At 62.8% G+C, this 54453-nt stretch carries 61 protein-coding genes (1 of these 61 only partly in view); 31 read left to right on the top strand and 30 right to left on the bottom strand.

What is annotated here, in order from left to right; all coding sequences use genetic code 11:
* Positions 1–112: the end of an excinuclease ABC subunit UvrC gene (gene uvrC / locus TR61_RS07420; RefSeq protein WP_050929288.1), read on the top strand. 1778 nt of this gene lie to the left of the window's left edge; the window shows 112 of its 1890 coding nt (coding positions 1779–1890); the start codon falls outside the window, past its left edge; the stop codon is at positions 110–112.
* 22 nt (positions 113–134) lie between these two features.
* On the opposite strand, the gene TR61_RS07415 is transcribed toward uvrC, so the two are convergent.
* Complete coding sequence (locus tag TR61_RS07415; protein ID WP_050929316.1) at positions 135–632, bottom strand: P-loop nucleotide/nucleoside kinase family protein; 498 nt, start codon at positions 630–632, stop codon at positions 135–137.
* A 123-nt stretch (positions 633–755) separates the two neighbouring features.
* Between TR61_RS07415 and TR61_RS07410 the strand changes: the two genes are divergently transcribed.
* The 4 genes from TR61_RS07410 to TR61_RS07395 are packed head-to-tail and all read left to right on the top strand — an operon-like array spanning position 756 to position 3324.
* Positions 756–1919: a serine hydrolase domain-containing protein gene (locus TR61_RS07410; RefSeq protein WP_050929287.1), complete on the top strand. Its 1164-nt coding sequence runs from the start codon at positions 756–758 to the stop codon at positions 1917–1919.
* A 41-nt stretch (positions 1920–1960) separates the two neighbouring features.
* Complete coding sequence (gene pgsA, locus TR61_RS07405; RefSeq protein WP_050929286.1) at positions 1961–2632, top strand: CDP-diacylglycerol--glycerol-3-phosphate 3-phosphatidyltransferase; 672 nt, start codon at positions 1961–1963, stop codon at positions 2630–2632.
* Entirely contained in the window at positions 2632–2877 is a 246-nt protein-coding gene (gene moaD, locus TR61_RS07400) for a molybdopterin converting factor subunit 1 (RefSeq protein ID WP_050929285.1), read from the top strand. Before pgsA ends, moaD begins: the two co-directional genes overlap by 1 nt.
* 3 nt (positions 2878–2880) lie before the next feature.
* Positions 2881–3324 carry a molybdenum cofactor biosynthesis protein MoaE gene (locus tag TR61_RS07395; RefSeq protein ID WP_050929284.1) on the top strand — a complete coding sequence of 148 codons (444 nt, stop codon included), beginning with the start codon at positions 2881–2883 and terminating at the stop codon, positions 3322–3324.
* A 58-nt stretch (positions 3325–3382) separates the two neighbouring features.
* On the opposite strand, the gene TR61_RS19870 is transcribed toward TR61_RS07395, so the two are convergent.
* From TR61_RS19870 to ubiA, 4 genes are all read right to left on the bottom strand, one after another.
* A complete protein-coding gene (locus TR61_RS19870) occupies positions 3383–4333 on the bottom strand; it encodes a hypothetical protein (protein WP_050929283.1) in 951 nt (316 codons plus the stop codon).
* Between the two features lie 276 nt (positions 4334–4609).
* Positions 4610–4936 carry a hypothetical protein gene (locus TR61_RS07385; RefSeq protein ID WP_050929282.1) on the bottom strand — a complete coding sequence of 109 codons (327 nt, stop codon included), beginning with the start codon at positions 4934–4936 and terminating at the stop codon, positions 4610–4612.
* Positions 4923–6821 (bottom strand): OmpA family protein, encoded by a 1899-nt coding sequence (locus TR61_RS07380; protein ID WP_050929281.1) that lies wholly within the window; start codon positions 6819–6821, stop codon positions 4923–4925. Before TR61_RS07380 ends, TR61_RS07385 begins: the two co-directional genes overlap by 14 nt.
* An 88-nt stretch (positions 6822–6909) precedes the next feature.
* Positions 6910–7872, bottom strand: a complete 963-nt coding sequence (gene ubiA, locus TR61_RS07375; RefSeq protein ID WP_050929280.1) for a 4-hydroxybenzoate octaprenyltransferase — start codon at positions 7870–7872, stop codon at positions 6910–6912.
* 12 nt (positions 7873–7884) lie between these two features.
* Here ubiA and TR61_RS07370 point away from each other — a divergent pair, with 12 nt between their 5' ends.
* The 3 genes from TR61_RS07370 (at position 7885) to TR61_RS07360 (ending at position 10562) form a co-directional block, all read left to right on the top strand.
* Positions 7885–8607, top strand: coding sequence for a 16S rRNA (uracil(1498)-N(3))-methyltransferase (locus tag TR61_RS07370; protein ID WP_050929279.1), 723 nt, complete (start codon positions 7885–7887; stop codon positions 8605–8607).
* Complete coding sequence (locus TR61_RS07365) at positions 8604–9128, top strand: hypothetical protein (RefSeq protein ID WP_050929278.1); 525 nt, start codon at positions 8604–8606, stop codon at positions 9126–9128. Before TR61_RS07370 ends, TR61_RS07365 begins: the two co-directional genes overlap by 4 nt.
* Before the next feature lie 63 nt (positions 9129–9191).
* Positions 9192–10562, top strand: a complete 1371-nt coding sequence (locus tag TR61_RS07360; RefSeq protein ID WP_050929277.1) for a glutamate--cysteine ligase — start codon at positions 9192–9194, stop codon at positions 10560–10562.
* Positions 10563–10659: 97 nt separating this feature from the next.
* Here TR61_RS07360 and plsY read toward each other — a convergent pair whose 3' ends face one another.
* From plsY to TR61_RS07335, 5 genes are all read right to left on the bottom strand, one after another.
* Positions 10660–11268 carry a glycerol-3-phosphate 1-O-acyltransferase PlsY gene (gene plsY, locus TR61_RS07355; RefSeq protein WP_050929276.1) on the bottom strand — a complete coding sequence of 203 codons (609 nt, stop codon included), beginning with the start codon at positions 11266–11268 and terminating at the stop codon, positions 10660–10662.
* Entirely contained in the window at positions 11261–12553 is a 1293-nt protein-coding gene (pyrC, locus tag TR61_RS07350; RefSeq protein ID WP_050929275.1) for a dihydroorotase, read from the bottom strand. Before pyrC ends, plsY begins: the two co-directional genes overlap by 8 nt.
* 190 nt (positions 12554–12743) lie before the next feature.
* Positions 12744–13127: a hypothetical protein gene (locus tag TR61_RS07345; RefSeq protein ID WP_050929274.1), complete on the bottom strand. Its 384-nt coding sequence runs from the start codon at positions 13125–13127 to the stop codon at positions 12744–12746.
* The gene (locus TR61_RS07340; protein WP_050929273.1) at positions 13124–13684 is read right to left on the bottom strand and encodes a hypothetical protein; all 561 of its coding nucleotides are present in this window, start codon (positions 13682–13684) and stop codon (positions 13124–13126) included. Before TR61_RS07340 ends, TR61_RS07345 begins: the two co-directional genes overlap by 4 nt.
* Entirely contained in the window at positions 13684–14634 is a 951-nt protein-coding gene (locus TR61_RS07335; RefSeq protein ID WP_050929315.1) for an aspartate carbamoyltransferase catalytic subunit, read from the bottom strand. The genes TR61_RS07340 and TR61_RS07335 overlap by 1 nt, the downstream gene beginning before the upstream one ends.
* Positions 14635–14734: 100 nt before the next feature.
* Here TR61_RS07335 and TR61_RS07330 point away from each other — a divergent pair, with 100 nt between their 5' ends.
* From TR61_RS07330 to TR61_RS07310, 5 genes are all read left to right on the top strand, one after another.
* Entirely contained in the window at positions 14735–15499 is a 765-nt protein-coding gene (locus TR61_RS07330; RefSeq protein ID WP_050929272.1) for a uracil-DNA glycosylase, read from the top strand.
* Positions 15496–16116 (top strand): LysE family translocator, encoded by a 621-nt coding sequence (locus tag TR61_RS07325; RefSeq protein ID WP_050929271.1) that lies wholly within the window; start codon positions 15496–15498, stop codon positions 16114–16116. Before TR61_RS07330 ends, TR61_RS07325 begins: the two co-directional genes overlap by 4 nt.
* Complete coding sequence (moaB, locus tag TR61_RS07320) at positions 16116–16658, top strand: molybdenum cofactor biosynthesis protein B (protein ID WP_050929270.1); 543 nt, start codon at positions 16116–16118, stop codon at positions 16656–16658. Before TR61_RS07325 ends, moaB begins: the two co-directional genes overlap by 1 nt.
* Positions 16659–16766: 108 nt before the next feature.
* On the top strand, positions 16767–18221 hold the full coding sequence (locus tag TR61_RS07315; protein ID WP_050929269.1) for an efflux RND transporter periplasmic adaptor subunit: 1455 nt from the start codon (positions 16767–16769) through the stop codon (positions 18219–18221).
* A gap of 4 nt (positions 18222–18225) precedes the next feature.
* Positions 18226–21630: an efflux RND transporter permease subunit gene (locus TR61_RS07310; RefSeq protein ID WP_050929268.1), complete on the top strand. Its 3405-nt coding sequence runs from the start codon at positions 18226–18228 to the stop codon at positions 21628–21630.
* A 112-nt stretch (positions 21631–21742) separates the two neighbouring features.
* Here the strand turns inward: TR61_RS07310 and TR61_RS07305 are convergent, their stop codons facing one another.
* Positions 21743–22549 (bottom strand): protein-disulfide reductase DsbD domain-containing protein, encoded by an 807-nt coding sequence (locus TR61_RS07305; protein ID WP_050929267.1) that lies wholly within the window; start codon positions 22547–22549, stop codon positions 21743–21745.
* A gap of 188 nt (positions 22550–22737) precedes the next feature.
* Here TR61_RS07305 and TR61_RS07300 point away from each other — a divergent pair, with 188 nt between their 5' ends.
* Positions 22738–23295 (top strand): YqgE/AlgH family protein, encoded by a 558-nt coding sequence (locus TR61_RS07300; RefSeq protein ID WP_172676948.1) that lies wholly within the window; start codon positions 22738–22740, stop codon positions 23293–23295.
* A 37-nt stretch (positions 23296–23332) separates the two neighbouring features.
* Here TR61_RS07300 and TR61_RS07295 read toward each other — a convergent pair whose 3' ends face one another.
* The gene (locus tag TR61_RS07295; RefSeq protein WP_050929313.1) at positions 23333–24286 is read right to left on the bottom strand and encodes an L-threonylcarbamoyladenylate synthase; all 954 of its coding nucleotides are present in this window, start codon (positions 24284–24286) and stop codon (positions 23333–23335) included.
* 152 nt (positions 24287–24438) lie between these two features.
* Here TR61_RS07295 and TR61_RS07290 point away from each other — a divergent pair, with 152 nt between their 5' ends.
* From TR61_RS07290 to TR61_RS07270, 5 genes are all read left to right on the top strand, one after another.
* On the top strand, positions 24439–26154 hold the full coding sequence (locus TR61_RS07290) for an acyl-CoA dehydrogenase (protein ID WP_050929266.1): 1716 nt from the start codon (positions 24439–24441) through the stop codon (positions 26152–26154).
* A gap of 59 nt (positions 26155–26213) precedes the next feature.
* Positions 26214–27254: an MBL fold metallo-hydrolase gene (locus TR61_RS07285; protein WP_245626836.1), complete on the top strand. Its 1041-nt coding sequence runs from the start codon at positions 26214–26216 to the stop codon at positions 27252–27254.
* Positions 27239–27703 carry a DUF6173 family protein gene (locus TR61_RS07280; RefSeq protein ID WP_172676947.1) on the top strand — a complete coding sequence of 155 codons (465 nt, stop codon included), beginning with the start codon at positions 27239–27241 and terminating at the stop codon, positions 27701–27703. The genes TR61_RS07285 and TR61_RS07280 overlap by 16 nt, the downstream gene beginning before the upstream one ends.
* Before the next feature lie 105 nt (positions 27704–27808).
* Positions 27809–27943, top strand: a complete 135-nt coding sequence (locus tag TR61_RS07275; RefSeq protein ID WP_050929263.1) for an aa3-type cytochrome c oxidase subunit IV — start codon at positions 27809–27811, stop codon at positions 27941–27943.
* 37 nt (positions 27944–27980) lie between these two features.
* A complete protein-coding gene (locus TR61_RS07270) occupies positions 27981–28574 on the top strand; it encodes a hypothetical protein (protein ID WP_050929262.1) in 594 nt (197 codons plus the stop codon).
* A 3-nt stretch (positions 28575–28577) separates the two neighbouring features.
* Here the strand turns inward: TR61_RS07270 and TR61_RS07265 are convergent, their stop codons facing one another.
* Together TR61_RS07265 and TR61_RS07260 are read right to left on the bottom strand one after the other, a co-directional pair.
* Entirely contained in the window at positions 28578–28913 is a 336-nt protein-coding gene (locus TR61_RS07265) for an AzlD domain-containing protein (RefSeq protein WP_425394202.1), read from the bottom strand.
* Positions 28910–29626, bottom strand: coding sequence for an AzlC family ABC transporter permease (locus tag TR61_RS07260; RefSeq protein ID WP_050929260.1), 717 nt, complete (start codon positions 29624–29626; stop codon positions 28910–28912). The genes TR61_RS07265 and TR61_RS07260 overlap by 4 nt, the downstream gene beginning before the upstream one ends.
* A gap of 47 nt (positions 29627–29673) precedes the next feature.
* On the opposite strand from TR61_RS07260, the gene TR61_RS07255 reads away from it, so the two are divergent.
* From TR61_RS07255 to TR61_RS07240, 4 genes are read left to right on the top strand one after another with little or no spacing between them, the layout of a single operon-like run.
* Entirely contained in the window at positions 29674–30564 is an 891-nt protein-coding gene (locus tag TR61_RS07255) for a formate dehydrogenase accessory sulfurtransferase FdhD (protein WP_172676946.1), read from the top strand.
* On the top strand, positions 30561–31169 hold the full coding sequence (gene mobA, locus TR61_RS07250; protein WP_050929259.1) for a molybdenum cofactor guanylyltransferase MobA: 609 nt from the start codon (positions 30561–30563) through the stop codon (positions 31167–31169). Before TR61_RS07255 ends, mobA begins: the two co-directional genes overlap by 4 nt.
* Complete coding sequence (mobB, locus tag TR61_RS07245) at positions 31166–31663, top strand: molybdopterin-guanine dinucleotide biosynthesis protein B (RefSeq protein ID WP_050929258.1); 498 nt, start codon at positions 31166–31168, stop codon at positions 31661–31663. Before mobA ends, mobB begins: the two co-directional genes overlap by 4 nt.
* Positions 31660–33774 carry a molybdenum cofactor synthesis domain-containing protein gene (locus tag TR61_RS07240; RefSeq protein WP_050929257.1) on the top strand — a complete coding sequence of 705 codons (2115 nt, stop codon included), beginning with the start codon at positions 31660–31662 and terminating at the stop codon, positions 33772–33774. Before mobB ends, TR61_RS07240 begins: the two co-directional genes overlap by 4 nt.
* Positions 33775–33872: 98 nt before the next feature.
* Here TR61_RS07240 and TR61_RS07235 read toward each other — a convergent pair whose 3' ends face one another.
* From TR61_RS07235 to TR61_RS07175, 14 genes are all read right to left on the bottom strand, one after another.
* On the bottom strand, positions 33873–35609 hold the full coding sequence (locus tag TR61_RS07235) for a sugar phosphorylase (protein ID WP_050929256.1): 1737 nt from the start codon (positions 35607–35609) through the stop codon (positions 33873–33875).
* Positions 35610–35615: 6 nt separating this feature from the next.
* Positions 35616–36254, bottom strand: a complete 639-nt coding sequence (gene ureG, locus TR61_RS07230; protein WP_050929255.1) for an urease accessory protein UreG — start codon at positions 36252–36254, stop codon at positions 35616–35618.
* Between the two features lies 1 nt (position 36255).
* On the bottom strand, positions 36256–36666 hold the full coding sequence (locus TR61_RS07225) for a DUF3995 domain-containing protein (RefSeq protein ID WP_050929254.1): 411 nt from the start codon (positions 36664–36666) through the stop codon (positions 36256–36258).
* Entirely contained in the window at positions 36663–37328 is a 666-nt protein-coding gene (locus TR61_RS07220) for an urease accessory protein UreF (protein ID WP_245626835.1), read from the bottom strand. The genes TR61_RS07225 and TR61_RS07220 overlap by 4 nt, the downstream gene beginning before the upstream one ends.
* Positions 37300–37752: an urease accessory protein UreE gene (locus TR61_RS07215; protein ID WP_050929252.1), complete on the bottom strand. Its 453-nt coding sequence runs from the start codon at positions 37750–37752 to the stop codon at positions 37300–37302. Before TR61_RS07215 ends, TR61_RS07220 begins: the two co-directional genes overlap by 29 nt.
* Before the next feature lie 19 nt (positions 37753–37771).
* Complete coding sequence (locus tag TR61_RS07210; protein ID WP_050929251.1) at positions 37772–37993, bottom strand: leucyl-tRNA synthetase; 222 nt, start codon at positions 37991–37993, stop codon at positions 37772–37774.
* A 102-nt stretch (positions 37994–38095) separates the two neighbouring features.
* Complete coding sequence (locus TR61_RS07205; RefSeq protein ID WP_050929250.1) at positions 38096–38317, bottom strand: hypothetical protein; 222 nt, start codon at positions 38315–38317, stop codon at positions 38096–38098.
* 148 nt (positions 38318–38465) lie between these two features.
* The gene (gene ureC, locus TR61_RS07200; RefSeq protein WP_050929249.1) at positions 38466–40226 is read right to left on the bottom strand and encodes an urease subunit alpha; all 1761 of its coding nucleotides are present in this window, start codon (positions 40224–40226) and stop codon (positions 38466–38468) included.
* A gap of 45 nt (positions 40227–40271) precedes the next feature.
* Entirely contained in the window at positions 40272–40667 is a 396-nt protein-coding gene (locus tag TR61_RS07195) for a carboxymuconolactone decarboxylase family protein (protein WP_050929248.1), read from the bottom strand.
* On the bottom strand, positions 40667–41488 hold the full coding sequence (locus TR61_RS07190) for a cyclase family protein (RefSeq protein WP_050929247.1): 822 nt from the start codon (positions 41486–41488) through the stop codon (positions 40667–40669). The genes TR61_RS07195 and TR61_RS07190 overlap by 1 nt, the downstream gene beginning before the upstream one ends.
* Positions 41489–41518: 30 nt before the next feature.
* A complete protein-coding gene (locus TR61_RS07185) occupies positions 41519–41824 on the bottom strand; it encodes an urease subunit beta (protein ID WP_050929246.1) in 306 nt (101 codons plus the stop codon).
* Positions 41821–41997: a hypothetical protein gene (locus TR61_RS19865; protein WP_157440845.1), complete on the bottom strand. Its 177-nt coding sequence runs from the start codon at positions 41995–41997 to the stop codon at positions 41821–41823. The genes TR61_RS07185 and TR61_RS19865 overlap by 4 nt, the downstream gene beginning before the upstream one ends.
* Positions 41998–42035: 38 nt before the next feature.
* Entirely contained in the window at positions 42036–42338 is a 303-nt protein-coding gene (locus TR61_RS07180) for an urease subunit gamma (RefSeq protein ID WP_050929245.1), read from the bottom strand.
* Position 42339: 1 nt separating this feature from the next.
* On the bottom strand, positions 42340–43098 hold the full coding sequence (locus TR61_RS07175) for an urease accessory protein UreD (RefSeq protein WP_157440844.1): 759 nt from the start codon (positions 43096–43098) through the stop codon (positions 42340–42342).
* Between the two features lie 268 nt (positions 43099–43366).
* On the opposite strand from TR61_RS07175, the gene TR61_RS07170 reads away from it, so the two are divergent.
* Positions 43367–44017: a GntR family transcriptional regulator gene (locus tag TR61_RS07170; protein ID WP_050929244.1), complete on the top strand. Its 651-nt coding sequence runs from the start codon at positions 43367–43369 to the stop codon at positions 44015–44017.
* A 139-nt stretch (positions 44018–44156) separates the two neighbouring features.
* Here TR61_RS07170 and TR61_RS07165 read toward each other — a convergent pair whose 3' ends face one another.
* Positions 44157–44873, bottom strand: coding sequence for a type 1 glutamine amidotransferase (locus tag TR61_RS07165; RefSeq protein WP_050929243.1), 717 nt, complete (start codon positions 44871–44873; stop codon positions 44157–44159).
* An 83-nt stretch (positions 44874–44956) separates the two neighbouring features.
* Here TR61_RS07165 and TR61_RS07160 point away from each other — a divergent pair, with 83 nt between their 5' ends.
* The 7 genes from TR61_RS07160 (at position 44957) to TR61_RS20555 (ending at position 53678) form a co-directional block, all read left to right on the top strand.
* Positions 44957–46216 carry a cytochrome P450 gene (locus TR61_RS07160; RefSeq protein ID WP_050929242.1) on the top strand — a complete coding sequence of 420 codons (1260 nt, stop codon included), beginning with the start codon at positions 44957–44959 and terminating at the stop codon, positions 46214–46216.
* A gap of 11 nt (positions 46217–46227) precedes the next feature.
* Positions 46228–47517, top strand: coding sequence for a type I glutamate--ammonia ligase (locus TR61_RS07155; protein ID WP_050929241.1), 1290 nt, complete (start codon positions 46228–46230; stop codon positions 47515–47517).
* Positions 47518–47699: 182 nt separating this feature from the next.
* Positions 47700–49085, top strand: coding sequence for a cytochrome ubiquinol oxidase subunit I (locus TR61_RS07150; protein ID WP_050929240.1), 1386 nt, complete (start codon positions 47700–47702; stop codon positions 49083–49085).
* A 5-nt stretch (positions 49086–49090) separates the two neighbouring features.
* Positions 49091–50101, top strand: a complete 1011-nt coding sequence (locus tag TR61_RS07145; protein ID WP_050929239.1) for a cytochrome d ubiquinol oxidase subunit II — start codon at positions 49091–49093, stop codon at positions 50099–50101.
* Between the two features lie 96 nt (positions 50102–50197).
* On the top strand, positions 50198–52039 hold the full coding sequence (gene mutL / locus TR61_RS07140) for a DNA mismatch repair endonuclease MutL (RefSeq protein WP_050929238.1): 1842 nt from the start codon (positions 50198–50200) through the stop codon (positions 52037–52039).
* Complete coding sequence (locus tag TR61_RS07135; RefSeq protein ID WP_050929237.1) at positions 52036–53271, top strand: DNA recombination protein RmuC; 1236 nt, start codon at positions 52036–52038, stop codon at positions 53269–53271. Before mutL ends, TR61_RS07135 begins: the two co-directional genes overlap by 4 nt.
* 107 nt (positions 53272–53378) lie before the next feature.
* A complete protein-coding gene (locus TR61_RS20555) occupies positions 53379–53678 on the top strand; it encodes a DUF6525 family protein (RefSeq protein ID WP_425394201.1) in 300 nt (99 codons plus the stop codon).
* A gap of 79 nt (positions 53679–53757) precedes the next feature.
* Here the strand turns inward: TR61_RS20555 and TR61_RS07125 are convergent.
* Positions 53758–54453, bottom strand: a 696-nt coding sequence (locus tag TR61_RS07125; protein WP_157440843.1) for an aminotransferase class III-fold pyridoxal phosphate-dependent enzyme, incomplete at its 5' end; no start/stop codon positions are given.

Genomic DNA, 54453 nt, shown 5'->3' with positions numbered 1-54453 from the left:
CGGGTCGGCCAAGGCGGTCAGCCGCGCGAATCTGGCCGATCTCAAGGCCGTGGATGGCGTGTCAGAGGCTTTGGCCGAAAAGATCTACGACTTCTTCCACGACCGGGGATAGGCGGCACGCGGATCCAACCGCACTATGCCTCGTGGCGGTGCACAATCACGGTAAAGCCTTCTGCCTCGGTCGGCGGTGCAAAATTTCGCGCGAAACGGTGAAACATATCTTCAGATGGGGCAAAGGGGTGATCGCCGCGTGCGTTCCTCTCTCGCAGGCGGGCAAGGCAGATCTCATCCGGCACGTCCAGCACATGCATCTGGTGGTCCGCCCCTGTTGCCTCCAGCAGATCGCGCATCCATTCACGTTGCTCCACCGTATTGGCAGGAAAATCCAGAACCACAGACAGGCCTTCGCGCAGAAGCGCCTGAATATGCGGGGTCATCGCGTCGCGCAGTTTCGCAGCGAAGTGTACGTAGTCCGCGCCCGTGCGCATCTGATCGCCGAAAAGCGGGGCAAGCCAATCATCCTCGCTGAGGCGCACGGTACCCTCGGCCTTGGCCAAGCGGGCACAAAGCGTGGATTTTCCGGCGCCGATCTTTCCACAGACCATATGCAACATCGGGTTGGGCGAGGGCATGGCGGTCATTCCTTTCTGCATAGCTGCCGCAGGGCCTACGCGCTGAACCGGCCGATGAAAAGCCTCCCTTGCCCTTGGCGTCAAACCGCGCTTGTCTGACCGCGCAGGACAAAGGGCTCAGACATGGACATTCAACAAGGCTTCCCGCCACCCGAAGGCAAACGCGCCACGCTGGCAAACTGGCGCACCTCGCCCTTCAATCACTGGGCCTTCCACCATGTGCGCGAAATCGTGCCCTCGGCCCGTGTGGCGAATGACGCGGCCAACATCTGGCACCTGCCGGAAGGTGAGGTGGATCTGGGCGCGGCGGATCTGGGTCAGGCCATCTCGGGTGTGTCCACCGACGCGCTGGTGATCCTGCACAAGGGCAGGATCGTGCATGAGACCTATCGCAACGGCATGACGGCCTGCGATCCGCATATCCTCATGTCGGTGTCCAAATCCATGCTGGGTCTGGTCGCAGGCAGCCTGGTGGATCGGGGCGAGGTCGATGTGAACGCCCCTGTCACCGAATACCTGCCCGAATTGACCGGCACGGCATATGACGGGGCCACGGTCCGGCAGGCGCTGGATATGCAGGTAGGGGTACTTTTTGACGAGGATTACACCGCCACCACCGGACCAATCATCGAATACCGCAAGGCCGCGAACTGGAATCCTTTGGAACCCGGTGAAAGCGCCATGGATCTGCGCAGCTTCCAATCCCTTCTAACCGAACGCGATGGCGATCATGGGGATCGGTTCCACTATGTCTCTCCGGTCACCGACATGCTTGCGTGGCTGTTCGAACGTGCAAGCGGTGTGCGCTTTGCCGACCTGCTGTCCGAACGCCTGCTGAAACCGCTGGGCGCGGAACAGCCCGGTGACCTGACGGTGGACCGCATCGGCGGCGCCCGCGCGGCAGGGGGCTTTTGCATCACCGCCCGCGATCTGGCGCGCGTCGGGCAGATGCTGTTGCAGGATGGCGCGCGCGACGGGCGTCAGGTTCTGCCCGAAGCCTGGGTGCGCGACATCTGGGCCGGGGGCGACCCCGCCGCCTGGGCCAAGGGCGATTTCGCCGACCGTTTCCCGGAACCGGGCCGGTCCTACCGCGCCAAGTGGTATCACGTGCCGGGCGAGGGCGGGCCGATGATCCATGGTATGGGCATCCACGGACAGTACCTCTTTGCCTGTGCGGAAACGCAAACCGTGGTCGCGTGGTTTTCCTCGAACAACGACCCCACCAGCGACGCGGTCGGCGCGCATGTCTTTGCCGCCGTGGCCCGCATCCGCGACTGTCTGCGCTGATCCCTCTTCCGATGCCCGCGCGAAGCGGGTATTGGAGCGGTATGAAGTGGACCGTCCCAAATATCCTGACGCTTCTGCGTCTGCTCGCCGCCCCTGGCGTCGCGGTGATGTTCCTGTATTTCCACCGGCCTTACGCCGACTGGTTCGCTCTGATCCTGTTTCTGACCGCCGCCATCACCGATTGGTTCGACGGCTATCTCGCCCGCGCGTGGAAGCAGGAAACCAAGCTGGGCGCGATGCTGGACCCGATTGCCGACAAGGCGATGGTGGTGATCGCGCTTATGGTGATCGTGGGATATTCCAACCAGAACTGGACGCCGTGGTTCGTGCTGCCCGCAACCTTCATCCTGTTCCGCGAAGTCTTTGTATCGGGCCTGCGCGAATACCTGGGCGACACCGCAGGCACGCTGAAGGTCACGCCGCTGGCGAAATGGAAGACCACCGTTCAGATGTTCGCCATCGCCGTGCTGTTCGCCCAGGGTGTGTTCGAACATTACCTCGGCATGTCCGCCATGGGCATGGATCAGGCGCTGGTCGATCAGATCATGGCCGGTGAAGTCGAAGACCTGATGGGCCTGCGCTGGAAATTCGAAGGAATGCTCTGGTCGGGCTGGATCGGCCTCACGCTTCTGTGGATCGCCGCGGGGCTGACATTGCTCACCGGCTATGATTACCTGCGCAAAGCCATGCCCTACCTGAAAGAGACCCGCTGATGAATGTACTTTATTTCGCCTGGGTGCGCGAACGGATTGGCGTGCCACGGGAACAGGTCGACAGCCAGGCCAAGACCGTCACCGATCTGGTGGAAGAGCTGAAAGCGCGCGAGCCGCGATACGAGGCTGCCTTTGCCGATCTCAGCGCCCTGCGTGTGGCGGTGGACCAGCAGCTGACCGATTTCGATGCGCCGCTGGATGGCGCGCGCGAGGTGGCGTTTTTTCCGCCGATGACCGGGGGCTGACCCATGCGCATCGTCGTGCAGGAACAGCCATTCGATCTGGGTGCCGAAGCGTCTGCCTTTGCCTCGGGCCGCAGCGATATGGGCGCTGTGGTGACCTTCACCGGCATCGTGCGGGATCTGGCGCAGGGCGATCTGGATGTGATGGAGATCGAACATTACCCCGGCATGACCGAAGCCGCCCTGACCGACATCGCCAACCAGGCGCAGGGCCGCTGGGATCTGGGCGATGTGCTGATCATCCACCGCTATGGCCGGATGGCGCCGGGCGATCTGATCATGATGGTCGCCACGGCCTCCCCCCACCGCAAGGACGCGTTCGAGGCGGCGGAATTCCTGATGGACTACCTCAAATCCCGCGCGCCGTTCTGGAAGAAGGAACATACCCGGGGCGGGGCCTCATGGGTTGCGGCCAAGGACGAGGATGAAGAGGCGCTGGATCGCTGGTAACGAAAACGCCCGGCCGCTGCAGGCAGGGCCGGGCGTGTTGCAAAAAAAGCGGGGCGGCTTAGCGTGACGGGAAGCTGCTGGACGCCTGCGTGACATCCGGAATGGCCGAAGTATCCAGCCCCAGCATTCCGTTCAGCGCCTCCAGCGATTCCTGGTCCAGTTCCGCCACGTTGTTGGGCGCATAGGCGCGGGTCAGCGCGGCCAGCTGATCATCGCGCTGGTCATCCAGATCGTTTTCGACCTGCGCGATCTGCGCGGCAATGGCTTCCTGCTCGTTCTGGGCGGTCACGGTGGCGTCGATGCTGTCGGCCAGATCGGCCAGAGCCTGCGCATTGTTGGGGTCGGTGGGATCCAGCCCTGTCAGATCCGCCGCGATGGCCGCCAGATCATCGCTATAGCTGGATGAGTTGGGGTCCAGCGCGTCAATCGCATTGGCGATGTCATCGGCGGAAACCGTGGCGTTCTGGCTGATATTGTCGTCCACGAATTGCTCGGTCGTAGGCACGTTCTCATCCACCTGGCTCAGCAGGTCGTTCAACTCGTTCGTCAAGTCGATGACGCCCTGGGTCATCTGGGCATAGGTCTCGACCCGGCCCACGCGGCTGTTGGGCGCTGCATTGGCGCGGGCGGTTGCGCTGGCATGGGCGGCGTTCAGACCCTTGAGGCTGGATGCGATAGCCCCCCGCGCGGATTGTCCGTTGCCATTGGCATTGGCGCTGTTGCCATTCCCGTTCGACGCACTGGCCGAGGCCGCGCCACCATTGCCGTTGCCATTTCCATTGCCGCCATTCCCGCCGTTCCCGTTTCCGTTCCCGCCGTTGCCATTGCCCCCGTTTCCATTGCCGCCGTTGCCGCCATTGCCATTCCCGCCATTGCCATTTCCGTTTCCGTTATTGGCAGAGGCTTCCTTGGCCGACAGCGTCAGCGCAGTGACAGCCAGCGTATAGGGGGCGGAAAATACAGCGGCCGCCAGAACGGCCGACACAAGAGGACGAGACAGATTGCGCATGACAAAACGACCTTTCGGTTGTGTGATATGAATGTGATAACCCGAACCATGGTCCGGGACACGCAAGGGCACTTGCCCGTCCGATCCCGGTAAAAAAAACACTGACCTTTGGTGATCCCGCTGGCCATACAAGCCGCAAGGGTCGCGGCGTCGCGTGGCACTATCGCGTTGCTTTTAAGAAATCGCAAATCAGAGTCGGCAAAAATCGGCCTGCATCCTGAGATGCGCCCGTTTCACCCTGTCGGATAATGAAAAATCGCCCGCGTTTCGCAGCGATCACGCCTGCCGGGCGCGCTCCAATTCACTGCGCAGCTCTTCGGCCTCGAACCGGGCGTCGCGCAGGCCTTCCATTGCAGCGCTCAGTTCCGCTTCGGTCTGGCTTAACTGATTGGTCAGCTCTGCCTCGCGCTGCTGCAGATAGGTGATGGCCTGATCGCGGGTTTCCTCGGCCTCGTGCAGCTCCTGGCTCATCCGATCCAGTTCCCCGATATCGGCGGACGAGACGCGCGAAAAGCGATGCACCAGCCAATTGGCGAACCAGCCCAGGGCGAAGGCCACGAACAGAATGATGGCTGTTGTCAGGATAAACTCAGTTCTGTTCATCGCTCGTTCCCTCGGCAGAGACGTCCGGGTCCTCTGCAATCTCGTCCAGTGTTTTTTGTGCTTCGGGAACCGACGGCTCGGGCCGGATCAGACGGAATTCGATCCGGCGGTTCGCCTCGCGCCCCTCTTCGGTGTCATTATCGGCAATGGGCCGGGTTTCACCATAGCCTTTTGCCGTGAAATTCGTGGTCAGGATGCGCCGCGCGCGCAATTCGTTCAGAACCGACTGGGCGCGTGCCTGGCTCAGCTGTTCGTTCATCACCTCGCGGCCCTGGCTGTCTGTGTGGCCCTGAATCTCGATCCGGATGTCGCCGCACTGGTCCAGAAGATCCGCAATCGCGTTCATCGTATCCAGAGAGCTTGCGGTGATCGTGGCCGATCCCGGCTCGAAGGTGATGCGGCCTTCGGTCATGATATCGGCAAGACCGGCTTCGCATTCCTCGGGCGTGGGCGGGATATCGGTGGGCGGGGGCGGCTCGCGGAAGATCACGTCGATCTCGAACCGCTCGGCGCCGCCCAGCTTGTCCGACAACAGCCCCGCGATGGCGGCATTGGCCCCTTCGTCATGGGTCATCCCCTGAACCGACACATTGTCAGGCGTCACGCGCAGCACGCCGTTTTCCAGTTTCGACAACGCCTCAAGACCCGACAGAACGCGCACCGGCCAGTCGGCAGGGAGCCCCTCGACCACCCGCGCGGCGGTATAGACGCTGGCCGATCCGAACCGCGCCTTGGCATAGCTGTCGGCCAGTTCGCGCAGGGCCGGATCGCTGAGCCGCCCGCGCAGCTGCACCAAGCCTTCGGGGCTGAGTGTTGCAGTGAATTCCGGCGGCCCTTCCACAGTTGCGTCCTGAGGCGGCGGCAGCGTGGCAAACAGGGCAAAGACATCCGGCAGGGCGTTCTCCAGCTCCCCCACGACGCGGTCGAACTGGGCTTGCGATGTGCCCTGCACGGCGGCCAGTGTGATGTCGGCATCCGAAAACGTGACCGATCCCGCGCCCAGCTCGGCCAGCGCGGCCAAAGCCAGCTCGGCCGCCTCGGCCCAGCGGGGGGTTGGCACGCCCATGCCCACGGTGCAGCGCGCTTCGCCCGTCAGCCCGGCCTGGACCGCGGCTTCCAGAATGCGCGCCTGCGCTTCTTCGTCCTGGGCGGAACAGGCGTCGAACCGCCCGCCCGTTTCATCCAGCACGAACCGCAGGGTGAAGGGTGTGATCACCGGACGCGGCGCCGCGATATCCATGGCCATGCGCAGAGCCGGGGGCACGCGGGCCTCCAGCAGCTTTTCCATTTCGGCCTTTTCCTCGGCGCTGTCGGCAATCGCGGTGATGTCGATCTGCCCCGCATCGACCGAAATCTTGGACCGCGGCAGCGCTGACAAAGCCGTCAGCGCGAAACCCAGCGCATCTTCCCAACCCGTCGGCGGCACGTAATCGGCGGTTTCCAGCAGGTCAGTAACCGGCTGGTCATCCACCAGCGCCTCCATCCGTGACAGGATCGCGGCCCGGTCGGTCGAGGCGGGGATCAACCCGATGATCGAAATCCCGCTGTCATTGCGCAGGATTTCGACCGAAAAGCGCGGGGCCACGATGCTGTCGGTGGCAGTCACGCCCATACTGTCGATGATACGCGCCGCACCCACCACGGTGCCGGTTGTGCTGATCGCCCGAAACCGGGCGGCCTCGGTCGGGGCTGTGCCCGACAGGGTCACGGTCAGACCATCGGCCTGCACTTCGGCCCATGTCATCTGCGCCTCGTCCAGCGTGCGGCGCACATTGATCTCGGAACTTTCCTCGATCACCCGGACCGAGAAGGACGCCGTCACAAGGCTCAGCACGGCTGCGCCGGTGAACATGGCAGTCACGATCAGAACAGAGGACAGGCGCATCGGCACTTTCGTCTTTAGGTTACAGGCGCTGCGGGCCCCATCCCGGGGTCTCGGGCAGGTTGATACGCCCTGCGCGCGACAGGCGCAATCACATCAGGATGGCGACGCACAGGAAGGCCAGCGGGATCAGCCCCGCATCCCGGTTCGACCGGAAGAGGTGAAGCAGGCGCTGGTGGTCGTCCATGTCCAGCCGGCGCAACTGCCAGGTCATGTGAAACCCCATGGCCCACGGGCCTGCCAGCGCGATCACCAGCACCAGAGGGTTCGCGTCAGGCATCAGCGCCAGCACGATTGCAGTCGCCAAAAGGACCAGCGTGCCCACCAGAAACCGCCTGAGCCAGGTGGGCGAGTTTTCGCCGAAAAGCCGCGCGGTGGATTTGATGCCGATCAGGGCATCATCCTCGGCATCCTGCAGGGCATAGATCGTGTCATAGAACAGCGTCCAGACGATCCCTGCCAGATACAGCACCACGGGCGCGGGATGCAGGCTGCCGGTATGCGCGGCCCAGGCCAGCAAAGCGCCCCAGTTGAAGGCCAGCCCCAAGAAGATTTGTGGCCACCAGGTGAAGCGTTTCGCAAAGGGATAGATGGCCACCGGAAGAAGCGACAGGATGCCCAGGCCAATTGCCGTGATGTTGAAGGTCAACAGAATCCCGAAAGCGATCAGCGCCTGCATGCACATCCAGATCACCGCGCCCTTGACGCTGACCTGGCCCGAGGGGATGGGCCGCGAAGCGGTCCGCGCGACCGACCCGTCAAAATCCCGATCGGTGATGTCATTCCAGGTGCAGCCCGCCCCGCGCATCAGGAACGCGCCAATCGCACAACCAAGCGCGATCCACGCATCCTCAAGCCAGGGCTGGCCATTATGCAGAATGGCCAGCGCCAGGCCCCACCAGCAGGGGATCAGCAACAGCCATGTGCCGATGGGCCGGTCTGCGCGGCTGAGCCTCAGATAGGGCCGCGTGGCGGCGGGCGCCCAGCGGTCGACCCAATTGTCTTTTACCGCATCCGCGACTTGTCCATCTGGTGTTGGCGCCTGGCCTTGCATATCTAAGGTCTCATGACTGCGAAAATCCGGCTTTATGTAGATCACCAGTTGGGGCAGGGGCAATCAGTTCCTTTGACGCGCGAGCAGGCGCATTACCTGTTCGGCGTGATGCGGCAGGGCGTGGGCAATACCGTGGCGCTGTTTAACGGGCGCGATGGCGAATGGCTGGCCGAGGTTGTTGACGCGGGCAAGCGCAGTGGGACGCTTTCCGTGACCACCCAGACCAAGCCCCTGCAGATGCCGCCCGATCTGTGGCTGTGTTTCGCACCGATCAAGAAGGCGCGCACCGATTTCATCGTGGAAAAAGCGGCCGAGATGGGGGCGGCGCGGATTATCCCCGTGCAGACCGATTTCACCAACGCCGAACGGATCCGGCAGGACCGGCTGCAGGCCCATGCGGTCGAGGCGGCGGAACAATGCGGCGGCACCTTCGTGCCGGAGGTGGCGGAGTTGCAAAAGCTCTCCCGCCTGCTGGATCACTGGCCCGAGGGCCGTCAGCTGATGTTCTGCGACGAGGCTGAGGTGGGCGCGGGCAAGACGCTGGCCGATGCTGGCCCCGGCCCCTGGGCCATCCTGATCGGGCCGGAGGGCGGGTTTTCGCAAGATGAACGCACCCGGCTGGTCGCGCTGCCTTTCGCCCATGTGGTCAGCCTGGGTCCGCGCATCCTGCGCGCCGATACGGCGGCTGTGGCGGCGATGACGGTCTGGCAACAGGCCTTGGGGGATTGGCAATGAGCTTTGTCCGCCCCGAAGCGCGCGCCACGCTCTGGCGCTTCCGCGAGATCCTGTCGGGTACGGGTCTGGGAGCGCTGGGCCTTTATCTGGCGGCAGGGCGCGGGCTGACCGTATGGCTGGGTTATGCCGCACTGGTCGTGGCGCTGGGCCTGATTGTCGTGGGATTTCAGCGCACCCGGTTTCGCACCGGTGGCGGGGGTCCGGGTGTTGTGGGCATCGACGAGGGGCAGATCGCCTATTTCGGTCCACTGTCCGGCGGGGTGATGGCCTTGGCCGATATGGAGCGGCTGACGCTGGACCCCACGGCCCAGCCCGCCCATTGGCTTCTGGAAAGCAAGGAACACCCCCCGCTTCACATCCCCGTGAACGCGGAAGGATCGGAAAAGCTGTTCGATGCTTTCGCGGCCCTGCCGGGGATCCGCACGGAACGCATGCTGGCCGAATTGCGCGGCCGAGCGACCTATCCGGTGGTGATCTGGGAACGGGCCTTGACCCGGCCGGTGCATCTGCGCCTCCATTGACACCCCGGCCATTTCGCCGCAGAGGTGGCGGGCAATGCGAAGACCAGGACCGGAGGCCCGCACATGTCTATCCCTCAATCTGGCGGTGGGCCGATCGAACGGCATGAGCAACTGGCCGAATACCTGGCCGCGGGCTGCAAGCCGAAAGACGCGTGGCGCATCGGGACCGAGCACGAGAAATTTGGCTATTGCAAAGACAGCCTGCGCCCGCTGCCCTATGACGGGGAGCGGTCGATCCTGGCGGTACTGGAAGGTCTGCGCGACAGTCACGGCTGGGCCCCGCTGGAAGAGGGCGGCAAGCTGATTGGCCTTACCAAGGATGGCGCCAATGTCTCGCTTGAACCTGGCGGGCAGCTGGAACTGTCCGGCGCGCCGCTGGAGACCATCCACGAGACCTGCGACGAGGTGAACGCGCATCTGGCCGATGTGAAGGACATTGCCGACAAGATCGGTGTGGGGTTCATCGGTCTGGGGGCGGCGCCGATCTGGACCCATGACGAGATGCCGATGATGCCCAAGGGCCGGTACAAGCTGATGGACGGCTATATGCAGAAGGTCGGCACCATGGGCCGGGTGATGATGCGCCGGACCTGCACGGTGCAGGTGAACCTGGATTTCAGCTCGGAAGCGGACATGGTGCAGAAGATGCGCGTGGCGCTGGCGCTGCAACCGGTGGCGACGGCGCTGTTTGCCAACTCACCGTTCTTTGAGGGCAAGCCCAATGGCCACAAAAGCTGGCGGTCGCGCGTCTGGCGCGACCTGGACAGTGACCGTACAGGGATGTTGCCCTTTGTCTTTGACGAGGGATTCGGGTTCGAGGCCTGGGTGCAATACGCCTTGGACGTGCCGATGTATTTCGTCTATCGCGACGGGGAATACATCAACGCGCTGGGCATGTCGTTTCGCGATTTCCTGAAGGGCGAACTGCCGGCGCTGCCCGGCGAAACGCCCACGCTGAGCGATTGGGCTGATCACCTGACCACGGTTTTCCCCGAAGCGCGGGTGAAGAAGTTTATCGAAATGCGCGGTGCGGATGGCGGCCCGTGGCGCAGGCTTTGCGCGCTGCCTGCGTTCTGGGTGGGCCTGATGTATGACCAAAGCTCGCTCGACGCTGCGTGGGATCTGGTCAAGGGCTGGACTTCGGCCCAGCGGGAGGCGTTGCGGATCGCGGCGAGCGAGGACGCTTTGCAGGCCAAGGTTGACGGGATCGACATGCTGGAGCTGGCGAAGGAGGTCGTTGCGATTTCGGACGCGGGACTGAAGGCGCGGGCGCGTCCCGGCGCGGGCGGTCTTGTGCCGGACGAGACGCATTTCCTCAATGCGCTGAAAGAAAGCCTGGAGAGCGGCAAAGTGCCTGCCGACGAGTTGCTCGAGCATTATCACGGCGACTGGAACGGCGATCTGACGCGGATCTACGCGGAATATTCGTACTGACGGGTGCCGGAAACTGACGCAGTTTCCGGCCAATTCCTGACGCATGAATTGGGGGAATTTGCGTCAAATTCCCCGTCTTTTCTGGGTCAGAAAAGACCTATCCCTTCTGGCCGATCCTGGGCTCTGTCCCGGCTTTCAGCCGCGAGATATTCGCGCGGTGCCGCCAGAAAACCAGCAGCGTGAGGATCGCGCCCACCAGAAGCGCCTGACCCTCTCCGAACGCAAAGGCATAGATGGTCGAGAACGACGCCGCCAGGATCGCGGCCAGAGACGAAATCCGCCTGAGCACCGCCACCGCAAGCCATGTCGCGCAGCAGGCCAGACCCACCGGCCAGGCATAGGCCAGCCAGATCCCCAGGAAGGTCGCCACCCCCTTGCCGCCCTTGAAGCCCAGCCAGACGGGGTAGCAATGCCCGATAAAGGCCGCCAGTGCCGCCAGTTGCACCGCGTCATCGGCCGCAAAGGCCCGCGCCAGAAGCACCGCGACTGCACCTTTCGCCCCATCCAGCAGCAGCGTCAGCGCCGCGGCCGTTTTGTTGCCCGTGCGCAGCACGTTGGTGGCACCGATATTGCCCGAGCCGATCTCGCGCAGATTGCCCAGACCCATCAGCCGTGACAGCACGACCCCAAAGGGGACCGAACCCAGCAGATAGCCGATCACGGCCCAGAGGATCAGCGTGGCGGTGGGAGAGATCAGCTCAGGCATGGGATGACCTTTCATAAACAGATTGCCCGGCCACATAGGTGGCCAGCACCCGGCCCTGCATGCGCTGGCCGTCAAAGGGTGTGTTTTTCGATTTCGACAGAAGCGTGGAGCGGTCCAGGATGAAAGGCACATCCGGATCGAACAGCACTAGATCCGCAGGTGCTCCGGCGGTGATCCGGCCCGAGGGCAGGCCCAGCCGTTTCGCGGGGTTGAGCGCCATGGCGCGAAACAGCTGCGGCAGATCAAGCTGACCTGCGTGGTAAAGGCGCATCGCGGCGGGCAGCAGCGTTTCGAGCGCGACGGCACCACTGGCGGCCTCTTCAAAGGGCAGGCGTTTGCTTTCCTCGTCCTGCGGCGTGTGCATCGACGAGATGATGTCGATCAGGCCCGATCCCACAGCCTCGACCACCGCCATCCGGTCGTCTTCCGAGCGGAGCGGTGGTTTGACTTTGAAGAAGGTCCGGTAATCGGCCACGTCCAGTTCGTTCAGCGTCAGATGGTGGATCGAAACGCCGGCGGTGATGTCAAAGCCGTTCTTCTTGGCACGCTCCAGCGCGGGCAGGGCGCGGGCGGTGGTGATCTGGTCGGCGTGATAGCGCGCGCCAGTCATTTCGATGAGCGCGACGTCACGATCCAGCCCCATGCGTTCGGCCATGGGTGAAACCGCCGGAAGACCCCGAAGCGAGGCGAATTTGCCCGAGGTGGCCGCCGCCCCCGCTGACAGGCCCGGTTCCTGCGGATGGGCGATGACCAGCGCCCCGCAGGAGCGGGCATAGGTGAGCGCGCGGGCAAAGACTTTGGTGTCGCGCACCACGTGGTCGCAATCGGTGAAGGCCACCGCGCCGGCGTCCATGAGAAACCCGATCTCGGTCATCTCCCGGCCTTCGCGCCCTTTGGTGAGCGCGGCCATGGGCAGGACGTTCACCGGGGCGGCCTCGTTCGCGCGGCGGCGGACGAATTCCAGCGTTTCGGGCGTGTCGGTGGCAGGCGTCGTGTCGGGGCGCGTGACCATGGTGGTCACCCCGCCCGCCGCCGCCGCCAGCCCGGCCGATCGGTAGCTTTCCTTGTGCCGTTCGCCCGGCTCGCAGACCTTCACACCGATATCGACGATGCCGGGGGCAAGGTACTTGCCGTTGCAGTCGATGACGGTTTCACCCTGTCCCAGCTCGGTCGGGCCGGTGCCGGTGGCTGCGATCACGCCATCGCGGACATGCAGCCAGCCGGTTGTGACGGTTCCGGCCTCGGGGTCAATGAGCCGGGCGTTTTCGAAAAGCAATGCGGTCATGGCAGCAAAATGTTTCGCGCGCGAAACATTCCTTCAAATTCAATATGTTCCGTTAACCCTTTGGTCATATCTCCTGGGCCTCTCATCCCGCGATCCAGACCATGACGCCCACGAAGGCAAACATCACGATCAGCACGATCATGGCGATGCGGCCTGACATCTTGGGATCTGGTTTGGGGTCCTGCATGGTTCAGAGCGCCTCCTTGATCCGGGCCCCTGTCGCCTTCGGGTCGGATTGATATTTGATCAGGTGCTTGTCGCCGCCATGGGTGACGATCTGAACATAGCCGAAAAGGCTGTTCACCTGTGCGATATCGGACAGCGTGATGCGTCGTTCGAAAGGACCGGTGAGAATGCCGTCGCTGATCTCCCACCGGGCGGCAAGTTCTTCCGAGGCCATGTACCAGCCGCGCAGCGCGATGGCGGCCAGACCTGCCACAGCGCCGGTCCAGACATGGGGATTGTCCATGATCCACAAGACCGCCATCGCGCCGCCCATGCCGATGGCGGCCATCCAGGCGTGATTGCGGATATAGGTCGCCCGATCGGGGGTGATGACCAGCGAAGCGCTCATGTGATCAGTACCCAGACAAGGGCCACCAGGGCTAGCATGACAACGGCGAAGATCGCCGCGCCCACCCGTTGGGAGCGGTAGCGTTCCGCGCGCGACGTGGGCAGGGGGCGCGAATGGAGTTTTGCCGCCTGGGACGGGATGGGGCCTGCGCCGGACCAGTCGGTTCCGGGCTGGTCGAAGCTGGCGATATGGGTGAGGCTTGCGGTTTCCCCCAGCGCGAAGGCCTTGCCCTGAAACGCGCGCGAGCCCAGTAACAGCGCATAACCTTCCAGCGCATCCAGCCTGCGTTTGGCTGGCGCGACCGCGTCGGCGGGGATATCGAGCCCTTCGGTCAGATAGCCGCTGAGGCCCAGCCCAACCAGGTCGCTCAACGGGACAAGTTCGGCCCCTTTGGGATCAAGGCCGGTGGCGCCGGTCAAATCCTCCAGCAGATCGGCGGGCGGTTGCAGGCGATCCGCGCCTGTTTCGGGCGGGCTGAAGCGCGCCGACAGGTCGGATGCCGACAGGTTGACGGCAAAAACGTGCAGCCGTCCGCGTTCGTGGGGCTCAACCCGCATCAGGCGGCATCCCCGGCGCGCGCGGCGCGGAGGTTATGCGCCAGAAGGTCCATCGCGGCCATGCGTACGGCGACACCCATTTCGACCTGCTCCTGAATGACGGATCGGTTGATGTCGTCCGCAATTTCTCCGTCGATTTCAACGCCCCGGTTCATGGGGCCGGGATGCATGACGATGGCATCGTCCTTGGCATTGGCCAGCTTTTCGGCATCAAGGCCATAGCGATAGAAATATTCGCGTTCCGAGGGGATGAAGCCGCCATCCATACGCTCTTTCTGAAGGCGCAGCATCATGACCACGTCGACATCTTTCAGGCCTTCAGCCATGTCGTCATAGACCTCGACCCCGAATTCCGCGATCTGAGCGGGCATGAGCGTTGGCGGGCCGATCAGGCGGATGCGGCTTTCCATCTTGCCCAGCAGCAGGATGTTCGACCGCGCCACGCGGGAATGGGCGATATCGCCGCAAATCGCGATGTTCAGCCGGTGCAGGCGGCCTTTCTTGCGCCGGATCGTCAACGCGTCCAGCAACGCTTGCGTGGGGTGTTCGTGCCGCCCGTCACCTGCGTTCAGCACCGCGCAATTCACCTTTTGCGCCAGAAGGTCGACTGCGCCGGAATGGGGGTGGCGCACCACCAGAAGATCGGGATGCATCGCGTTCAACGTCAGCGCCGTGTCGATCAGGGTTTCGCCCTTTTTAAGCGAGGACGCCTGCATCGCCATGTTCATCACGTCCGCCCCCAGCCGTTTACCCGCAAGTTCGAAACTGGCCTGGGTGCGGGTCGAGGCCTCGAAGAACATGTTGATCTGGGTGAGGCCCGCCAAAGCGTCGGAATGTTTGGTGGGTTGGCGGTTCAGATCCACATAGGTGTCGGCCAGATCAAGAATGGATTGGATATCGGAAGGGCTGAGCGGTTCGATCCCCAGAAGGTGACGATGCGCGAAGGACATATGCGTGTGCTCTCCCGTGCCGGTTTCAGCCTTATAGGAAGGCAGCGGCGGACGGGCAAGAAGGGTTTCTGTTGCCCGCGTGCGGGGATAGTTTGGGCGCATGGAATCGGCAATGGACCCATATCTGGCGCGCAGCTATCTGGATTGGCTGGTTGAGCTGGGCGCGGATGAAGCCATCGGGGATAACCCGGTGGACCGGTATGGCTTGGCTGAAAAGGCCAAACCGGCGGCTCCCGTGGCTGCGGTTACAGTCCCCGCGCCTGTGCAGGCGGAGGAGGTAGATCCTGTGGCGGTTGCGCGCGCTGCGGCAGCGGGGGCAGAGGATTTGGGCGCGCTGAAAGCGGCGCTAGGTGCGTTTGAGCATTGCGAGTTGAAACGCGGCGCGCGGAACCTTGTCTTTGCCGATGGCGTGGCGGGCGCGAAGGTGATGATCATTGGCGAGGCGCCCGGTCGCGATGAAGATCGCGAGGGGCGGCCTTTCGTGGGGCGCGCGGGGCAATTGCTGGACCGGATGCTGGCGGCGATTGATCTGAGCCGGGAAAGTTCGGTCTATATCACTAATGTGCTGCCGTGGCGGCCGCCGCAGAACCGTGACCCGAAGCCCGATGAGATCGCGATGATGCAGCCGTTTCTGGAGCGGCATGTGCAACTGGCCGACCCGGATGTGCTGGTGATCATGGGCAATATCAGCTGTCAGGCGGCTTTGGGTAAACGCGGTATCACACGTCTGCGCGGGAACTGGGCGGAAGCCTTTGGCAAACCCGCCTTGCCGATGTTTCACCCCGCCTACCTTTTGCGCCAACCCGCGATGAAGCGGGAGGCTTGGGCGGATCTTCTGGAATTGAAGGCACGGCTTTTGGCATGATTGATCCCGTTGTTCTGCTGGCCTTTATCCCTGCGGCTTTGGCGCTGAACCTGACACCCGGCGCGGATATGATGTTCTGCCTCGGCCAGGGTCTGCGCGCGGGGTCAAAGCCCGCGATTGCGGCGAGTGCGGGGATTTCGACCGGGTCGATGATCCATGTGGCGCTTGCGGGGCTGGGGTTGAGCGCGGTTGTGGCGGCGGTTCCCTGGGCCTTTGACGTGATCCGCTGGGTGGGTGTGGCGTATCTGCTGTACCTCGCATGGGGCGCGTTTCGCCATGGAGCGGTGCCGTCGGGGACCGAGGAGGTCGCGACCGCGCGGGCCTTTCGCACCGGGCTTTACGTGAACCTGACCAATCCCAAGGTGATCCTGTTCGTGCTGGCCTTCATCCCACAATTCGTGGATCCGGCAGAAGGCCCTGTTTTCCTGCAATTCCTGATCTTCGGGGCGATCATCGCGGTGGGGGGATTCCTGATCAACGGGGCTGTGGGCGTCTTTGCTGGCGGTGCGGGGCGTATGCTGACCGGATCGCCGCGCGCGGGGCGCATTTTGGGGTATCTCAGTGGAACGATCTTTGCCGCATTGGCTGTGCGGTTGGCAGTATTGGAGCGAAGCTGATGAGCCGGATTGACGAAAGCAAAGACTTCATTGCGATCCGTATCGCGGTGCTGACCGTGTCGGACACGCGCGATCTGGCCGAGGATCGGTCGGGCCAAACCCTTGTCGACCGGATCGAAAAGGCCGGCCACATCGTCGCCGCCCGCAAGATCCTGCGCGATGAACGGGCCGAGATTGCCGAGCAATTGCGTGCCTGGTCGGCGGATCCCGAGATTGACGTGGTGATTTCGACCGGCGGCACGGGCCTGACGGGTCGCGATGTGACGGTGGAGGCGCATCGCGATGTCTATGAAAAGGAAATCGACGCGTTCGGCACCGTTTTCACCATCGTGTCGATGAAGAAGATCGGCACATCTGCGGTGCAATCACGCGCCACGGGCGGGGTGGCGCAGGGCACCTATATGTTTGCGCTTCCCGGCAGCCCCGGCGCCTGCAAGGATGCCTGGGACGAGATCCTGGAATACCAGTTGGATTACCGCCACAGGCCCTGCAATTTCGTGGAAATCCTGCCGCGTCTGGACGAGCACCACCGCCGGAAATGATTATTTTCGACGGAAAGGCCGGTGCGGGGCGTTAAACTCTTTGTGCCTTGGCATTTTTCGTGCTCTCGCTACCTTTGAAATACCGCCTTTCCGGTGGAGTGTGACCTGATGCGTTTTTTGCGACAAAGCCTTGTCGGCGTGTTTCTTGCAGCCCTGACCCTGGGGCTTCTGGCCTATGCCGGCCAGATGATCTCGGGCGCGGTGCAGGAGCGCCTGTCGAATGAACGCCCCGCGCCGCCCGCGCGGGAGCGGGTATTTGCAGTGAGCGTGATCCGGGCCGAGCTGGGACAGGAAACACCGGTTCTTCAGACCTTCGGAGAGGTGCAAAGCCGCCGGACACTGGAATTGCGCAGCGCCGTGGGCGGACGGGTTGTCGAGCTGGCGCCGGAATTCACCGAAGGCGGTGTGGTGAAGGAAGGCCAGCTTTTGCTGCGCATCGACCCGTCGAAACCGCAGGCGGCGCTTGACAGTGCCGAAAGCGATCTGCGCGATGCCGAGGCCGAGGTGCGTGATGCCGACCGGTCGCTTCTTCTGGCGCGCGACGAGGTGACGGCAGCCGAAGAACAGGCTGATCTGCGCGAACGCGCCTTTGCGCGTCAGCAGGATCTGGGGGAACGCGGCGTGGGCACGCTGGCTGCGGTTGAGGCCGCTGAACTGGCCGCGGCGCAGGCGCGTCAGGCGGTGCTGTCGCGCCGGATTGCGCTGGCGCAGGCCGAAGCACGGGTGGATCAGGCCACGACGCGGTTGGCGCGGGCGCGGATTGCGCTGTCTCAGGCGGAGCTTGATCTGGCGGATACCGAGATTTTCGCGGCCTTTGACGGCACGCTGAGCGAGGTGAACCTTGTTGAAGGACGCCTTGTATCGGCCAATGAGAAGCTGGCCGAACTGGTCGATCCGGCCGAACTGGAGGCGGCCTTCCGCGTCTCGACCAGCCAATATGCGCGGCTTCTGGATGATGCGGGCGATCTGATCCCGGCGCCGGTGACAATCACGATCGATGGCGCGGGCGCCGAGTTGACCGCGCAAGGTACGGTCAGCCGTGACAGTGCCGGCGCGGGCGATGTGCAGACCGGGCGGCTGATCTATGCCACGCTGCGCGATGCACGCGGGTTCAAGCCGGGCGATTTCGTCACCGTAAGCGTGGAGGAACCGGCAGTGGATCAGGTCGTGCGCCTGCCTGCATCCGCGTATGACGCAGCCGGCACCGTGCTGGTCCTGGGCGAGGATGACCGGCTTGAGGCGGTATCTGTGACACTGGTGCGCCGTCAGGGCGATGACGTTCTGGTGCGCGGCGAGGCCCTGGAGGGGCGCGAGGTTGTGCGGGCGCGCACGCCGCTTCTGGGTCCGGGCATCCAGGTGCGCCCGATCCGTGGGGAGGCAAGCGCGCCCGAGGAGCAGGCGATGCTGCAGCTGGACGCCGATCGCCGCGCGCGGCTGGTGGCCTTTGTCGAAGGCAGCACCCGCCTGCCGGAAGCAGCGAAAACGCGCATCCTGAACCAGCTGGCGCAGGATCAGGTGCCCGCGCAGATGGTCGAACGCATCGAATCCCGGATGGGGGGCTAGGCCCGTGCCACGCGATATCCCGCGCGCCGCCGGTGGGGTGTTGTCATACTTCACCCGTCACCGGACAGTCGCGAACCTGCTTCTGATCGTTCTGCTGGTGCTGGGTCTGGCTGCCATTCCCAATATGCGCGCCCAGTTCTTCCCCGATGTGATCGTCGATAACGTCACCGTTACCATCGAATGGGAGGGCGCAGGCCCCGAAGATGTGGACGGCGCAATTGTGCAGGTGCTTGAGCCCACGCTTCTGGCAGTGGATGGGGTGGAAAGCTCATCCTCGCTGTCGCGGGAAGGGCGGGCGACGATCACGTTGGATTTCGAACCCGGCTGGGACATGGCGCGCGCCTCGGATGACGTTCAGGCGGCGGTGGATGCGGTCACGACACTGCCTGAAGAGGCCGAAGAGCCCAGCGTGCGGCGCGGCGCGTGGCGCGACCGGGTGACCGATCTGGTGATCACCGGTCCGGTAGAGCCTGAGCAGTTGTCGCTCTTTGCAGATGAAATGGTCACGCGGCTGTTTACCGTCGGGGTGACGCGGACCACGATCCGGGGGATCGCTGCGCCCGAGACAGTTGTTGAGGTGCCCACGGCCCGGCTGATCGAACACGATGTCTCGATGGCCGAGATCGCGGCGGCCATCGCCGCGGAGGTGGACGCCGATCCCGCGGGCGATGTCACCGGGGCCAATGCGCGCGTGCGCACCGGGACGGAAAAGCGCAGCCCCGAAGCGATTGCCGGCATCGTGCTGCGGTCGAACCCGGATGGATCGAAGCTGACCATCGGGGATGTGGCGCGCATCCGGGTGGAAGGGCCTGACCGGGAGCGGGCGTATTTCGTGGGCGATGACCCCGCGATCTCGATCCGGGTGGACCGGTCCGATCAGGGGGATGCAATCGGCATTCAGCGCACGGTGGAACGGGTTGCGGCCCAGATGCAGGCGAGCCTGCCGCAGGGTGTCACGGTTGAGCTGATCCGGACGCGGGCCGAAGCGATCAGCGGGCGGTTGAACATCCTTCTGGACAACGGGCTTGTGGGGCTGGGACTGGTTCTGGCGCTGCTGTTTCTGTTTCTGAATGCGCGCACGGCGTTCTGGGTGGCGGCTGGCATTCCGGCGGCCATGTTTGCCGCCATCGCGCTGATGTATGCCGGTGGTCTGACCATCAACATGGTCAGCCTGTTCGGCCTGATCATCACCCTGGGCATTGTGGTGGATGATGCCATCGTTGTGGGCGAACATGCCGATTACCGGTATCGCCGGCTGGGGGAACACCCGTTTCAGGCGGCGGAAAACGCCGCGCGCCGCATGGCGATGCCGGTCTTTGCCGCCACGCTGACCACGATCATCGCTTTCTTTGGCCTTGTGTCCATCGGCGGGCGGTTCGGCGATCTGATCCGGGATATTCCCTTCACCGTGATCGCTGTTCTCGCGGCATCGCTGGTCGAATGTTTTCTGATCCTGCCCCATCACATGGCCCATGCGTTGATGAAGGCGGAAGATGAGAAATGGTATGACATCCCCAGCCGTTTGGTGAACCGCGGATTCCGCTGGGTGCGCGATACACTGTTCCGCCCGCTCGTGCGCTGGGTGATCCATCTGCGCTATGTCGTGTTGGCGGCGGTTCTTGTGGTGCTGGCCAGCCAAATGGCGGTGTTTATCCGAGGCGACGTGCAATGGCGGTTCTTCAACGCGCCGGAACGCGGCTCGGTCACCGGGAATTTCGCCATGGCCGAGGGGGCCACACGTGCCGATACGCTGGCCATGATGAAAGAGCTGCAGCGCGCCACCGAGGCGCTGGGCCGTCAATACGAGGCCGATTACGGCCGCAATCCCATCGAATATGTCATCGCCGAGATCGGCGGGAATGCCGGCCGGGGCCTGAGCGGTGTGGAAGCGAAGGATAATGACCTGCTGGGCGGCATTTCGATCGAGCTGATTGACGCGGATCTGCGGCCCTATTCCAGCTTTGCCTTCGTGGCCGATCTGCAGGACGAGGTGCGGCGGCATCCCCTGGTCGAGACGGTGAGTTTCCGGGGCTGGCGGTCGGGGCCGGGGGGCGATGCGCTGGATGTGCAGTTCTTTGGTGCGACTGTCGATACGCTGAAGGCCGCGAGCCAGGATTTGCAGACAGCGCTTCTGCGCTATCCCGAAGTGTCGGCTTTGCAGGACAACCTGGCCTATGACAAGGAAGAGCTGATCCTGGATCTGACGCCGCAGGGGCAGGCGCTTGGCTTTACCATCGACACCCTTGGCCGAGCCCTGCGCGCGCGGCTGAACGGGTTGGAGGCCGCTACTTATCCCGAGGGTCCGCGCAGTGCGGCCATTCGTGTGGAACTGACCGAGGGCGAACTGACGGCCGATTTCCTGGAACGCACGCAGATGCGCACGCCGGATGGGAATTACGTGCCTCTGGCCGATCTGGTGACAGTGGAACAGCGCACGGGCTTTTCGACCGTGCGGCGCGAAAACGGGATCCGCCTGATTTCGGTGACGGGTGATATCTCGGAGGATGATCCGGCGCGCGCGGAAGAGATCATGGCGGCGCTTGAGGTTGAGATCTTGCCGAGGATTGCCAGCGAACGGCAGGTGGAATGGCGCCTCTCAGGGCTGAGCGAGGATGAGGACGCGTTTCTGTCGGATGCGATGACCGGGCTGATCCTGTGCCTGACGGGGATTTACCTTGTGCTGGCCTGGGTGTTTTCCAGCTGGACGCGTCCGCTGGTGGTCATGGCGATTATTCCGTTCGGGCTGGTAGGCACGATCTATGGCCATGCATCCTGGGAGGTGCCGCTGAGCATGTTCACGGTGGTGGGGCTTTTGGGCATGACCGGGATCATCATCAACGATTCCATCGTTCTGGTGACAACCATCGACGATTATGCGGCGGAACGCGGGCTGATCCCGTCGATCATCGACGCGACGGCCGACCGGCTGCGGCCTGTGCTTCTGACCACGCTGACGACGGTGCTGGGGCTGGCACCGCTGCTCTACGAGACGTCGCAACAGGCGCAGTTTCTGAAACCCACGGTGATCACGCTGGTCTATGGTTTGGGTTTCGGGATGGTGCTGGTGTTGCTGATCGTGCCGGCTTTGGTCGCGATGCAAGCGGATGTGTCGCGGCGCATGGTGGCGATGCGGCGCGCACTGCGCAGCCCCAGCCGGGCGGCGCGCGGCGTCGTGACGGCTTGTCTTGCGATGCTTCTGGGGTGGTTCGCCGCGACGCTGGGCGCGGTGCTGGTCACCGGTCAGATGCCGGAACTGGTGGCGGCGCAATTGCCTTTTGCACAGACAGATCCGGCAATGCGAGGTGCCTTTTTGGCCTTCGTGTTGGGGGCGGGATTGCTTGTAGCGGTGGTCTATGTAGCGGTCACGGCGGTGGCGATGGCAGTGTCACGGCAGGCGGCCAAAAACTGATGCAGTTTTTGGCGAGGTCCTGACGCAGGACCTCGGGCCCTTATGAAAACCGGTGGTCAAAGGGCGTGCAGAAACTGGGTCAGTTTCTGCATGGATTTTGTGTCAAAATCCGTCAGCCTGCCGTGCAGCCCTGGATATCAACCGCATGGTTGCTGCCCAGAACCGTGAACCGCAGCGCCGAGCGATCCAGCGCAAAGCTTTGCGCGCTTAGGTGCATCAGATCTGATGTGGCGATCAGCGTGTCTCCGCGCCGTTGGACCTGGGTTTCGGACACCCAGATGTCGGGATCGCCGCTTTCGGTCACGGTGAATTCCGCGCCGCCTGCATGCGGCATTTGAATATGTGCCTCGACGCGCAACCCGCTTCCGGTGGGTGAGATCACGCATTTGGCCGAAGTAACCCCTGCCTCGTGCGCGCTGAACGGCCGGTCAGAGCGTGCCGCCAGAATGGCCGGGTGATGCGGGGCATTCGGATCCAGCACCTGGTCGAACTTGAGCGTGCTGGGAATGCAGACATCCTTGCAGACGCCCAGCTCCACCTTGCCTTTCAGCCGCAAAGGCGTGCCGGCGCTGGAGGGTTCGATGTCGATGGGCAGAACAAGCTCGTGTTCATATCCCACCGATCGCAAACCGTTCTGATCAAAGACCTTGGGCGTTGGCCAGGTCATCCTCGTGGCCGCGACATTGCGCGAGCCGCGCCAGGAAAATTCGGGCGGGATGCCCGCGTCGCCCGGCGCGCGCCAATAGGTTTTCCACCCATCCGCCAGGACAAAGCGGATGGCCGCGCGGTGCAAACCATCGGGACCTGTGCCGCCATCCAGCACCTCGACCCGAACGACATCGTCGATCCAGCCTTGGGCTGCGACCGGCGGCGCGATCAGCGCAGCCAGGGCGAGGGACAGGTATTTCAGAGCTCTCATACCTTCCAGATGGCGTAGCGGCGGTGAAATGCCAAGTAACGTTCCGGTCAAGAACATGTAATACAAGGCATCTGTGCCAGGTTTTCCGCAAAAATCCGGCGATTTCGGGCTCAAAGGGCTCTGGGCCTTGAAACCCGGCGGCGCTGCGGTCACGGTGGGGGCTCGGGAGCGATGCGGACCAGGAGGCGATGCTGGATCTGACCGGGAAAGTCTTGATCGCCATGCCGGGCATGGGAGATCCGCGTTTTGAACACGCGGTGGTCTTCCTGTGCAGTCATTCCGATGAGGGCGCGATGGGTCTGATCGTGAACAAGCCGTCGTCCGACGTGTCGCTGCGCGAATTGCTGGAACAGCTGGAGATCATGCCAAGCGCCCCGGATCTGGCGCGCCCGGTCTATTTCGGCGGACCCGTTGAAGGCGGGCGGGGTTTCGTGCTGCATGGGCCGGATTACGGCTCGCAGATCCATACGCTGCAGGTCACCGACGAGATCGCGATGACGGCGACGGTCGACGTGCTGGAAGATATCGGGCGCGGTGCGGGGCCGTCTGAGCTTCTGATGCTGTTGGGCTATGCCGGATGGGGGCCGGGTCAATTGGAGGGCGAGATTGCCCAGAACGGATGGCTGACCGCCGATGCGGATGCCAAGCTGATCTTCGGCACGCCCGATCCGATGAAATGGGGCGCGGCCCTGAAATCGCTGGGCATCGATCCCGTCATGCTGTCAGGCAGTGCCGGCCGGGCCTGAGCGCCCGGAATTTTCGAAAATTCCGGGCCGGACCCTTTCAAAGGGTCCGCGGCGCTGCGGCGCGTTTCAGGCGGTCATTAATCGCGCGGCCCAGCCCTGTGTCGGGGATAGGGGCCACAGCGATGGGTTTGCCTTGCCCGTCCAGCATATGCAGGCAGGCAAACAGCCGGGCGGCCGCTTCCACCAGATCGCCAGAGGGCGAGAGGTTCAGGTCGCCGTCCCTGTCGCCGAAGCCCAGATATAGCTCTCCTGGTGCGGGGGTCTCGGCGTTCAGCCGCACCGACGCGTCCGGCGCGTAATGCGAGCTGAGTTGTCCCGGCGCATTGATTGCCGATCCGTCTTCCCAGCGGGCAAGGGGACGGCTCAGGGCGGCTTCGATCGCCTCGGCTGGCAATCCGCCAGGGCGCAGCAGGATGGGCGTGTCGCCGTCAAAGCCCACGATGGTGGATTCCAGCCCCACCGCGCAGGGCCCTGCGTCGATGACCGCATCAATCCGTCCATCAAGGCCGGCAAGCACATGTTGCGCCGTTGTGGGGCTGATCCGGCCCGAAGGGTTGGCAGATGGCGCCGCGATGGGGCCGTCCAGCGCCTTCAGCAGCTTTTGCGCCACCGGATGGTCGGGCATGCGCAGGCCCACGGTGGGCAGGCCGGCGGTGACCAGTTCGCTGAGACCGTGACCATCGATCAGTGGAACCACCAGCGTCAGCGGTCCGGGCCAAAAGGTTTGCGCCAAGCGCAGCGCATCGCCGTCCAGCCGCGCGTGTCGGCGTGCCTGATCAAGGCTGGCCACATGCACGATGAGCGGATTGAAACTGGGCCGATCCTTGGCCGCGAAAATGCCGGCTACGGCGCGCCCCTGACGCGCATCGGCGCCAAGGCCATAAACCGTCTCGGTCGGGAAAGACACCAGCCCGCCATCCGCAAGGATCTGCGCGGCGCGGTCCAGATCCCGGTCACTGGCCGTTAAAATCTGCGTTTCGCGATCCTGCATCTTTTGGGGGGCCTCGTGACGCGGCGTTTCGGTTGCGTGGACCTGCAAGGCCGGATTGGGTTACATCAGACACTGCTTTTAGCGAGGCTGCGCGCTGAGGGGAAGCCGATGCTGCATGCGCCCGCTGCCAATACTTATCATGAGGTGATGTGATGCCCTATCGCGCTCCGGTTTCGGAATTTGAGTTCATCTTCAAAAACGTGGTTGGTTTCGACAAGGTCGCGCAGACCAAGCGGTTTGCCGATGCAAGCGCCGATACAGTGACCGCCATTCTGACCGAGGCCGGCAAGATGAGCGAGGACATCATCGCGCCGCTGCAGCGGCCCGGGGATCTGCATCCTGCACGTTTGGAAAACGGGGTTGTGCGCACCTCGCCCGGTTTTGCCGAGGGCTGGAAAGCCATTGCCGAAGGCGGCTGGGTCGGCATCGCGGGCGATCCGGAATATGGCGGGATGGGCTTGCCGATGGCGCTGGCCACCGCTGTGAACGACATGATGTCGAGCGCGTGCCTGTCTTTGCAACTGGCACCTCTGATGAGCCAGGGCCAGGTCGAAGCGCTGGAACATCACGCCAGCGACGAGATCAAGGCGCTGTATCTGCCCAAGCTGATGAGCGGGGAGTGGACCGGTACGATGAACCTGACCGAACCGCAGGCCGGATCGGATGTGGGTGCATTGTCGACCAAGGCCGAGGCGCAGGAGGATGGCACCTACAAGATCACCGGGCAGAAGATCTATATCAGCTGGGGCGATCACGATGTGGCCGAGAATGTCTGCCATCTGGTTCTGGCCCGGATCCCCGGTGCGCCTGAGGGTACGAAAGGCATCAGCCTGTTTCTGGTGCCCAAGCGTCTTCCGGACGAAAACGGCAATGCCGGGGTGGCCAACAGCCTGAAAGTGGTCAGCCTTGAGCATAAGATGGGCCTGCATGGCTCGCCCACCGCGGTGATGCAGTATGACGGGGCCAAAGGCTGGATGATTGGCCCGGAGAATGGCGGCATGGCTGCCATGTTCACCATGATGAACAATGCGCGTCTGGGTGTGGGCACGCAAGGCGTGGGCGTGGCGGAAGGCGCCTATCAGAACGCGCTGCAATACGCCTTGGACCGCAAGCAGGGGCGCAGCTATCACGGATACACCATCGCGGCGCATGCGGATGTGCGGCGGATGCTGACTTCGATGAAGGCGGATGTGTTTGCCGCGCGCTCTATCGCTTTGGCCTGCGCCGTGGCGATTGATATGGAGACCGCCACGGGCGACGCCGACTGGCGCGCGCGTGCGGCCTTCTTGACGCCGATCGCCAAGGCGTTCGGTACCGATGTGGGCAACGAGGTCGCCAATACCGGCATTCAGGTCCATGGCGGCATGGGCTTTATCGAGGAAACGGGCGCCGCCCAATATGCGCGCGACGTGCGGGTGACCACGATCTATGAGGGCACGAACGGCATTCAGGCGATGGATCTGGTGGCCCGCAAGATGTCCGACGGCGGAGAAATGGCGACACGTCTGCTGGACGAGATCGAGGCCCAGGCCGAAACCGTGCGGTCGCAGGCGCCTGATCTGGCCGATCTGGCCGAAGGGGTCTGGCAGGCCTCGGAATCCATGCGCGAGGCGACTGAATGGCTGGTTGCGCAGGAAGACGTGACCGACCGCTTTGCCGGTGCGGTGCCCTATCTGCGTGCCTTTGCCCGCGTGCTGGGTGCGCATTTCCACCTGGCGGCGGCCCTGGCCGATCCGTCCGGGCCGCGCGCGGCATTGGCGCGGTTCTATATCACCCGGCTTTTGCCGGAGCACACGGCGCTTCTGACCCATGCGCAGGCCGGGTCGGCGGATCTTTATGCCTTGAGCCTGGATGACCTGGCGGCGTAAACCGCGCGCGACAAGACAGCGAAAGGATGGTGGGCGACGTGGATGGGTCGGCTTCAGGAATGCGGTATCCTTGGGAAACGCCGCCGGAACGCGGCGGCGCGATAGAGGTGGCCGAGGGCATCCTTTGGATGCGCCTGCCTTTGCCGATGAAGCTGGATCACGTGAATGTCTATGCGCTGGATGATGGCGACGGCTGGACGGTGATTGATACCGGCTTTGCCTCCAAGCTGAGCCGGGAGATCTGGGGCACGCTGATGGCGGGCCCTCTGGGCGGCAAGCCCGTGACGCGGGTGATCGTGACCCATCACCATCCCGATCATGTCGGGCTTGCGGGCTGGTTCCAGTCCGAACACGGGGCCGAACTGGTGACGACGCGCACCGCCTGGCTGTTTGCGCGTATGCTGATGCTGGACCGGCAGGAGGTGCTGCCGGAAGAAACGCTGGCGTTCTATCGCAGCGGCGGCATGGATGCCGAGATCTATGAGAAGCGCAAGGCCGACAGGCCCTTCAACTTTGCCGATGTGGTGGCGCCCATGCCGCTGGGATACACGCGCATCAGTCAGGGTGACGTGATCCGCATGGGCGGGCGCGACTGGGATGTGCATATGGGCAATGGCCACGCGCCCGAACATGCCACCTTCTGGAGCCGGGACGACAATCTGGTCATTGCAGGTGACCAGATCCTGCCGTCGATCAGCCCCAATATCGGGGTTTATGCCACCGAACCCATGGCCGACCCGGTCAGCGACTGGATCGAGGCCTGCGAGCGTCTTTCAACGCTTGCGCGGCCCGATCATCTGGTTCTGGGTGGCCACAAGCTGCCCTTCACCGGATTGCCCTTCCGGATGAAGCAGTTGATCGACAATCACCATGGCGCGCTGGAGCGGTTGCTGCAGGCGCTGAGCACTCCGAAAACGGCTGCCGATTGCTTCCTGCCCATTTTCAAGCGCAAGATCGGTGAAAGCGAATACGGGCTGGCCCTGGTCGAAGCGATTGCCCATGTCAGCCACCTGTATCAGGCGGGGCACACCACGCGGACGCGCCGCAGCGATGGCGCATGGCTGTATCAGCGAAAGGCGGATGTTTGGACAACGAAATAAAGACCACGGCCGAGCTGAAAGAAGACGACACGCTGCCCTGTGTCTATGAGGTGCACACAGACGCGGGCGTGAAGGCCGGGTTGCAGGACCTGCCCGAGGGCATGAAAGCACCGGTGGACACGAAAAGCCCCGCGCGCTGGGCCTATGAACGGCTGATCCTTTACATCCAGAACTTCGAAAAGCATCTGGACAGCGAACATGAGGTTGCCATCGGCCTGACCGGCGGAGAGATCGGCGTGTTGCGGATTGAAGGCATGGGGTATTTCGATCCGGATATCGTGACCTTCTATGGATCGGACGCGTCCGGTGCGCGCACCCAGCTGATTCAGCATGTCACGCAATTGAACGTGATGTTGCGCGCCCTGCCCAAGCGCCAGGGGCAGTCAGAACCGTCGCGGATCGGCTTCCGGCTGGCGGCTGATTTGCAAAAAGACGGCGAAAATCCGTGAATGACGGCGATCTGTCGCGGCAAAGGGGCTGCGCCGGATTGACCACGTGACAGCATTTTGCTTATCCAGTATGGAACCGCAAACACGCTGAACAGGGTTACGTTTATGGCTGAACATAAGCACGGCGAGATGGATATCTCGACACAGGAAAAAACATTCGACGGGTTCATGAAATGGGTCACCTGGTCGGTGATCGTGATCCTGCTTCTGATCATCTGGATGGCAATTTTCATCACCTGATATTCGCCGCGCACCCGGCTGCGGCATTGGGGGAAACATGCGAGTACTTGGCCTGGTTTTAGGCGCTGCTTTGATTGTGGGAGGGTGTGCAGCACCCGCCCCCTTTGCGCCGGAAGAAGAAATCGCTGCTGTCTCCTACCGCAATGAAGGCCCGGCTGAACTGACCCTGCTGACGATGGTGAACAACCGGTCGGGGGCTGGCGCGCATACCTCTCTGGTGATCAGCGCGTCGGAGCGGATCATCTTTGATCCGGCGGGATCCTTCGAAGCGAAGGGCGTGCCCGAACGCAACGATGTGCTGTTCGGGATCTCTCCGGCGGTTGAGCGCGCCTATATCAGCGCACATGCCCGCAGCACGCACCGTGTGGTCGCGCAAACGATCCAGGTCACACCGCAACAGGCGGCTATGGCCTATCAGCTGGCCTTGCAGGCCGGACCGGTTCCGGGAGCGTTCTGCGCCAATTCCACGGCGAGCCTTTTGCAGCAGATCCCCGGATTTGAGCAGATCGACGTTACCTTCTATCCGGTCAATCTGAGCGAGCAATTTGCGCAGCTGCCGGGTGTGCAGACCCAGGTGGTGCGCGAAGATGACGATGCATCGCTTCAGGCGGCGCTGGATCAGCTGAACTAAGGCCTATCCCAGAAGATAGAGCATTCCGTAAAGGGTGCCTGCGCCCGCGCCGATGGCGGCGAAGACGTTGCGCGTGATCCATCCCACCGCGACGGTGGCGGCGGCGGCTGCAAGGCGCGGCGGATCAAGCTCCCCTTCAGTGGCGGCGGGCCAGAGCACAAGTGGCGCCACCAGCGCCGGAAGGATCGCCACAGCCGTATACCGCAGGTGCCGCAGCACCCATTCCGGCATGGCGCGGTCGCCCACCAACCCCAGGAACACAAAGCGCAGGCCGAAACTGCCCAGGCCAAGGCCGATGATCACGACCCATGTGGTGACGGGATCAAAACCGCTGTTCATGTCCATTTTCCTTGTGCTCTCAGCCACAGCTCGACCCGCGCGCCGACCATCATGCCTGCCAGCCCGGCCACCATCAGGCCCAGATTGAACGGCAGGCCATTGGCGATGATCGCCACCGCAATCGCCACAAGAGCCGCAACCACATGGGCGGCCGTCCGCATCATCGGCACGATCAGCGCCAGAAAGGCGATGGGTACAGCAAAATCCAGTGCCCAGCTGTCGGGGATCTGGTTGCCCACAAGTGCGCCAACCAGCGTGAAGATATACCACATCGGGCAGACCGGCGTGACTGTGCCAAAGAAATAGGCCACGCGTTGCGGCACGGTCAGCTGCGGTTCCTCCTCGTATTTCGCCAGCGAACAGGCATAGGACTGATCGACGAGGAAATAGGCGATGAAGACCCTCTGCCACAGCGGTGCGGGGCCCAGATAGGGCGTGAGCGAGGCCGAATACATCGCCATGCGCAGGTTCACCGCCAGCGCCGAGGCCAGAACGATCACCGTGGGCGCGTTTTCGTTCATCAGCTGCAGCGCGGTCAGCTGCGCTGCGCCTGCGATCACAGCGACCGAGAACAGCAGCGTTTCGTAAACATTCAGCCCGGCTTCGGTCGCCAGCACGCCGAAGATCATGGCGAAGGGCGACACGACCAGTGTGAAGGGCAGGCCGACGCGGAAGCCCTGCCAGAAGGCGGATTTCTTGGTGGTGGTGGCCATGAGATATCCTTAGATTGCCCCAAGCGAATACGTGCCTTCTGGGAGGGATGCAATTGGCACAAAGGACAGATAACTCGGATTTCATCATCGCGCCGGATCCGGGCGCGCCACGGCTCACACGCGCGGTCGAAGGCGTCGACCAGAATGGGGAGGTCAGCCGCATCTCGGTCGTTGAAGAACGGCCCTTGACGATTTTCCTGAACTCTCAGGAGATCGTGACGGCGATGACCATCGGGGATTACCCGGAATATCTGGCGCTTGGTTTTCTGCTGAACCAGGGGATGCTGAAACGCGATGAGGTGATCACCGGCGTCGATTATGACGACGATCTGGAAACGGTGGTGGTGCGCACGGCCTCGCAAACGACCTATGAGCACAAGCTGAAGAAGAAAACCCGCACCAGCGGCTGCGCGGTGGGCACCGTCTTTGGCGACATGATGGAGGGGCTGGAGGGCGTCAGCCTGCCGGCAACACCGTTGCGTACCTCATGGCTTTATGCGCTGGCGGCCAAGATCAACCGCACGCCGTCGCTTTATCTGGAAGCGGGCGCGATCCATGGCACCGTGCTGTGTCACGAGGATCGGCCGCTGGTTTACATGGAAGACGTGGGCCGCCACAACGCGGTCGACAAGATTGCCGGCTGGATGCTGCAGAACCGGGTCGATCCGTCCGACAAAGTGCTTTACACCACCGGCCGGCTGACATCCGAAATGGTGATCAAGACGGCGATGATGGGTATTCCGGCACTGGCCTCGCGCTCGGGCTTTACCGCCTGGGGGGTGGAGATTGCGCGCGAAGTGGGCCTGACTTTGATCGGTCGGATGCGCGGGCGTCGCTTTGTCTGCCTGAGCGGGGAGGAACGTCTGATCCGCGATATCGACCCGGCCTCCGTCGCCGAGGAAGACAAGAAGCATCGCAGAAAGAGTGCCGAGGCATGAAGGCGCCGTTGGGTGTGATTTTGGCCGGTGGCCTTGCGCGCCGCATGGGCGGCGGCGACAAGGGGTTGCTGTCGCTTGGGGGGCAGTCGATCCTGGCGCGCGTGATCGACCGGCTTGAGCCGCAAGTGGCGGGGCTGGCCATCAACGCCAATGGCGATGCCGAGCGGTTTGATGGTTTTGGCCTGCCCGTGTTGCCGGACAGTATCGACGGTTTTGTGGGGCCTCTGGCGGGCGTTCTGGCGGGGCTTGATTGGGCGGCTGAGCAGGGGGCCGACAGTATCGTGACTGCCGCCGCCGACACGCCGTTTTTCCCTGCCGATCTGGTTCCGCAACTGCAGCTGGCGGGGGAGGGGATGGAGCATCCCCTGGTTCTGGCCGCGACGCCTGACCCGGAGAAGGGCCAGGTGCGCCATCCGACATTCGGGCTGTGGCCCGTGGCGCTGCGTGATGATCTGCGCGCGGCGCTTGAGGGCGGTTTGCGCAAGGTCGTGCTGTGGACCGACCGGCATGGGGGCCGGGAGGCGGTCTTCCCCGTGGGCCGGATTGACCCGTTTTTCAACGTGAACACGCCCGAAGATCTGGCGCGGGCGGAGGAGATGGTATGAAGCTCTATGGCGTTGTGGGATGGAAGAACGCGGGCAAGACCGGGCTGATGGAGCGGTTGGTGTCCGAGATTACGGGGCGCGGCATTTCCGTATCGACCGTGAAGCACGCCCACCACAGCTTTGACGTGGATCATCCCGGCAAGGACAGCCATCGCCACCGGGTTGCCGGCGCGACCGAGGTTCTTCTGGCCTCGCGCAACCGCTTTGCGCTGATGCATGAGCTGCGCGACGAAGATGAACCCACGCTGGAACATCTGCTGACCAAGCTCGCGCCCGTCGATCTGGTGCTGATCGAAGGATACAAGCGCGACGCGCATCCCAAGGTGGAAGCCCACAGGGCCGAGACCGGCAATCCGCTGATTGCGCCTGGTGATCCGACCGTGCGCGCCGTGGCAAGCGATGTGCCGCTGGATCTGGACGATGACCGCCCGGTCTTTGATCTGAATGACACGGTGGCGATTGCGGATTTCATCCTGTCAGAGGTTGGGTTGTGAGGCGGTTCGACACCGTTCTGATTGCCGATTGGTCGGCGGGTAAACGGGCGCCTGCGAAACCCTCGAAAGACGCGATCTGGTTGGGGGTGGCGCGCGAGGGCGTTGCCTATGACCCCGTCTATTGCCGCAGCCGGGCCGAGGCGGAGGCCTGGATTGCCGGGTTTTTCCGCGAAGAAATGGCCGCCGGGCGGCGCGTGTTGGCGGGGTTCGATTTTCCCTTCGGCTATCCTTCGGGCTTTGCGCGGCGGATCACCGGGTCGGATGACCCGCTGACGCTCTGGTCCTGGATCGCGGAGCGGATCGAGGACAGGGAAGACGGCAGCAACAACCGCTATGACGTGGCGCAGGCGATGAATGCGCTGTTTGATGGGCTTGGGCCGTTCTGGGGCAAGCCGAAGGAAGACGGGTGGCCCGGGATCCCGTACCGCAAATCGGGCATCGCTTATGAGGAGGTGTCTGAACGCCGCGCCTGCGATCTGGTGGCGGGCGCGTCTTCGTCCTGTTTTCAGTTGGCTTTCCCGCCGACGGTGGGCGGGCAGATCCTGATGGGGCTGCCCACGCTGTGGCGGTTGAGGCAGATGGACGGAGTGGCGGTTTGGCCTTTTGAGGACTGCGCAGATGCGCCAGTGGCCTTGGCCGAGATTTGGCCCGGTCTTGTTGAGCCAGCAGTGAAAGCCGCGACGGTGGATGGTGCCATTCGCGATCGGGAGCAGGTGCGGCTTTTGTCCCGCGCGGTCTCGCGGCTGAGCCTTGACGAACTTGTCCCGATGATGACCGACCTGCCTGATGCTGCGCGGGAAGAGGCATGGATTTTGGGAGCAGGCCACAAGGACCGGCTTGTTGAACTGGCAGGCGATGCACTGGCCCCGCCGCCCCTGCGCAACGATTGTTTTGCCTTGCCTGCGGGCGTGGACTGGACGCCGGTTGACGATGCTTTGGCGTTGCTGCGCACACGGCTGACGCCTGTGACGGGTGTGGAAAAGCTGGGTCTTGGCGATGCGCTGGGGCGCGTTCTGGCCGAACCGGTTCATGCCAGACGGTCAAACCCGCCTCAGCCCAACACGGCCGTGGATGGCTATGGCTTTGCCGGCGGCAAGGTCGAAGGCGCCCACCGCCTGCCGCTGGTCAAGGGGCGCGCGGCGGCAGGTGTGCCGTTTGAGGGCATTGTGCCCGAAGGTCACGCAATCCGCATTCTGACCGGCGCGGCCCTGCCAGAGGGCGTGGACACGGTGATCCTGGAAGAAGATGTGGCCACCGATGGGCAGGCTATCGCCTTTCGCGGGCCCTTGAAACAAGGTGCCAATACCCGCAAGGCCGGTGAGGATGTCCGCGAAGGCGACCTTGCCCTGCCTGCGGGCCGGGTTCTGACACCTGCCGATCTGGCGCTTTTGTCGGCGGTTGGTGTGGCCAAGGTGGCTGTGCGCAAGCGGTTGCGAGTGGCGGTGATCTCGACCGGGGATGAATTGGTGGAGCCGGGGCAGGACGCCGGCCCCGGACAGATTTTTGATGCGAACCGCCCGATGCTTTTGTCGATGATGGCGCGGTTCGGGTTTGAAGCCGTGGATATGGGCCGGGTGGCCGATGATCGCGCGGTCTTGCGCTCCACGATGGATGCGGCAGCGGACCGGGCGGATGTGATCCTGACCTCGGGCGGGGCGTCGGCGGGTGATGAAGATCACATGTCTGCCCTGTTGCGCGAGGCGGGCGCGATGCAGGAATGGCGGATCGCGGTGAAACCGGGCCGGCCTTTGGCGCTGGGCTTGTGGGATGGTACGCCGGTCTTTGGCCTTCCGGGTAATCCGGTGGCGGCGATGGTCTGCACATTGGTTTTTGCCCGGCCCGCCATGGCGCTTTTGTCAGGCCAGGACTGGAGCGCACCGCAGGGTTTTGACCTGCCTGCTGCGTTCGAAAAGCGCAAGAAGCCCGGGCGGCGGGAATATCTGCGCGCGCGCGTGCGCGAGGGGCGGGCCGAGGTGTTCAAATCCGAAGGCTCGGGCCGGATCAGCGGGCTTAGCTGGGCCGAAGGGCTGGTGGAAATCGGGGACGGCGCACGGCATATCCGGCCGGGCGATCCGGTGCGCTTCATTCCATTTGGCAGTTTCGGGTTGTGACGCATTTCTTGAAGCAAGAAATGTACAGAAACTGACGCAGTTTCTGGGTATCGATTTTGTGTCAAAATCGAAGGCTTTTCTGTGTCAGAAAAGCCCTGTCAGTACCGGCGGTTCGTGATCCACCGGCATTGATAGGGCGCAAAGGCGATCGCCTCGCCGACCGGATTTACTGTCTCGCCGGACAGGATATCAAACCATGCGTCCCCCTCAATCAGGTTCAGCGCGACCGGGTCAATCCCGACCGGTTGATCGCTGACATTGTGCAGGGCAAAGATCGACTGATCCCGATCCAGGCTCTGCCGCCAGACGCCGAAGACCCGGTCGTCGGTCTGCAGAGTGAACTGCGTGGCGTTGGGATGGAACGCGGGCTGTCTGGCGCGCAATTGCACACGTGCCTTGAGTGCACCCAGTACGGTTGCCGTCACGCTTTCGGGGTCATCCAGCAGCTTTTGCAGCTGCGGATAATCCCAATGATGGCGGTTGATCGCCCGTTTCATCCCGGTGCGCGCGACCTTCTTGTGATCGTTCGGTGTGGCCAACAGGGCATGGATGTAAAAGGCCGGAATTCCCTCAAGCGCCATCACGATGGTTTGCGAGGTCACGAAACGGTCGATCTGATACGTGTCGGGTCCTTCAAACGTGCCCTTAAGCGCTTCGAAATAGGTGATGTTCAACTCATAGACCGATTCTGCCCCAGACAGCGCGCGCATGGACACATCGCCACCGAAATCCTTTGCCGCCTGCACCATTGCGTCGATCTGGTCTTGCGGCAGGATGCCCTCGGCGGGTCGCATTCCGATCCCGTCATGGCTGGCCGAGAAATTCAGATAGGCGCAGCCCAGCTGCGCGGGCGGCATCGCGGCCTGCCATTTGCGCAGGTATTTAGCGGAACCTGACAAAAGCGCATGCAGGATCAACGGCGGCAGGGGGAAGTTATAGACCACATGCGCCTCGTTCCGGTTGCCGAAGTAGCTGAGGTTCTCGGCGCTGGGTACATTGGTTTCTGTCAGAAGGATCACCGGCTCGGTCGCGTAATCGCTGAGCAGGCGCATCAGGCGCACGATCGCATGGGTCTGCGGCAGGTGGATCGAGGGCGATCCGATTTCTTTCCAGAGAAACGCCACCGCATCCAGCCGCAGGATCCGCACGCCATTATCGATATGCAGGCGCATGATGCGCAGGAATTCCAGCAGAACCTCGGGGTTGCGGAAATCCAGATCGACCTGGTCATGGCTGAAGGTGCACCAGACATGGCGCGTGCCATTTGCTGTCGTGACCTCGCGCAGCAAGGGGTGCGTGCGAGGGCGCACCACGTCTGACAGATCATCCTCGGGCGAGGCTTCGAAAAAGAACCGGTCATAGGGCGGTTTGCCCTGCAGGTAGTCGTTGAACCACGTGCTTTGGCTGGACACGTGGTTCAGCACCAGATCCGACATCAGTTTGAACTCGTCCCCGATGCGGAGGATATCCTGCCAATCTCCCAGAACAGGATTCACGGCGGTGTAATCGCTGACGGCGAACCCGTCATCCGAGGTAAAGGGAAAGAACGGCAGGATATGCACACCATTGACCGTACCCCTGAGATTGCGATGCAGGAAATCCCGCAGCAAATCCAGAGGCTTATGCGCCCCGTCCACGAAGGTGTTGCCATAGGTGATGACCAGAGCGTCATGCTCCGACCAGAAGCTGTTTCCCGGCCTGCGCCCGCGTTTGCGGCGGGTCCGGTCACCGGGCCAGAAGGCGTCCACGATCTTGGACGACAGGATATTGGCATCCACATCCGGGTAGATCGTGGCCACAAGCTCAGCCAGCTTCAGGGAGAAGGTCTCGCTCATCTCCGGCTATTCGGCGGCCTCGGTCCGGGGCACGGGCAGTCCGCCCAGGGCGCAGATATGACCCACGATCTGCGGGATACCCTGGCCTTCCTTGAGGCGCGCGAACAGGAACGGGCGGTCTCCGCGCATGCGCTGCGCATCGCGGTCCATCACCTCAAGCGAGGCACCGACATATGGCGCGAGATCGGTCTTGTTGATGATCAGCAGATCGGATTTCGTGATCGCGGGGCCACCCTTGCGCGGGATCTCTTCCCCTGCCGCCACGTCGATGACGTAAAGGGTCACATCGGCCAGTTCCGGGCTGAAGGTGGCCGACAGGTTGTCGCCGCCGCTTTCAATCAGCACGATGTCCAGGTCGGGAAACTCAGCGGCCAGTTCCTTGACCGCCGCGATGTTGATCGAGGCATCCTCGCGGATCGCGGTATGGGGGCAGCCGCCCGTTTCCACGCCCTTGATCCGATCCAGCGGCAGGGCCTGCATGCGCATCAGCGCCTCGGCATCTTCGCGGGTGTAGATGTCATTGGTGATCGCCGCGACCGAGAAGTGATCGCGCAGCGCGCGGCACAGGCCGGCGGTCAATGTGGTCTTGCCCGCGCCGACGGGGCCGCCGATGCCGACACGAAGGGGGCCGTTAGGGGATGGCATGTCAGAATCCTCCAAGTGCAAGAATGAGATACCCGATCCCGAGGCCAAGGCAAAGCGGACCATAGGCCTTACGGTCCAGAGTGGCGAAGGGTTCTTCCGGGACCCATTTGCGCCATGACGGCAGATAGGCCGCAACGCCGCGCAACATGAAGACCGTCCCTATGGCGGGGATCAGCAGGTCGCGGCCGGGAAATCCGGGGCGGTGGGGCAGGATCGCGGCGAAGGCCAGGGCGACGGCGACAAGGGCACAAGGCACCGGGCCGGGCATCCGGCGGACCGCGCGGGTGTCGACGACAGCGCGCGCCAAAGCGGCTTCATCGCGGATGGGCACCCACAGGCCGATCGCCCACAGCAAGTGCAGCAGCGCAAGTGCAGCGACTGCCGCACTGAGGATCAGGGCCAATGCGGTCATGACCGGAACTGACGCGAATACTGCGTTTCATGCTGCATCGAGGCGATATCGGCGGCAAAGCAGCATGATCCGATATCATCAGGGCACAGATGCGCCGTCTGCACAGCGATGTCGTGGCAGATCGGGGTCATGCGCGCCAGAACAGTCTGCCCTTCGGTCTGGCCGAGCGGGATCAGGCGGATCGCGGCGGATGTCAGGTTGGCCGCGAAGGCATGCAGGTAGGCTGCGCAGGTCATCGTTGCATCAATGCCGGCACGTCGCGCCGCCGCGCCCACGGCAACAGGATAGGCGAGCGGGGCATCCTCCGACCCCCAGATGGCGGCGGTTGTCCGGGCAAAGGCTTCGCCCTGCAACTCCGTCTCCATCCGCCGTTCGGAGGAAGGGGAGAGTGCGCGCGCCAGATCGTCAAGCTCGACCAGACGATGGGGGGTCTCTGTGCGATAGGCGCAGTGCAGCAAAATCGCGTCCGAGCGGCCCGTGCCAAGGGTCAGGATATCGGTCAGCCAGGTTTCAAACTGATCGGCAGAGCCGACAGCCCCCTGTTCCACTACCCGTTCCAGACCGTGGGAATAGGCGAAAGCCCCCACCGGATAGCCCGGCGAAAGCCACTGCATGAGCGTCAGGTGATGGGTGTCAGTGGGCATGGGAATGGGTACGTCCATGCCCATAGGCCCCGCCTTCGGGGGTGAAGGGTTCTGTGACCTCGCACGTGGTTGCCCCCAGCCGTGCCAGCATATCGGCCATTACGTGATCAGGTTTGATGAGCAGCCGTTCGGCTTCGATCTGGCAGGGGGTATGGCGGTTGCCGATATGCCAGGCGATCCGGGTCAGATCATCTGCACTGACTTGCAATAGCGGCTCGGGCGCGGCGATCACCGCGACCTCCCCTCCGCCTTCAAGCAGCAGCACGCCGCCATGATCCAGAGAGGTGGTCTGCGGAAGATCGACAAGAAGTGATGCGCCGTCTGAGGTGGTCAGGACCTTGCGGCGCAAAAACCGGTCTTCATAGGAAAGCGCCAGATGGGTGACCGGGTCGTGATGACCATGGTCGTGATAGGCGCGGGCGATGCGTTGGGGCGTGCTCATGCGCGCGCCCCCATCTGCATCAGAGGTAGAACATGTCGCCAAACACGTGGCGCGCGATGTCCTCGCGTTTCAGGCCTTTCGCGGCCAGCTGATCGTCGCTCAGTGCCTGCAGCGCTTCTACGCGGCGCACGCGGCTGTTGGTTTCGCTCAGGGTCACCAGTGCTTCGCCCATTGCGCGGAAAACACCACCCAGGCTGAAGCCCCAGGCGGCAGAATTGGTATTTGTCGTGATGTTGGCCATCGGTATGATCCTTGCCAGTCTTGTATTTCAGTCTGGCAGGGAAATAGTCAGCATCGCTGACGTTTAGGAGGGCCAATAACGCAAACCCGCTTTTCGCTGAGCTCAAGGCTGAGCCGGATGTGCCATTGTCAGAACTTTGGAATAGACGCGCTCGGCAATCATTTCGCGCCGCATGCCTTTGGCCAAAAGCGCCTCGTCGCTGAGCGCGTGAAGGCTGAGATATTCCCGCAAATGCGCGCGTTTCATCGCTGCCGGGTTGCAGCCAAAGCCGATGCTGGACAGATACCAGTCTATGTCCGTGGTGTCGTGTTTCGCCCGTGTCATGCTCGGAAACCTCCGGAGTTGGGTCGGTTGGGTTTCCCCCTTGGCACTCAGGATAGGGCGTAAAGCTGGGCTGATAGAATGAAAATCGGGTTAATCCGGTGAACTGTGATGTCGTTGCTGGCGGAATAGTCATGTGATGCATCTTTGATCAGAACAGGAAGTACCGCTGTGCCATGGGCAGGGTTTCGGCGGGCTGGCAGGTCAAAAGCTCTCCATCCGCGCGCACTTCATAGGTTTCGGGATTCACCTCCACATGGGGCTGCGCATCGTTCAGCTTCAGATGGGACTTCCCGATATTGCGCGTGTTTTCGACTGCCAGCGTCTGTTTGGCGAGGCCCAACGTTTCCCGGATACCTGCAGCCTGCGCGGCCCCCGACACAAACGTCACGGCAGAATGTTCGACCGACCGGCCATAGGCCCCCCACATGGGCCGGGAATAGACCGGCTGCGGCGTGGGGATGGACGCGTTCGGGTCGCCCATCTGGGCGCAGGCAATGGTGCCGCCCAGCAGTACCATCTCGGGCTTTACGCCGAAAAAGGCCGGGCTCCACAGGCACAGGTCGGCGCGTTTACCTTCCTCGATGCTGCCGATCTCGTGGCTGATCCCGTGCGCGATGGCAGGGTTGATCGTGTATTTCGCGATGTACCGGCGCACGCGCATGTTGTCGTTGTCACCGGTTTCTTCGGGAAGCGACCCGCGCTGTTTCTTCATCTTGTCGGCGGTCTGCCAGGTGCGGATGATCACCTCGCCCACACGGCCCATGGCCTGGCTGTCGGATGCGATGATCGAAAAGGCACCCATGTCGTGCAGGATGTCTTCTGCCGCGATGGTCTCGCGCCGGATCCGGCTTTCGGCAAAGGCCACGTCTTCGGGGATGGATTTGTCGAGGTGGTGACAGACCATCAGCATATCCAGATGCTCTTCGATCGTGTTGACGGTGAAAGGCCGCGTCGGGTTGGTGGAGGATGGCAGCACATGCGCCTCTCCGCAGATCTTGATGATGTCCGGGGCGTGCCCGCCGCCCGCCCCTTCGGTGTGGAAAGCGTGGATCGTGCGGCCCTTCATGGCTTTGACGGTGTTTTCCACAAACCCGCTTTCATTCAGCGTGTCGGTGTGGATCATCACTTGCACGTCCATGTCGTCGGCCACGGACAAGCAGCAATCGATTGCGCCGGGTGTCGTGCCCCAATCCTCGTGCAGTTTCAGCGCGCAGGCCCCGCCCAGGATCTGTTCTTCGAGCGCGGCAGGCAAAGACGCATTGCCCTTCCCCGCAAAGGCCAGATTCATCGGGAAGGCGTCCGCTGCCTGCAACATCCGCCCGATATGCCAGGGGCCGGGCGTGCAAGTGGTGGCCAGTGTGCCATGCGCAGGCCCCGTGCCACCGCCCAACATGGTGGTGAGACCCGAGTGCAAGGCATCTTCGATCTGCTGGGGGCAGATGTAATGGATGTGGCTGTCAAACCCGCCGGCAGTCAGGATGCGGCCCTCACCCGCAATCGCCTCGGTCCCCGGCCCGATGATGATATCGACGCCGGGTTGCGTATCGGGATTGCCCGCCTTGCCGATCTTGGCAATCCGCCCGTCTTTGAGCCCCACGTCGGCCTTGTAGATCCCCGTCCAGTCCACGATCAGCGCATTGGTGATCACGGTATCCACCGCCCCTTCGGCCCGCGTCGCCTGGGATTGCCCCATCCCGTCGCGGATCACCTTGCCGCCGCCAAACTTGACCTCTTCACCATAAAGCAGGGCGTTATCTCCCGTCCCCCCGGTGGCCGATGCCCCGGCCCGTTCGGCGGTCAGATCGCGTTCCACCTCGATAATCAGATCGGTATCGGCCAGCCGCAACCGGTCGCCGGTGGTGGGGCCGAACATGGCGGCATAATCAGAGCGGGAGATTTGGGTGGGCATTCTGGTCGTCCTTTTGGAAATCTCGTGTCGTGGGCCGGGCGTGGGTCATGCTTTGAACGCCTCATCCACCTCAACCTGCAGGCCGGTGACCAGCCCGTTGGTTTGCATGGCCATGCCGATGACAGCCAGCAATTCGCCATGTTGCTCGGGCGTCATACCCTTGGCCTTGGCGGCTGCGGTATGGGAGTGGACGCAGTATTCACACCCATTGGCGGTCGAGACGGCGATATAGATCATCTCTTTGACCAGCGGGTCCAAATCGCCGGGCTCCATGACCACTTTCAGCCGCTCCCACGTGGCTTTGAGCAACGCCGGATCATGCGCCAAAGCGCGCCAGAAGTTGTTCACGTAATCTGTGCCGCGCACGGCGCGGATGTCGTTGAAGACGGCCAGCGCCTCGGCGCTGACCTCCTCATCTGACAAAAGCGGAACGGTGCCCATCAAACCATCGCAAAGATACGCGCAGGCCCACCTGAGCCGCCGCGATGGGTAGGCGCGCCCACAACCAAGGTGGCGCCGCTCACAGGCACATTCTCCAACCCCGCGAGATTCTCGATCCCATAACGGTTGGTGGGCAGCCAGGTGTAATGCGTCGCAAAATCCGCCGAGGGCCCGTGATCCAGAGACAGTGTATCCACGGCCATGGCCACGGCACCTGTCTCTTCGATCAGCATCTGCGCGGCCTCCACATGGAAACCGGGGAAATGCATCACCCCGTCGCCATCGGCATTGCGGAAGCCGTCACCGCCAACCTTTCCGGACCAGCCCGAATGCATCGCCACGCAGGCGCCATCCGGGATCTCTCCATTGGCGGCGATCCACGCCTTAAGATCATCCGGCGTGACCTGCGCATCGGGGTCTTCGGCCGCCTTGCCATGGATATGCACAACGCACAGCGGGCAGACCAGATTGCCCACGGGGATCTCATCCACCGATTGTCCATCGGCCGAGAAATGCAGCGGTGCGTCGATATGCGTGCCGGTATGTTCGTTGATCGACAGGTTGAACAGGTTGAAGCCATTGTCGGCAAAGTTAAACGCCTGTTCGGTCGTGATGCCGGGCGCGCCGAAATAGGTGGGGAAGGTATCGTCATAGACATGGGTCATGTCGACGACCCCGCCATGCCCGCCCGCCAAGGACGCAGGCGCGGTTGCCACGCTGCCCACGGCGGCTGTCGCGGTCACCGCCGCGCTGGCTTTGAAGAAGTCGCGCCGCGACAGCATTCTGTCTTTCACGGCATTCATCACACAGACGTCACACATGATTGGATCCTCCCAGATTGGTGTGACTGCTCATAACGGCCCCATGATCTGTTGGTTGAACCCATAGATCGTTTTTGCCCCGGAAACGGGGATCAGGTTGACCTCGCGCCGCTGGCCCGGCTCGAACCGCACGGCGGTGCCTGCGGCGATGTCCAGACGCATGCCGCGCGCGGCGTCGCGGTCGAAGTCCAGCGCGCTGTTGGCTTCGGCAAAGTGATAATGGCTGCCCACCTGCACGGGCCGGTCGCCGGTGTTGGCGATCATCAAAGTGATCGCCTTCCGGTCGCCATTCAGGGTCAAGGACCCCGCGGCGGGAAAGAGCTCTCCGGGGATCATTTCCGCCGCCCTGCGCGGGCGCGCTGAACAGCAAGGCCTGCGCCGACGCCGATCAGGGCAGCGCCAAAGATCAAGCCCGCAACATGTTCCGCATGCAGATGCAAACCGCCGGTGGTATGGGCCATAGCCGTCGCGGGCAGCATCGTCACTATCATCGCTGTCAGTTTTTTCATCACTCTCTCCTGCTTCTTTCTGGCCAAAAATACCCTGTTCACCGGATCGGATTGTGAACTGTCACCAGTTTGGTGCCGTCCGGAAAAGTGGCTTCAACCTGCACGTCGTGGATCATCTCAGGCACGCCTTCCATGCATTGATCGCGGGTGATCACCTCGGCTCCGGCCTGCATCATCTCGGCCACCGACCGGCCATCACGCGCGCCTTCGACCACGGCATCGGTGATCAGCGCGATGGCCTCGGGGTGATTCAGCTTTACGCCGCGGGCCAGGCGTTTGCGGGCCACTTCGGCGGCCATGGCCACCAGCAGTTTGTCTTTTTCGCGAGGGGTCAGGTTCATGTCAGATCATCCAGGGTCTTGGCAGTGGGTCTTGTCGAAAATGCGCGATCAGAGGGATCAGCGCCTGGCGCAGGGCAAAGCCATCCGGCGCGAGAATGCGGGCAAAGAGCACGTCCGGCGCGGGTTGAGAGATGCCTCCGGTTTCCGGCAGCAATGCGCGCGCGCTCTCCAGCTTGTCGGCTGCATCCGGAGCGGTGAAGACCAGGCTCGCCATAGCTCCAGCGCCCGCGCCGGTTGCCGCGCCCGCGAGAAGCGCGTGCGCGTCGCCCGTCAGGCGGGTGCGGTCGGCTAAGACGATTTTATCGTTGCGCCGCAAGGTGATGCGATCGTCGAGGGAGAGGGCACGGACGCTTTCGCCCATCGCGGCGCGGCCGAAGATCAGGCTTTCGACCAGCAGGCAGTTGGCATCAGGCTCCAGCGTGACGTCGAGGCTGCGGCGCAAGGCGGCGTGATCGTAAATCAGCGTCTCCTGCGGCAGCCAATCGACCCGTGAACCTGTGGCGATATGGATACCTGTGCAGACACGGCCCGCGCCGTCGTTGGCGCGGTAGGCGCGTTCTGCCGCCTGTGTGGTAACGGTCAGCGCGGTTCCCGACTCGGCGCGCAGGCGCAGGTCGAAACGGTCACCGCCGGTGATACCTCCTGCGGTGTTCAGCAACACGGCTGTCAGCGCTGTTCCATCGGTGCGTGGGAACAGTGTTTTCAGGGATCCTTGCTGATGCAGTCGTGAAATGACCGAGCGCCCGTCGCGCGCCTTCACTGTCAGTCGCGCGGAGCCTTGGGCCCGTGGCTGAGTCTGTGACAGGGTGAGGGGGGTCAGGTCTTGGATGGGTGTCTCCACCACTGGTGTTGGTCTTTACCTAAGCGTAACCGCAAAATGCGGCTGCGGGCGAGTCTCTTGACGCGCGGGATATCTGGGCAGGTCGATTTGCGCCGATCTTTTTGTAAGGTGCTGAAAAAATACGCAAATCGCATTGGATTGCGCTTTGAAATGCGCGTTTCTATGGTGCGGCGGAGGAGGGCGCGGGATGGCCGGGCAGACGGAAACAGTGCTGAATGCGGTGATCGAGGGGATCGATTCCGGGCGGTTGAACCCCGGCGATGTGATCGAGGAAGCGCCGTTGATGGAGGTGCATGGCGTGTCGCGCACCCCTGTCCGAGAGGCGTTTATCCAGCTGGAAACGGCCGGTCTGATCAAGCGTCTGCCACGCAAGGGGGCGGTTCTGTTCAAGCCGACGCTGGAGGAGTTTCTTGCGATCCTCGAAGTGCACGCCAAGCTGGAAGGACAGGCGGCGGGGTTGGCCGCGCGGCGGCTTTCTGTGAGCAATGCCAAGGACTTGGAGGCGGCTGTCGCAGCCTGTGAGGCGCATGCGGTGACCAAGGGTGATGGCGATCCGGCTGGCTATTACCAGCTGAACATGCGCTTTCACGAGGTGGTGGCGATCAGTGCCGGTAACCCGGTGCTGGTCGAGATGATCAAGACCAATGCGCGCAAGCTGATGGCCTATTACCGGGCGCGGTATCGGTATCCGGGATCCATTGCGCAGAGTGCTGCGGAGCATCGTCAGATCGCCGGTTTGATCACCGCGCACCAGCGGGAAGAAGCGGAAGCGCTGATGCAAAGCCATGTGCAATTCGATCAGGTCACGGTGATGGATTTGTTGGCCGCCGTGGGCTGAAAAAGGGTGTGCACCGTCTGTGCACAGGGCGTGCACAACTCGTGCACCGGTTCAGTGCATCGGGCCAGATTTGGGGGCGCTGCCCCCGTCCCTTGCGGGACTCCCCCGCCGGTATTTTCAGCAAGAAGAAGGGATGGGCTCAGGTGCCTGAAATGGCCTGTTCGAAGAAGCGGGCGATGGTTTCGGCAAAGGCGTCGCTGTCTGCGGATTCTCCGAATGAGACGCGCGCGCGGGCGGTCACGTCCGGGCCCAGGTAATCGGCCAGTTCGTCTGTAAGCGCCGCGATGAATTCGGGCGTCATTTCGGGATGGTGCTGGGTGGTGTAGATCTGGTTGCCCATCACGAACCCTGCGACTGCGCAATCGGTGGAGGTTGCGATGGCAATGGCGCCCTGGGGCAGGGTGGTGACTTGTTCGATATGGCTGCCGTAGAGGGAGAACCCGTCGGGCAGAGGCTCCATCCACCGGGCGCGCTGGGTGAGCCGGTTGGTGATCCGTCCGTGCTGGTATCCGCCGGGATTGCGGCCAACCGCGCCGCCCAGGGCAACTGCGATGGCCTGGTGGCCGAAGCAGGCGCCGAACATGGGCAGGCCTTTCGCGTGGATGTCGCGGATCAGCTGCAGAAGGCGCGGGATCCACGGCGCGTCGTCATGGACGGAGGCCGGGCTGCCGGTGATCATCACGCCGTCGAAGCCATCCAGTGTCTCGGGGAACTGGTCGTCTTTCACGACGAAGACCTCAAACGTCCAGTCGGGGCGGACGCGGGCCATCATGGTTGGGAACTTCTCCCCATCCTTGGGGTGCGCTTGGGCGAAGTCGCTTTCATCCGTGTTGGTGACCAGAAGGGCCAAGTGCATGACAGGACGGCTTTCTTTTTCATTTACATATTTAAGGCTCTCTTTAATATACACATGTTAAGGGCTGTCGGAAAGGGCAAACCATGACCGTGTGGACACCAGATGATGATGGATATGCCGATCTGAGCAGCCATGATGCCTTTGTAAATGGCGCGCCGCACAACACCTTTGCCCGGTTGCGCAAAGAGGACCCTCTGCATTGGACGGAGTATGCGCAGGGTCAGAATTTCTGGTCGGTCACGCGGCATGCCGATATCGAGGCAATGAACAAGCAGCCGACGGTGTTTTCCTCGGCTCAAGGCATCCGGATGGAAGATCAGACCTATGAGGAATATCTGGCCCGCCGCACCTTTCAGGAGACTGACCCGCCCGATCACACCCGGGTGCGGCGCAAGCTGACGCGGGCTTTTGCCAAGCCGACGATTGCCGGGTTCGAGCAGGACATTCGCGATATCTGCACCGAAATGCTGGACCCGGCGCTGGAGCATGGCACGTTTGACGCCACTCGCCTGATCGCGCGGGAATTGCCGATGCGGATGCTGGGCCGGATCATCGGCACGCCGGAGGAGGATCTGCCTTGGCTCGTCGAAAAGGGTGACGCGCTGATTGCGAATACCGATCCGGATTTCACGTCTCATGTCCTCGACAAGATGGAGACGGATGAATTTCGGATGATGCCGTTCAACTCCCCCGCCGGGGCGGAGCTGTATCAATACGCCAAGGAGTTGATGGAGGATAAGGCGGCGCGGGGCGATACTGATGGCGTGCTGCACCTGATCCTGGAGCCGGATGAGGATGGGCAGAGGATCACCGAAGAGGAATTTCGGAACTTCTTTTGCCTGCTGGTGGCGGCGGGGAATGACACGACACGCTATTCCATTGCCGCCGGTATTCAGGCGATGTGCCATCAGCCGGAATTGCTGGCGCAGATGCAGGAAGGCGGGGATATCTGGACCACCGCCGCGGATGAGATCATCCGGTGGGCCACGCCTGCGACCTATTTCCGGCGCACGGCCACGCAGGATGTCGAGATGTATGGCAAGACGATCCGCGAGGGGGACAAGGTGCTGTACTGGTTCGCGTCGGCCAATCGGGATGAGGCGATGTTTGACGATCCGTTCCGGGTGAACCTGCATCGCAGCCCCAATCGGCATCTGAGTTTTGGTCAGGGCGGTCCGCATGTCTGTCTGGGCATGTGGCTGGCGCGGTTGGAGGTGACGGTGCTGTTTCAGGAACTGGCGAAACGTCTGCGTGCCATTGAACCGGCGGGGCCGCATCAGTTTCTGCGGTCGAATTTTGTTGGCGGGATCAAGTCTTTGCCTGTTACGGTTCAGCGGGCCTGAGGGAGAGGGATATGAAGGATCGGTTGCGCGCGCTTTTCTGCGATCACCTGAGCATCATGCGCGGGAAATACCTGCCGCAGCACAAGATTGGTGATGATGCGACGCGGTTCTGCCAGTCGGTCTTTGGCACGCATTATGATCGCGATCTGCTGGATGCGCCGGGATCTTTGGTCAGCGGGGGCTTGCCCGACATGACGCTGCGATGGAAGCACGACGATATCCGCGACAGTTGGGAGCCATCGACCAAGGTGGTTCTGGGCGATCTTTATGATGAGGACGGCGAACCTTTGGCCTTGTGTCCGCGCGGTGCATTGCGGCGGGCCGTGGCGGCGTGGGAGGCCAAGGGGCTGACGCCGAAAGTGGGGATTGAGCTGGAATGCTTTGCCCTTCAGGCTGATGAGAAGGGCCGGTTGCAGCCTTATGATGCACCCGGCGGGGTTGTGTACGGGACGGGGCCTTTTGCCGATCCGCTGCGGTTCAACGACCGGATCTGGGAGATGGCGGACAGTCTTGGCTTTGCGCTGGAGATGATCACGGCGGAATTCGACACGCCCCAGTTCGAATATGTGCTGACCTTTGACGATGCGGTCAAAGCGGTGGATGATATCGTGCTGTTCCGCCTGATGGCGCGGGAGATTGCGCTGGAATACGGGATCGTCTTGTCCTTTATGCCCAAACCGATTGCCGAGGCTGGTGGGTCGGGGATGCATGTGAATTTCTCGTTCACGGATGAGGCGGGCGGCAATGCGTTGTCGACTGGGCCCAAGGGCGGGCCGGATCACATGAACGATCTGGCGCGGGGGTGCCTCGCGGGGTTGGTGCATCACCACAAGGGGCTTGCGGGGCTGATTGCGCCTACGGCGGCGTCTTACTTGCGGCTGCAGCCGGGGTCCTTGTCGGGGTACTGGCAGAACTGGGGTGGCGATCATCGCAACGTGACCACGCGGATCAGTGGCGAAGGCGGTGCGAAGGCGCGGTTGGAGCATCGGATGGCAGATGCGTCGGCCAACCCCTACACGGCTGTGGCGGCAGTGTTGCAGGCGTCCTTGCTGGGTGTCGAGAAGGGCTATGACCTGCCGCCCATCGAGACGGGGGATGGGTTTGACCGGTCCGACGCCAAGGTGGGCGTGGCGGATGATCTGAAGGGTGCCGTTGCGGATCTGGAGGCGGATCACGCGCTTGTGGAGGCTGTGGGCGCAGAACTGGTCGCGAACCACATTTACATGAAGCAGAAAGAGGCGAAGAAGACGCGCGATCTGGAAGGCGATGCGCTGCGCGATTTCTATGTCTGGTTTGTGTAGGGATTTGCCTGCGACATTCATGCTTTGCGGTGTGCTGTCGCAGGGTCTAAGTGTCTGTCGGAACAGGTGAAAACCGGTATGCGGTGGTGCACTTGCGATGCGCTGTCGCAGAGGGCCTGAACTGGGGCCTGAAACGTCTATCTTAAGCTCATCAAAGACGAAAATCAGAGCTTTTGAGGCCAATGGACACGCTGCTTTTGTCCCGTATTCAGTTCGGGGCCAATATCTCGTTTCACATCCTGTTCCCGACGATCACGATCGCTTTGGGTTGGGTGCTTTTGTTCTTCAAACTGCGCTTTAACGCGACGGGTGAGATCAAATGGATGGACGCCTATCGCTTTTGGGTGAAGGTGTTTGCCCTCTCCTTCGCGATGGGGGTGGTGAGCGGCATCACCATGTCGTTCCAGTTTGGCACAAATTGGCCGGGCTTTATGGAGACGGTGGGCAATATCGCAGGGCCGCTTTTGGCTTATGAGATCATGACCGCGTTTTTCCTTGAGGCGGTGTTTCTGGGCATCATGCTGTTTGGCTTTTCACGTGTGCCTGGGTGGCTGCATACGCTGGCCACCTTCCTTGTGGCGTTCGGCACCACCATGTCGGCCTTCTGGATCCTGGTCCTGAACAGCTGGATGCATACGCCCGAGGGCTTTGAGATGCGCAACGGCGTGGCCTTTGCCACCGATTGGTGGGCGATCATCTTCAACCCGTCGATGCCCTATCGGTTGGTGCATATGCTGCTGGCCTCGGGCCTGACGGTGGCGTTCCTGATTGCAGGGTTTTCCGCCTTCCGCTGGTTACGCGGCGATCAGGGGCGTGACGTGCGGGCCGGGCTTAAAACCGGGTTGATGTTAGGCGCGGTTCTGATCCCGATCCAGATCTTTGCCGGTGATATGCATGGGTTGAATACTTTGAAATACCAGCCGCAGAAAGTGGCCGCGATGGAAGGCAATTGGGAAACGGACACGAACGTGCCCCTCCTGCTGTTCGCGATTCCGGATGAAGAGGCGCGGGAAAACCGGATGGAGATTGCCATTCCGAACGGCGCTTCTCTGATCCTGACGCACAAAGCCGATGGTGAGGTGCCGGGCCTGAATGATTTCGTCACCCCAGAGGGCGAGGTGATGCACCCGCCAGTCGCGCCTGTCTTCTATGCGTTCCGCATCATGGTGGGCACCGGGATGGCGATGCTGCTGCTAAGCTGGGCATCGGTTGCGATCATGGCGCGGCGGCGGGATGTGGGCGCTCTGCCCCGGCCGATGTTGTTTGTCATGGTGCCGATGGCGTTTTCCGGTTGGGTTGCCACGCTGGCCGGTTGGTACACGACCGAGATCGGGCGTCAGCCCTGGCTGGTTCAGGGGGTGCTGACCACGGAAATGGCCGTGGCCGATGTGCCCGCGCCCTTTGTGGGGACAACCCTGGTAGCCTATCTGGCGATCTATGCGCTATTGCTGTCGGCCTATGTGTTCGTGCTGTTCTATCTTGCGGCAAAGGCTGGCAAGGGCGAGCAGATCCGCTTGCGCGTTCCGCAACCCGGTGAGGCGATTGCCCGACAGGTTCCGGCGGAGTGACGCGCATGGAGCTGTTCGGAGATCCAGGCCAATGGCTGCCCCTGACCTTTGCCGGTCTGATGGGGCTGTCGATCCTGATTTACGTGGTTCTGGATGGGTTCGACCTGGGCGTTGGGGTGCTGTTTCCGTTCGCCGATGACGGCGAAAAGGACATGATGGTCGCGTCCATCGGCCCGTTCTGGGACGCCAATGAAACGTGGCTGGTTCTGGCCGTAGGGCTGTTGCTGGTGGCGTTTCCGACTGCGCATGGGGCGATCCTGACGGCGCTTTATCTGCCGGTGGCAGTGATGCTGATCGGGCTGATCCTGCGCGGCGTGGCGTTTGAATTTCGGGTCAAGGCCCCGACCCCGCACAAGCGCGCCTGGAACACTGCGTTTTTCGTGGGTTCGCTGATGACCTCGCTTGCGCAGGGCTACATGCTGGGGCTGTACATCATGGGTCTTGAGCAAAGCTGGGCCACATGGGCCTTTGGCGCGCTGACGGCGGTGTTTTTGACCGTGGGGTATTCGTTTATCGGGGCCACATGGCTGATCCTGAAGACGTCAGATGTGCTGCAGGCCAAAGCGGTTCAATGGGCCAGGGGCGGCATCTGGGGGCTGGTGCTGGGGCTCGGCGCGATTTCGCTGGCCTCGCCGCTGGTGAGTGACCGGATCTGGGACAAATGGTTTTCGGTGCCGGAGATCTTTGCGCTGGCCCCGCTGCCGCTGATGTCCGTGGCGCTTGTCGTGCTGCTTTGGTTGGCGCTGAGGCGGCTGCCCACCTCTGACGACAGTTGGGCGTGGTTTCCCTTCGTGGCGTCGATCGTGCTGTTCACACTGGCGTTTTTCGGGCTGGCCTATTCCTTCTATCCCTACGTCGTGCCGGACCAACTTACGATCTATGAGGCCGCGAGCGCACCAGAGAGCCTGTTCATCATTCTTGTGGGCACCTGTGTCGTGTTGCCGATGATCGGGGGATACACGGTGCTGGCCTATACCGTGTTCCGCGGGAAGGCGCAGGAGTTGCGTTACGACTAGGGCGCGTTTTCTGTGTCAGAAAACGGCCCAGAATTTTTCAAAATTCTGGGCGCCCTTGGTGGCAGAATCGCGAAATGTCATGCTAGGTTTTGTTGCATGGCTCAACCTGACCCCAATATCGGCGATTTTCGCCCTGTTATCCGCCAGTTGGACGAAGGCGCGATCAATCGCATCGCGGCCGGTGAAGTGGTGGAACGCCCCGCATCTGCCGTAAAGGAACTGGTCGAGAACGCGATTGATGCGGGGTCCAGCCGGATTTCGGTGGATTTTGCCGATGGCGGCAAGACGCTGATCCAGGTGACGGATGATGGCTGCGGGATTGCGCCGGACGATCTGAGCCTTGCTTTGGCGCGCCATGCGACGTCGAAAATCGACGGGTCGGATTTGCTTAATATCCATACCTTCGGGTTCCGCGGAGAGGCGCTGGCCTCGCTGGCCGCTGTGGGCCGACTGACGCTTACCAGCCGCGCCCCGGGTTTTGAGGCTGCGACGCTGAAAGCGTCGGGCGGGCGGATGGAGCCTGTGAAACCCGCCGCTTTGCGCACGGGCACGGTCGTAGAGCTGCGAGATCTGTTTTTTGCCACGCCTGCGCGGCTGAAGTTCCTGCGCTCCGACCGGGCAGAGGCGCAGGCGGTGACAGACGTGGTCAAGCGCCTGGCCATGGCCGAACCGGGCGTGTCATTCACGTTGCGCGATGTCTCGGGCGGGGGCGAGGGGCGCATGACCTTCCGGGCCGATGCCGAACAGGGGGATCTGTTCGGCGCGTTGCGCGCGCGGCTGGCGCGGATCATGGGGGCGGAGTTCGTGGAAAACGCCCTGCCCATTGATGCCGAGCGCGAGGGGCTGCGTCTGATGGGGTTTGCGGCGCTGCCGACCTATTCGCGCGGGGCTGCGGTGGCGCAATATCTGTTCGTGAATGGCCGCCCCGTGCGCGACAAGATGCTGGGCGGGGCGTTGCGCGCCGCTTACATGGATTTCCTCAGCCGGGATCGGCATCCGGCGGCGGCTTTGTTCATCGATTGCGACCCCACGCTGGTTGATGTGAACGTGCACCCCGCCAAGACTGAAGTGCGCTTTCGTGATCCCGGTGTGGCGCGGGGGCTGATCGTGTCGGCCCTGCGCCATGCGTTGGCAGAGGTGGGGCATCGGGCGTCTTCGACTGTGGCAGGCGCAACGCTCGGGGCGATGCGGGCGGAACCCGTGGGGGAAGCTCCGCGTGTTTACCAGATGGATCGCCCGTCGCTGGGGGCGCGGGGGGCGGCGTATTCCGCGCAGGCCCCGGCACCCGGGTTTGCCGAGATGGCGGAGAGCTATTCGGGCCGGGTGGTGGAGCCCGTTGAGGAGGTGCCCGCCGATGATTTGCCCTTGGGCGCGGCGCGGGGGCAGGTGCATGAGAATTACATCATCGCCCAGACGGCGACCGGCATGGTGATCGTGGACCAGCACGCGGCACATGAGCGTCTGGTTTATGAAAAGCTGAAACGCCAGATGGCCGAGAACGGCGTGGCGGCGCAGGCCCTGCTGATCCCCGAGATTGTCGAACTGAGCGATGGGGATTGCGCGCGCATCCTGGCGGTGGCGGAGGAATTGGCGCGCTTTGGTCTGACGATTGAGCCCTTTGGCGGCGGGGCCATCGCGGTGCGGGAGACGCCTGCGATCCTGGGCGAGGTCGATGCCCGCGCGATGATCTTGGATATTCTGGATGAGCTGGCCGATCAGGGGGAAAGCACGTCCCTGCAAGCGCGGGTTGAGGCGATCCTGAGCCGCGTGGCCTGTCATGGCTCGATCCGGTCGGGGCGGCGGATGCGGGCGGAGGAGATGAACGCTCTGCTGCGCGAGATGGAGGCGACGCCGCATTCAGGGCAATGCAACCATGGGCGGCCGACCTATGTGGAGCTGAAGTTGAGCGATATCGAAAGGCTTTTCGGGCGGACATGATCGAGATTGGTGGGCAGACATACGCTTTGAACGATCCGCTGGTGATCGCGGCCATGGTCGGGGTGGTAGTTTTGCTGTTGATCCTGGTGCTGCTGATCGTAGCGGTACGCGCGGCGGGCCGGTCGGCGCGGTTGGCGGAGCCTTTGGCGCAGCAATTGGGTGTCTTGGGGAGCCATGTGCAGCAGCTGGGGCAGGGACAGGCGCAGTTGCAGGGCAACATCCAGATGGTGAGCGACACGCAGGCTTCAGCCCAGACCCAGGTGATCCAGACGATGGAGCGGCGGCTGGCGGATGTGCAGCAGCAGATGCAGGACCGGCTGGCGGATAATGCGATGCGTCAGAACAGAGCCTTAACCGAGATGCAGGAGCGGATGAAGGAAAGCCTGCACGGCTCGTCGAAACAGACCACCGCCTCGCTGACGCAGTTGCAGGAGCGGCTCGCGGCGATCGACAAGGCGCAGGAGAATATTACGAAGCTCTCGGGCGATGTGCTGGGGTTGCAGGACATTCTGTCGAACAAGCAGCGGCGGGGGATGTTCGGGGAAATTCAGCTGAACGACATCGTCTCCAAAGCGCTGCCATCGGATGCCTATGCGCTGCAGGCGACGCTGTCGAACGGGCGGCGGGCGGATTGTCTGATCCATCTGCCGAACCCGCCCGGCCCCATCGTGATCGATGCGAAATTCCCGTTGGAGGCGTTCGAGGCGCTGGCGGCGGCAGAGACGCGGGAGGAGGCCGAGCGGCGGCTGAAAGACTTTGGCAATGCGGTACGGGTGCATATCAAGGCGATTTCCGAACGCTACATCATCGACGGGGAAACCGCCGATGGCGCGCTGATGTTCGTGCCGTCGGAGGCGATCTATGCCGAGCTGCATGCGCGCCTGCCGCAAGTGGTGCGCGAGGGGTTCAACCTGCGCGTTTGGGTGGTGTCGCCCACGACCTGCATGGCCACGCTGAACACGATGCGGGCGATCCTGAAGGATGCGCGGATGCGCGAGCAGGCGGGCGCGATCCGCAAGATGCTGAGCCAGCTGCACCGGGATGTGGAACTGGTGGTGGAACGCGCGGGCAAGCTTGAGACGCATTTCGATCAGGCGCGCCGCGATGTGGAGGGGATCACCACGGCGGCAGAGCGGGCGGGGAAACGCGCGGCGAAGCTGGATAATTTCGATTTTGAAGAGGTGGAGGCCGAAGCACCCGGAAACGTCGTGCCGTTGACGGACAAAAGCTGAAGAGTGGCCTGGTGACACGCGTCAGGCGCTTGACGTTTGTTATGTAATTACATAACAAAATATGGGAGCTTTTCTCGTTTTCGAACCTCTGGTCAAGACAATACCTCGTGCGCAGAAACACCGGTAATTCTCATCTTAAGCGGAAGCGGCGCGATGGCAGCCCGATGCACGCCTATGATCGTTTGCCCAAGGAGTTGAGGGATTGGGTGTCCTCGGCGCTTTTGCCCTGGGGCGCGGCGTCTGTGCGGCGTGCTTATGCCAAGGCCTATGCTCGGACGTGGGATGCGCGCTTGGCGTTGCGGGAGTTGGATATGCTGGAAGCCCGGTTGGTTGGGAAAGACGCCCATAAGGTTTGGGGAGAGGCCCATCCGGCAGCAAGAACAGCTGAGTTTCGAAACTCAGTTTGAGGGTGGGCAGGCTTTTCGAAAAGCCTGTTTCACGCGCATTCGAATGCGCGTTTGAAGGCGCTTCGAAGCGCCTTTTACGTCAGATTGATGCGAAGCCCGTGTCCAAAGCAGTGAGGATCACCTGCACATCGTCCGAGGTCAGAACCAGGGGCGGTGACAGGATGATGTTGGGGCCGGAAACGCGGACCATGGCACCGGCGGCATAGGCCGCTTCCTGCACCTTCCCGATGGTGGCTTTGTCGATGGGGGATTTGGTCGCCCGGTCGCTGACCAGTTCCAGCGCGCACATCAATCCGTGGCCGCCGCGGACGTCGCCGATGATGTCGTAGCGGTCCTGAAGGGCTAGTAGACCTTGGAACAGTTCAGCCCCGCGCGCGGCCGCGTTGCCGGGGATGTCTTGGGACAATGTCTCGTTCAAACAGGCCAAAGCGGCGGCGGCGCCCACGGGGTGGCCGGAATAGGTGTAGCCGTGGCCAATGGCGGCTTTGCCGGTGTCGTCTTTTTCGAAGGTCTGGGCGATGTCTTCGGAGATCATCACCGCGCCGAAGGGGAAATAGCCGTTGGTGATCGCTTTGGCCGTACACATCAGATCGGGCTGCACGCCCCAATGGCGCGAACCGGTCCAGGATCCGGTGCGGCCAAAGGCGGTGATGACTTCATCGGCGATCAGGAGGATGCCGTGGCGCGTGCAGATCTCACGCACGCCGGGCATAAAGCTGGCATGGGGCGGGATGACGCCGCCCGCGCCCAGGACGGGCTCCATGATGAAGGCGGC

The sequence above is a fragment of the Aestuariivita boseongensis genome (assembly GCF_001262635.1).
Lineage (GTDB): Bacteria > Pseudomonadota > Alphaproteobacteria > Rhodobacterales > Rhodobacteraceae > Aestuariivita > Aestuariivita boseongensis.
Note: the sequence above shows the minus strand (reverse complement) of the source record. Positions and strands in the feature narration are given on the sequence as shown.

Excerpts from the sequence above, each read along its gene's own strand:
- TR61_RS07335 (WP_050929315.1), bottom strand. The coding sequence starts at position 14,634 with ATGTCCTTCGCGCATCGTCACCTTCTGGGGATCGAACCGCTCAGCCCT.
- TR61_RS07365 (WP_050929278.1), top strand. The coding sequence starts at position 8,604 with ATGAGCTTTGTCCGCCCCGAAGCGCGCGCCACGCTCTGGCGCTTCCGC.
- mutL (WP_050929238.1), top strand. The coding sequence starts at position 50,198 with ATGGCTCAACCTGACCCCAATATCGGCGATTTTCGCCCTGTTATCCGC.
- ubiA (WP_050929280.1), bottom strand. The coding sequence starts at position 7,872 with ATGCAAGGCCAGGCGCCAACACCAGATGGACAAGTCGCGGATGCGGTA.
- TR61_RS07340 (WP_050929273.1), bottom strand. The coding sequence starts at position 13,684 with ATGCGGGTTGAGCCCCACGAACGCGGACGGCTGCACGTTTTTGCCGTC.
- TR61_RS07395 (WP_050929284.1), top strand. The coding sequence starts at position 2,881 with ATGCGCATCGTCGTGCAGGAACAGCCATTCGATCTGGGTGCCGAAGCG.
- mobB (WP_050929258.1), top strand. The coding sequence starts at position 31,166 with ATGAAGCTCTATGGCGTTGTGGGATGGAAGAACGCGGGCAAGACCGGG.
- TR61_RS07135 (WP_050929237.1), top strand. The coding sequence starts at position 52,036 with ATGATCGAGATTGGTGGGCAGACATACGCTTTGAACGATCCGCTGGTG.
- TR61_RS07210 (WP_050929251.1), bottom strand. The coding sequence starts at position 37,993 with ATGGCCAACATCACGACAAATACCAATTCTGCCGCCTGGGGCTTCAGC.
- TR61_RS07170 (WP_050929244.1), top strand. The coding sequence starts at position 43,367 with ATGGCCGGGCAGACGGAAACAGTGCTGAATGCGGTGATCGAGGGGATC.
- moaD (WP_050929285.1), top strand. The coding sequence starts at position 2,632 with ATGAATGTACTTTATTTCGCCTGGGTGCGCGAACGGATTGGCGTGCCA.
- TR61_RS07415 (WP_050929316.1), bottom strand. The coding sequence starts at position 632 with ATGCCCTCGCCCAACCCGATGTTGCATATGGTCTGTGGAAAGATCGGC.
- TR61_RS07370 (WP_050929279.1), top strand. The coding sequence starts at position 7,885 with ATGACTGCGAAAATCCGGCTTTATGTAGATCACCAGTTGGGGCAGGGG.
- TR61_RS07160 (WP_050929242.1), top strand. The coding sequence starts at position 44,957 with ATGACCGTGTGGACACCAGATGATGATGGATATGCCGATCTGAGCAGC.
- plsY (WP_050929276.1), bottom strand. The coding sequence starts at position 11,268 with ATGCCTGAGCTGATCTCTCCCACCGCCACGCTGATCCTCTGGGCCGTG.
- TR61_RS07330 (WP_050929272.1), top strand. The coding sequence starts at position 14,735 with ATGGAATCGGCAATGGACCCATATCTGGCGCGCAGCTATCTGGATTGG.
- TR61_RS07220 (WP_245626835.1), bottom strand. The coding sequence starts at position 37,328 with ATGGACGTACCCATTCCCATGCCCACTGACACCCATCACCTGACGCTC.
- TR61_RS07185 (WP_050929246.1), bottom strand. The coding sequence starts at position 41,824 with ATGATCCCCGGAGAGCTCTTTCCCGCCGCGGGGTCCTTGACCCTGAAT.
- TR61_RS07410 (WP_050929287.1), top strand. The coding sequence starts at position 756 with ATGGACATTCAACAAGGCTTCCCGCCACCCGAAGGCAAACGCGCCACG.
- TR61_RS07305 (WP_050929267.1), bottom strand. The coding sequence starts at position 22,549 with ATGAGAGCTCTGAAATACCTGTCCCTCGCCCTGGCTGCGCTGATCGCG.
- TR61_RS07180 (WP_050929245.1), bottom strand. The coding sequence starts at position 42,338 with ATGAACCTGACCCCTCGCGAAAAAGACAAACTGCTGGTGGCCATGGCC.
- TR61_RS07380 (WP_050929281.1), bottom strand. The coding sequence starts at position 6,821 with ATGCGCCTGTCCTCTGTTCTGATCGTGACTGCCATGTTCACCGGCGCA.
- TR61_RS07315 (WP_050929269.1), top strand. The coding sequence starts at position 16,767 with ATGCGTTTTTTGCGACAAAGCCTTGTCGGCGTGTTTCTTGCAGCCCTG.
- TR61_RS07300 (WP_172676948.1), top strand. The coding sequence starts at position 22,738 with ATGCTGGATCTGACCGGGAAAGTCTTGATCGCCATGCCGGGCATGGGA.
- TR61_RS07145 (WP_050929239.1), top strand. The coding sequence starts at position 49,091 with ATGGAGCTGTTCGGAGATCCAGGCCAATGGCTGCCCCTGACCTTTGCC.
- TR61_RS07360 (WP_050929277.1), top strand. The coding sequence starts at position 9,192 with ATGTCTATCCCTCAATCTGGCGGTGGGCCGATCGAACGGCATGAGCAA.
- TR61_RS07295 (WP_050929313.1), bottom strand. The coding sequence starts at position 24,286 with ATGCAGGATCGCGAAACGCAGATTTTAACGGCCAGTGACCGGGATCTG.
- TR61_RS07290 (WP_050929266.1), top strand. The coding sequence starts at position 24,439 with ATGCCCTATCGCGCTCCGGTTTCGGAATTTGAGTTCATCTTCAAAAAC.
- pyrC (WP_050929275.1), bottom strand. The coding sequence starts at position 12,553 with ATGACCGCATTGCTTTTCGAAAACGCCCGGCTCATTGACCCCGAGGCC.
- mobA (WP_050929259.1), top strand. The coding sequence starts at position 30,561 with ATGAAGGCGCCGTTGGGTGTGATTTTGGCCGGTGGCCTTGCGCGCCGC.
- TR61_RS07215 (WP_050929252.1), bottom strand. The coding sequence starts at position 37,752 with ATGAGCACGCCCCAACGCATCGCCCGCGCCTATCACGACCATGGTCAT.
- TR61_RS07385 (WP_050929282.1), bottom strand. The coding sequence starts at position 4,936 with ATGAACAGAACTGAGTTTATCCTGACAACAGCCATCATTCTGTTCGTG.
- TR61_RS07345 (WP_050929274.1), bottom strand. The coding sequence starts at position 13,127 with ATGAGCGCTTCGCTGGTCATCACCCCCGATCGGGCGACCTATATCCGC.
- TR61_RS07165 (WP_050929243.1), bottom strand. The coding sequence starts at position 44,873 with ATGCACTTGGCCCTTCTGGTCACCAACACGGATGAAAGCGACTTCGCC.
- TR61_RS07270 (WP_050929262.1), top strand. The coding sequence starts at position 27,981 with ATGCGAGTACTTGGCCTGGTTTTAGGCGCTGCTTTGATTGTGGGAGGG.
- TR61_RS07325 (WP_050929271.1), top strand. The coding sequence starts at position 15,496 with ATGATTGATCCCGTTGTTCTGCTGGCCTTTATCCCTGCGGCTTTGGCG.
- TR61_RS07275 (WP_050929263.1), top strand. The coding sequence starts at position 27,809 with ATGGCTGAACATAAGCACGGCGAGATGGATATCTCGACACAGGAAAAA.
- ureC (WP_050929249.1), bottom strand. The coding sequence starts at position 40,226 with ATGCCCACCCAAATCTCCCGCTCTGATTATGCCGCCATGTTCGGCCCC.
- TR61_RS07205 (WP_050929250.1), bottom strand. The coding sequence starts at position 38,317 with ATGACACGGGCGAAACACGACACCACGGACATAGACTGGTATCTGTCC.
- TR61_RS07190 (WP_050929247.1), bottom strand. The coding sequence starts at position 41,488 with ATGTGTGACGTCTGTGTGATGAATGCCGTGAAAGACAGAATGCTGTCG.
- TR61_RS07285 (WP_245626836.1), top strand. The coding sequence starts at position 26,214 with ATGCGGTATCCTTGGGAAACGCCGCCGGAACGCGGCGGCGCGATAGAG.
- TR61_RS07155 (WP_050929241.1), top strand. The coding sequence starts at position 46,228 with ATGAAGGATCGGTTGCGCGCGCTTTTCTGCGATCACCTGAGCATCATG.
- TR61_RS19865 (WP_157440845.1), bottom strand. The coding sequence starts at position 41,997 with ATGAAAAAACTGACAGCGATGATAGTGACGATGCTGCCCGCGACGGCT.
- TR61_RS07225 (WP_050929254.1), bottom strand. The coding sequence starts at position 36,666 with ATGACCGCATTGGCCCTGATCCTCAGTGCGGCAGTCGCTGCACTTGCG.
- TR61_RS07255 (WP_172676946.1), top strand. The coding sequence starts at position 29,674 with ATGCAATTGGCACAAAGGACAGATAACTCGGATTTCATCATCGCGCCG.
- ureG (WP_050929255.1), bottom strand. The coding sequence starts at position 36,254 with ATGCCATCCCCTAACGGCCCCCTTCGTGTCGGCATCGGCGGCCCCGTC.
- TR61_RS07195 (WP_050929248.1), bottom strand. The coding sequence starts at position 40,667 with ATGGGCACCGTTCCGCTTTTGTCAGATGAGGAGGTCAGCGCCGAGGCG.
- TR61_RS07150 (WP_050929240.1), top strand. The coding sequence starts at position 47,700 with ATGGACACGCTGCTTTTGTCCCGTATTCAGTTCGGGGCCAATATCTCG.
- moaB (WP_050929270.1), top strand. The coding sequence starts at position 16,116 with ATGAGCCGGATTGACGAAAGCAAAGACTTCATTGCGATCCGTATCGCG.
- TR61_RS07235 (WP_050929256.1), bottom strand. The coding sequence starts at position 35,609 with ATGAGCGAGACCTTCTCCCTGAAGCTGGCTGAGCTTGTGGCCACGATC.
- TR61_RS19870 (WP_050929283.1), bottom strand. The coding sequence starts at position 4,333 with ATGCGCAATCTGTCTCGTCCTCTTGTGTCGGCCGTTCTGGCGGCCGCT.
- TR61_RS07260 (WP_050929260.1), bottom strand. The coding sequence starts at position 29,626 with ATGGCCACCACCACCAAGAAATCCGCCTTCTGGCAGGGCTTCCGCGTC.
- TR61_RS07265 (WP_425394202.1), bottom strand. The coding sequence starts at position 28,913 with ATGAACAGCGGTTTTGATCCCGTCACCACATGGGTCGTGATCATCGGC.
- pgsA (WP_050929286.1), top strand. The coding sequence starts at position 1,961 with ATGAAGTGGACCGTCCCAAATATCCTGACGCTTCTGCGTCTGCTCGCC.